General features: G+C 33.8%; 54 protein-coding genes, 1 riboswitch and 1 other annotated feature (2 of these 56 cut by a window edge). Of the genes, 42 read left to right on the top strand and 12 right to left on the bottom strand.

Going from position 1 to position 57,671, the window contains the following annotated elements:
* The 7 genes from kdpA to IAI10_RS14185 all read left to right on the top strand — a co-directional run.
* Positions 1 to 1,222 carry the 3' portion of a potassium-transporting ATPase subunit KdpA gene (gene kdpA, locus IAI10_RS14155; RefSeq protein WP_315673935.1) on the top strand. Its footprint begins 458 nt before the window's first position, so the window shows 1,222 of its 1,680 coding nt (coding positions 459–1,680); its start codon lies beyond the left edge, outside the window; its stop codon occupies positions 1,220 to 1,222.
* 73 nt (positions 1,223 to 1,295) lie between these two features.
* The gene (kdpB, locus tag IAI10_RS14160; protein WP_315673936.1) at positions 1,296 to 3,356 is read left to right on the top strand and encodes a potassium-transporting ATPase subunit KdpB; all 2,061 of its coding nucleotides are present in this window, start codon (positions 1,296 to 1,298) and stop codon (positions 3,354 to 3,356) included.
* A gap of 26 nt (positions 3,357 to 3,382) precedes the next feature.
* Positions 3,383 to 4,003: a K(+)-transporting ATPase subunit C gene (locus IAI10_RS14165; RefSeq protein WP_315673937.1), complete on the top strand. Its 621-nt coding sequence runs from the start codon at positions 3,383 to 3,385 to the stop codon at positions 4,001 to 4,003.
* 111 nt (positions 4,004 to 4,114) lie between these two features.
* Positions 4,115 to 5,956, top strand: a complete 1,842-nt coding sequence (locus IAI10_RS14170; RefSeq protein ID WP_315674000.1) for an ATP-binding protein — start codon at positions 4,115 to 4,117, stop codon at positions 5,954 to 5,956.
* A 14-nt stretch (positions 5,957 to 5,970) separates the two neighbouring features.
* Positions 5,971 to 6,570, top strand: a complete 600-nt coding sequence (locus IAI10_RS14175) for a response regulator (protein ID WP_315673938.1) — start codon at positions 5,971 to 5,973, stop codon at positions 6,568 to 6,570.
* Between the two features lie 11 nt (positions 6,571 to 6,581).
* Positions 6,582 to 7,691 (top strand): universal stress protein, encoded by a 1,110-nt coding sequence (locus tag IAI10_RS14180; RefSeq protein WP_315673939.1) that lies wholly within the window; start codon positions 6,582 to 6,584, stop codon positions 7,689 to 7,691.
* A 191-nt stretch (positions 7,692 to 7,882) separates the two neighbouring features.
* Positions 7,883 to 8,407, top strand: coding sequence for a methyl-accepting chemotaxis protein (locus IAI10_RS14185; RefSeq protein ID WP_315673940.1), 525 nt, complete (start codon positions 7,883 to 7,885; stop codon positions 8,405 to 8,407).
* Between the two features lie 51 nt (positions 8,408 to 8,458).
* Here IAI10_RS14185 and IAI10_RS14190 read toward each other — a convergent pair whose 3' ends face one another.
* Positions 8,459 to 9,067 carry a DNA-3-methyladenine glycosylase gene (locus tag IAI10_RS14190; protein WP_315673941.1) on the bottom strand — a complete coding sequence of 203 codons (609 nt, stop codon included), beginning with the start codon at positions 9,065 to 9,067 and terminating at the stop codon, positions 8,459 to 8,461.
* A gap of 80 nt (positions 9,068 to 9,147) precedes the next feature.
* Complete coding sequence (locus IAI10_RS14195; RefSeq protein ID WP_315673942.1) at positions 9,148 to 10,512, bottom strand: sodium-dependent transporter; 1,365 nt, start codon at positions 10,510 to 10,512, stop codon at positions 9,148 to 9,150.
* A 190-nt stretch (positions 10,513 to 10,702) separates the two neighbouring features.
* Between IAI10_RS14195 and IAI10_RS14200 the strand changes: the two genes are divergently transcribed.
* Both IAI10_RS14200 and IAI10_RS14205 read left to right on the top strand, forming a co-directional pair.
* Positions 10,703 to 11,305 carry a TetR/AcrR family transcriptional regulator gene (locus tag IAI10_RS14200; protein ID WP_315673943.1) on the top strand — a complete coding sequence of 201 codons (603 nt, stop codon included), beginning with the start codon at positions 10,703 to 10,705 and terminating at the stop codon, positions 11,303 to 11,305.
* Positions 11,306 to 11,543: 238 nt separating this feature from the next.
* Positions 11,544 to 14,666, top strand: a complete 3,123-nt coding sequence (locus IAI10_RS14205; RefSeq protein WP_315673944.1) for an MMPL family transporter — start codon at positions 11,544 to 11,546, stop codon at positions 14,664 to 14,666.
* Positions 14,667 to 14,736: 70 nt separating this feature from the next.
* On the opposite strand, the gene IAI10_RS14210 is transcribed toward IAI10_RS14205, so the two are convergent.
* Together IAI10_RS14210 and IAI10_RS14215 are read right to left on the bottom strand one after the other, a co-directional pair.
* Positions 14,737 to 16,449: a methyl-accepting chemotaxis protein gene (locus IAI10_RS14210; RefSeq protein WP_315673945.1), complete on the bottom strand. Its 1,713-nt coding sequence runs from the start codon at positions 16,447 to 16,449 to the stop codon at positions 14,737 to 14,739.
* 171 nt (positions 16,450 to 16,620) lie between these two features.
* Positions 16,621 to 17,541 carry a ketopantoate reductase family protein gene (locus IAI10_RS14215; protein ID WP_315673946.1) on the bottom strand — a complete coding sequence of 307 codons (921 nt, stop codon included), beginning with the start codon at positions 17,539 to 17,541 and terminating at the stop codon, positions 16,621 to 16,623.
* Positions 17,542 to 18,207: 666 nt separating this feature from the next.
* Here IAI10_RS14215 and IAI10_RS14220 point away from each other — a divergent pair.
* Together IAI10_RS14220 and IAI10_RS14225 are read left to right on the top strand one after the other, a co-directional pair.
* Positions 18,208 to 19,476 carry a VanW family protein gene (locus IAI10_RS14220; protein ID WP_315673947.1) on the top strand — a complete coding sequence of 423 codons (1,269 nt, stop codon included), beginning with the start codon at positions 18,208 to 18,210 and terminating at the stop codon, positions 19,474 to 19,476.
* Between the two features lie 194 nt (positions 19,477 to 19,670).
* Positions 19,671 to 21,278: a lipase/acyltransferase domain-containing protein gene (locus IAI10_RS14225; protein WP_315673948.1), complete on the top strand. Its 1,608-nt coding sequence runs from the start codon at positions 19,671 to 19,673 to the stop codon at positions 21,276 to 21,278.
* Between the two features lie 67 nt (positions 21,279 to 21,345).
* Here the strand turns inward: IAI10_RS14225 and IAI10_RS14230 are convergent, their stop codons facing one another.
* Both IAI10_RS14230 and IAI10_RS14235 read right to left on the bottom strand, forming a co-directional pair.
* Positions 21,346 to 23,532: a diguanylate cyclase domain-containing protein gene (locus IAI10_RS14230; RefSeq protein ID WP_315673949.1), complete on the bottom strand. Its 2,187-nt coding sequence runs from the start codon at positions 23,530 to 23,532 to the stop codon at positions 21,346 to 21,348.
* A 101-nt stretch (positions 23,533 to 23,633) separates the two neighbouring features.
* Complete coding sequence (locus IAI10_RS14235; RefSeq protein WP_315673950.1) at positions 23,634 to 25,406, bottom strand: penicillin-binding transpeptidase domain-containing protein; 1,773 nt, start codon at positions 25,404 to 25,406, stop codon at positions 23,634 to 23,636.
* Positions 25,407 to 25,608: 202 nt separating this feature from the next.
* Here IAI10_RS14235 and IAI10_RS14240 point away from each other — a divergent pair, with 202 nt between their 5' ends.
* From IAI10_RS14240 to IAI10_RS14250, 3 genes are all read left to right on the top strand, one after another.
* A complete protein-coding gene (locus IAI10_RS14240) occupies positions 25,609 to 26,478 on the top strand; it encodes a CAP domain-containing protein (protein WP_315673951.1) in 870 nt (289 codons plus the stop codon).
* Positions 26,479 to 26,489: 11 nt separating this feature from the next.
* Positions 26,490 to 27,113 (top strand): non-canonical purine NTP pyrophosphatase, encoded by a 624-nt coding sequence (locus IAI10_RS14245; RefSeq protein ID WP_315673952.1) that lies wholly within the window; start codon positions 26,490 to 26,492, stop codon positions 27,111 to 27,113.
* 302 nt (positions 27,114 to 27,415) lie between these two features.
* On the top strand, positions 27,416 to 28,042 hold the full coding sequence (locus tag IAI10_RS14250; RefSeq protein WP_315673953.1) for a sigma-70 family RNA polymerase sigma factor: 627 nt from the start codon (positions 27,416 to 27,418) through the stop codon (positions 28,040 to 28,042).
* Between the two features lie 192 nt (positions 28,043 to 28,234).
* On the opposite strand, the gene IAI10_RS14255 is transcribed toward IAI10_RS14250, so the two are convergent.
* Positions 28,235 to 28,615, bottom strand: coding sequence for a helix-turn-helix transcriptional regulator (locus IAI10_RS14255; RefSeq protein WP_315673954.1), 381 nt, complete (start codon positions 28,613 to 28,615; stop codon positions 28,235 to 28,237).
* A gap of 356 nt (positions 28,616 to 28,971) precedes the next feature.
* Between IAI10_RS14255 and IAI10_RS14260 the strand changes: the two genes are divergently transcribed.
* The gene (locus IAI10_RS14260) at positions 28,972 to 29,427 is read left to right on the top strand and encodes a helix-turn-helix domain-containing protein (protein WP_315673955.1); all 456 of its coding nucleotides are present in this window, start codon (positions 28,972 to 28,974) and stop codon (positions 29,425 to 29,427) included.
* Positions 29,428 to 29,568: 141 nt separating this feature from the next.
* Here the strand turns inward: IAI10_RS14260 and IAI10_RS14265 are convergent, their stop codons facing one another.
* Complete coding sequence (locus IAI10_RS14265; protein WP_315673956.1) at positions 29,569 to 30,075, bottom strand: S4 domain-containing protein; 507 nt, start codon at positions 30,073 to 30,075, stop codon at positions 29,569 to 29,571.
* A 647-nt stretch (positions 30,076 to 30,722) separates the two neighbouring features.
* Between IAI10_RS14265 and IAI10_RS14270 the strand changes: the two genes are divergently transcribed.
* From IAI10_RS14270 to IAI10_RS14365, 20 genes are all read left to right on the top strand, one after another.
* Complete coding sequence (locus IAI10_RS14270; RefSeq protein ID WP_315673957.1) at positions 30,723 to 31,061, top strand: hypothetical protein; 339 nt, start codon at positions 30,723 to 30,725, stop codon at positions 31,059 to 31,061.
* Positions 31,062 to 31,069: 8 nt separating this feature from the next.
* Positions 31,070 to 31,462, top strand: coding sequence for a hypothetical protein (locus IAI10_RS14275; RefSeq protein ID WP_315673958.1), 393 nt, complete (start codon positions 31,070 to 31,072; stop codon positions 31,460 to 31,462).
* On the top strand, positions 31,462 to 32,007 hold the full coding sequence (locus IAI10_RS14280; protein ID WP_315673959.1) for a hypothetical protein: 546 nt from the start codon (positions 31,462 to 31,464) through the stop codon (positions 32,005 to 32,007). The genes IAI10_RS14275 and IAI10_RS14280 overlap by 1 nt, the downstream gene beginning before the upstream one ends.
* A gap of 21 nt (positions 32,008 to 32,028) precedes the next feature.
* On the top strand, positions 32,029 to 32,415 hold the full coding sequence (locus tag IAI10_RS14285) for a hypothetical protein (RefSeq protein ID WP_315673960.1): 387 nt from the start codon (positions 32,029 to 32,031) through the stop codon (positions 32,413 to 32,415).
* A gap of 29 nt (positions 32,416 to 32,444) precedes the next feature.
* Complete coding sequence (locus IAI10_RS14290; protein WP_315673961.1) at positions 32,445 to 32,666, top strand: hypothetical protein; 222 nt, start codon at positions 32,445 to 32,447, stop codon at positions 32,664 to 32,666.
* 116 nt (positions 32,667 to 32,782) lie between these two features.
* Positions 32,783 to 35,440, top strand: a complete 2,658-nt coding sequence (locus IAI10_RS14295) for a phage tail tape measure protein (protein WP_315673962.1) — start codon at positions 32,783 to 32,785, stop codon at positions 35,438 to 35,440.
* Between the two features lies 1 nt (position 35,441).
* Positions 35,442 to 36,137, top strand: a complete 696-nt coding sequence (locus IAI10_RS14300) for a distal tail protein Dit (protein WP_315673963.1) — start codon at positions 35,442 to 35,444, stop codon at positions 36,135 to 36,137.
* Between the two features lie 18 nt (positions 36,138 to 36,155).
* Positions 36,156 to 36,539 carry a hypothetical protein gene (locus IAI10_RS14305; RefSeq protein ID WP_315673964.1) on the top strand — a complete coding sequence of 128 codons (384 nt, stop codon included), beginning with the start codon at positions 36,156 to 36,158 and terminating at the stop codon, positions 36,537 to 36,539.
* A 12-nt stretch (positions 36,540 to 36,551) separates the two neighbouring features.
* Positions 36,552 to 37,574 (top strand): hypothetical protein, encoded by a 1,023-nt coding sequence (locus IAI10_RS14310; protein ID WP_315673965.1) that lies wholly within the window; start codon positions 36,552 to 36,554, stop codon positions 37,572 to 37,574.
* Complete coding sequence (locus IAI10_RS14315; RefSeq protein ID WP_315673966.1) at positions 37,574 to 37,909, top strand: BppU family phage baseplate upper protein; 336 nt, start codon at positions 37,574 to 37,576, stop codon at positions 37,907 to 37,909. The genes IAI10_RS14310 and IAI10_RS14315 overlap by 1 nt, the downstream gene beginning before the upstream one ends.
* Positions 37,909 to 38,448 carry a hypothetical protein gene (locus IAI10_RS14320; RefSeq protein WP_315673967.1) on the top strand — a complete coding sequence of 180 codons (540 nt, stop codon included), beginning with the start codon at positions 37,909 to 37,911 and terminating at the stop codon, positions 38,446 to 38,448. Before IAI10_RS14315 ends, IAI10_RS14320 begins: the two co-directional genes overlap by 1 nt.
* Before the next feature lie 12 nt (positions 38,449 to 38,460).
* On the top strand, positions 38,461 to 38,778 hold the full coding sequence (locus IAI10_RS14325; RefSeq protein WP_315673968.1) for a hypothetical protein: 318 nt from the start codon (positions 38,461 to 38,463) through the stop codon (positions 38,776 to 38,778).
* 18 nt (positions 38,779 to 38,796) lie between these two features.
* Positions 38,797 to 38,925, top strand: a complete 129-nt coding sequence (locus IAI10_RS14330) for an XkdX family protein (RefSeq protein WP_315673969.1) — start codon at positions 38,797 to 38,799, stop codon at positions 38,923 to 38,925.
* 71 nt (positions 38,926 to 38,996) lie between these two features.
* Positions 38,997 to 41,048 (top strand): BppU family phage baseplate upper protein, encoded by a 2,052-nt coding sequence (locus tag IAI10_RS14335; RefSeq protein ID WP_315673970.1) that lies wholly within the window; start codon positions 38,997 to 38,999, stop codon positions 41,046 to 41,048.
* A gap of 86 nt (positions 41,049 to 41,134) precedes the next feature.
* A complete protein-coding gene (locus tag IAI10_RS14340) occupies positions 41,135 to 42,898 on the top strand; it encodes a phage tail spike protein (protein ID WP_315673971.1) in 1,764 nt (587 codons plus the stop codon).
* A 15-nt stretch (positions 42,899 to 42,913) separates the two neighbouring features.
* A complete protein-coding gene (locus IAI10_RS14345) occupies positions 42,914 to 43,165 on the top strand; it encodes a hemolysin XhlA family protein (RefSeq protein ID WP_315673972.1) in 252 nt (83 codons plus the stop codon).
* A gap of 13 nt (positions 43,166 to 43,178) precedes the next feature.
* On the top strand, positions 43,179 to 44,207 hold the full coding sequence (locus IAI10_RS14350; protein WP_315673973.1) for an N-acetylmuramoyl-L-alanine amidase: 1,029 nt from the start codon (positions 43,179 to 43,181) through the stop codon (positions 44,205 to 44,207).
* Positions 44,208 to 44,303: 96 nt separating this feature from the next.
* Entirely contained in the window at positions 44,304 to 44,654 is a 351-nt protein-coding gene (locus tag IAI10_RS14355; protein ID WP_315673974.1) for a hypothetical protein, read from the top strand.
* A 144-nt stretch (positions 44,655 to 44,798) separates the two neighbouring features.
* Positions 44,799 to 44,942 (top strand): hypothetical protein, encoded by a 144-nt coding sequence (locus IAI10_RS14360; RefSeq protein WP_315673975.1) that lies wholly within the window; start codon positions 44,799 to 44,801, stop codon positions 44,940 to 44,942.
* Positions 44,943 to 45,105: 163 nt separating this feature from the next.
* Entirely contained in the window at positions 45,106 to 45,435 is a 330-nt protein-coding gene (locus tag IAI10_RS14365; protein WP_315673976.1) for a hypothetical protein, read from the top strand.
* 82 nt (positions 45,436 to 45,517) lie between these two features.
* On the opposite strand, the gene argS is transcribed toward IAI10_RS14365, so the two are convergent.
* Both argS and IAI10_RS14375 read right to left on the bottom strand, forming a co-directional pair.
* On the bottom strand, positions 45,518 to 47,272 hold the full coding sequence (gene argS / locus IAI10_RS14370) for an arginine--tRNA ligase (protein ID WP_315673977.1): 1,755 nt from the start codon (positions 47,270 to 47,272) through the stop codon (positions 45,518 to 45,520).
* Positions 47,273 to 47,338: 66 nt separating this feature from the next.
* Positions 47,339 to 47,561: a binding site (T-box leader), on the bottom strand.
* Between the two features lie 149 nt (positions 47,562 to 47,710).
* Positions 47,711 to 48,301, bottom strand: coding sequence for a thymidine kinase (locus tag IAI10_RS14375; protein WP_315673978.1), 591 nt, complete (start codon positions 48,299 to 48,301; stop codon positions 47,711 to 47,713).
* A 258-nt stretch (positions 48,302 to 48,559) separates the two neighbouring features.
* Here IAI10_RS14375 and IAI10_RS14380 point away from each other — a divergent pair, with 258 nt between their 5' ends.
* Positions 48,560 to 49,057: a hypothetical protein gene (locus tag IAI10_RS14380; protein WP_315673979.1), complete on the top strand. Its 498-nt coding sequence runs from the start codon at positions 48,560 to 48,562 to the stop codon at positions 49,055 to 49,057.
* A 40-nt stretch (positions 49,058 to 49,097) separates the two neighbouring features.
* Here IAI10_RS14380 and IAI10_RS14385 read toward each other — a convergent pair whose 3' ends face one another.
* Both IAI10_RS14385 and IAI10_RS14390 read right to left on the bottom strand, forming a co-directional pair.
* Positions 49,098 to 50,456: a DUF445 domain-containing protein gene (locus IAI10_RS14385; RefSeq protein ID WP_315673980.1), complete on the bottom strand. Its 1,359-nt coding sequence runs from the start codon at positions 50,454 to 50,456 to the stop codon at positions 49,098 to 49,100.
* A 27-nt stretch (positions 50,457 to 50,483) separates the two neighbouring features.
* Entirely contained in the window at positions 50,484 to 51,731 is a 1,248-nt protein-coding gene (locus IAI10_RS14390; protein ID WP_315673981.1) for a DUF445 domain-containing protein, read from the bottom strand.
* 224 nt (positions 51,732 to 51,955) lie between these two features.
* On the opposite strand from IAI10_RS14390, the gene IAI10_RS14395 reads away from it, so the two are divergent.
* From IAI10_RS14395 to IAI10_RS14420, 6 genes are all read left to right on the top strand, one after another.
* Positions 51,956 to 53,311, top strand: a complete 1,356-nt coding sequence (locus IAI10_RS14395; protein WP_315673982.1) for a PAS domain-containing sensor histidine kinase — start codon at positions 51,956 to 51,958, stop codon at positions 53,309 to 53,311.
* A 202-nt stretch (positions 53,312 to 53,513) separates the two neighbouring features.
* Positions 53,514 to 53,696, top strand: a riboswitch (Lysine riboswitch).
* Between the two features lie 195 nt (positions 53,697 to 53,891).
* Entirely contained in the window at positions 53,892 to 54,272 is a 381-nt protein-coding gene (locus IAI10_RS14400) for a hotdog domain-containing protein (protein ID WP_315673983.1), read from the top strand.
* An 18-nt stretch (positions 54,273 to 54,290) separates the two neighbouring features.
* Positions 54,291 to 55,115 carry a 3-keto-5-aminohexanoate cleavage protein gene (locus tag IAI10_RS14405; RefSeq protein WP_315673984.1) on the top strand — a complete coding sequence of 275 codons (825 nt, stop codon included), beginning with the start codon at positions 54,291 to 54,293 and terminating at the stop codon, positions 55,113 to 55,115.
* A 1-nt stretch (position 55,116) separates the two neighbouring features.
* Positions 55,117 to 56,151, top strand: a complete 1,035-nt coding sequence (locus IAI10_RS14410; RefSeq protein ID WP_315673985.1) for an L-erythro-3,5-diaminohexanoate dehydrogenase — start codon at positions 55,117 to 55,119, stop codon at positions 56,149 to 56,151.
* A 42-nt stretch (positions 56,152 to 56,193) separates the two neighbouring features.
* Entirely contained in the window at positions 56,194 to 57,474 is a 1,281-nt protein-coding gene (gene ablA / locus IAI10_RS14415; protein WP_315673986.1) for a lysine 2,3-aminomutase, read from the top strand.
* A 12-nt stretch (positions 57,475 to 57,486) separates the two neighbouring features.
* Positions 57,487 to 57,671: the 5' end (the start) of a hypothetical protein gene (locus IAI10_RS14420; protein WP_315673987.1), read on the top strand. 820 nt of this gene lie beyond the right edge of the window; only the first 185 of its 1,005 coding nucleotides appear in the window; its start codon is at positions 57,487 to 57,489; its stop codon lies off the right edge, out of view.

Consider the following 57,671-nt stretch of genomic DNA (forward strand, 5'->3'; position numbering starts at 1 on the left):
GAGAGGCATCATAGGCAAGAAAAAGCTTGGAAATTTCTATGTGGATTTTGTTAGAGTTATTACAAGAGTTTTACTTCCTTTATCAGTTATAGTAACAGTTCTTTTAGTAGCTCAGGGAGTTCCTCAAACCTTAGCCGCTAATCACACGGTAACTACTATAGAAGGGAAGCTTCAGGACATAGCTTTAGGACCAGTGGCTTCTTTAGAGGCAATAAAGCACATAGGAACAAATGGAGGAGGCTTTTTTGGAGCTAATTCAGCTCATCCCTTTGAGAATCCTAATCCTATATCAAATTTAATTGAGCTTTTATCAATGATGCTGCTGCCAGGTGCTTTAGTGTACACCTTTGGTATGATGCTGAAAAATAAGAAGCAGGGATGGGCTATATTTGCCGCTATGGCAATTTTGTTTGTATTGGTTCTTCCTATAGCTTATACAGCTGAGAAGACTGGCAATCCAGCTTTAGCTAAGGTAGGTTTATCCCAAGCTATGGGCAATATGGAAGGCAAGGAGGTAAGGTTTGGAATACCTCAATCGGCACTGTTCACTACTGTGACTACAGCTTTTACCACAGGAACGGTGAACAACATGCATGACTCCTTAATGCCTTTAGGTGGACTAGTTGCCATGATAAATATGATGCTTAATGTAGTTTTTGGCGGTAAGGGTGTAGGTTTCATGAATATGATGATGTATGCCATACTCACAGTATTCTTAGCAGGACTTATGGTGGGAAGGACACCTGAATTTTTAACAAAAAAATTGGAAGGAAAAGAAATTAAATTAGTAGCTTTAGCTATAATAATACATCCATTTTTGATACTCATGTTTTCTGCCTTAGCACTAATAATGCCCCAAGGACTAGCAGGAATAAGCAACCCTTCCTACCATGGATTGTCGCAGATTATATATCAGTATGCTTCTTCCGCAGCTAACAATGGATCAGGCTTTGAGGGACTTGGAGATAATACCTTGTTCTGGAACACCACAGCAGGTATAGTAATGTTCCTTGGAAGATATTTATCCATAATTATTTTAATGTCGGTGGCAGGCTCCTTAGCTTCTAAGAAAGCTGTACCAGTAACAGCAGGTACCTTTAAGACAGATAATACTATGTTTACTATAACCTTAGTTATTGTAGTACTTATAATAGGAGCTTTGACCTTTTTGCCTGCCATAGCACTTGGACCAATTTCTGAGCATTTAACTTTATTTCATTAGAATGGCAGGTAATGCTTGATTAAGGAAAGCCTTTATGATAGAAGATTAAATTTAACAATAAGGAGACTTTTATATGAGTAAGGAGAAAAAAAGCAAATTTATTACTTCAAAAATAGCTAAACAGGCTGTAATAGATGCTTTTGTAAAATTAAATCCTAAATATATGATGAAAAATCCAGTCATGTTTGTGGTGGAAATAGGTTTTGTAATAACTTTATTCCTAACTTTTTTTCCAGCAGCCTTTGGAGATAAAGGGGAAAATCTATCCTTATATAATTTCATAGTTGCTGTAATATTGTTTATCACAGTACTATTTGCTAATTTTGCGGAAGCAGTGGCAGAAGGAAGAGGTAAAGCTCAGGCAGAAAGCCTTAAGAAAACCCGTAAGGATACTATGGCAAAGCTTATAACTTCAGATGGAAGCATAAAGACTGTAAGTGCAGGAGAATTGAAAAAAGGCGATATAGTGCTGGTAGAGACAGGCGATATAATACCTAATGATGGTGAAGTTATTGAGGGACTAGCTTCCGTAGATGAATCCGCAATAACTGGTGAATCTGCACCAGTTATGAAAGAAGCGGGAGGAGACTTTGCCTCTGTAACTGGAGGCACAAAGGTGGTAAGCGATTGGCTTAAGGTGGCAATAACTGTTACCCCAGGAGAATCCTTTTTAGATAAGATGATAGCTTTGGTAGAAGGAGCCTCAAGACAGAAGACACCCAATGAAATTGCCTTAAATACTGTGCTAGTAAGCCTTACCTTAATATTTCTAATAGTTATTGTAGCCCTGTATCCTATGGCTAGCTATTCTGGAGTAACTATAAGGATAGCTACATTAATAGCACTCTTGGTTTGCTTGATACCTACTACTATAGGAGGACTTCTATCTGCTATAGGTATTGCTGGAATGGACAGAGTTACAAGATTCAATGTAATAGCGATGTCAGGTAAAGCAGTGGAGGCCTGCGGAGATGTGAATACCATGATATTAGACAAGACTGGTACTATAACCTATGGTAACAGATTAGCAGCTGAATTCATTTTTACCGAGAATTCCAATTTAGAGGAGCTCATAGATTTTTCAGTCATAGCTTCCTTAAAAGATGAAACTCCAGAAGGAAGATCTATAGTAGATTTAGGCAGAAAGCTTAATACTAAGGTAGAAGAGTCAGAGTATGATAACTTAGATTTTATAGAATTCACAGCGCAAACCAGAATGAGTGGAGTGGATCTTAAAGACGGTAAAAAAATTAGAAAAGGTGCTCAGGATGCCATTAAGAAATTTGTGCTGGAAGCGGGGGGAAAGATTCCAAAGGATTTGGATGAAGGATTAACTAAAGTGTCAAAGGCTGGAGGTACACCACTTGTAGTATGTGTAGACAATAAAATATATGGTATCATATACCTAAAGGATACTGTAAAGCCTGGACTTGTAGAGAGATTCCAAAGACTGAGAGATATAGGTATTAAAACTGTGATGTGTACAGGAGACAATCCCCTTACCGCTGCTACCATAGCTAAAGAAGCAGGGGTAGACGAATTTATAGCTGAATGTAAGCCTGAGGATAAGATAGAAGTAATAAAGAAGGAACAGGCTGAAGGAAAGCTCGTGGCAATGACTGGGGATGGAACTAACGATGCGCCTGCACTAGCTAAGGCAGATGTAGGTCTTGCTATGAACAGCGGTACAACAGCTGCTAAGGAAGCTGCCAATATGATTGACTTAGATTCAAATCCTACTAAGATATTGGAAGTGGTAGAGATAGGAAAGCAGCTGCTTATAACCAGAGGTGCGCTAACTACCTTTAGCATAGCTAACGATGTAGCTAAATATTTTGCTATAATTCCTGCAATATTTATATTAGCCATACCACAGATGCAGGTGATGAACGTGATGAAGCTGTCTACACCAAATAGTGCCATACTCTCTGCCTTGATATTTAACGCCATAATCATTCCGATGCTTATTCCGATAGCTATGAAGGGAGTTAAATACAAACCTATGAAATCTGAAATGCTGCTGCTTAGAAATATGCTTGTGTTTGGACTAGGAGGGGTAGCAGCACCTTTCGTAGGAATTAAGGTTATAGATATTTTAATAACACCTATTTTGAGAATGCTTAGTTTAAGTTAGTTAAATAGGTAAAGGAGATTGAAATTATGAAAACACTAAAAAAAGCTATAATGCTAAGTATGGTTTTAATGCTTTTATGCGGAGTTATATATCCTTTAGCCATGACAGGAATCAGTCAGCTTGCCTTTAATAAAAAGGCTAATGGGAGTATGATAACCTTAGATGGCAAGGAAGTTGGTTCAAGTTTAATAGGTCAGAGTTTTACTGATCCAAGATTTTTTAGAGGCAGAGTATCTTCCGTGAATTATAATACCTACACAGAAGATGACAAGAAAGCAGGAAAATATACTGGAGTAGCTTCGGGTTCACAAAATCTAGCTCCTTCCAATAAAGCTCTTGCAGATAGAGTACAAAAGGACATAGAGGATTTCTTGAAGACTCATCCAGATGTTAAAAAGGAAGATATACCTACTGATTTGCTTACAAGCTCAGGTTCAGGCTTAGACCCGGATATATCTCCTGAGGCGGCAAAAATTCAAATTTCAGCAGTAGCAAAAGCCACAGGTATAGCTGACTCGGATTTGGAACAGATGGTTAAGAAGCACACTACAGGTAAAACTCTTGGTATATTCGGAGAGCCTAGAGTGAATGTGCTTCAGGTTAATTTGGAAATCGCAAGTATTTTAAAGCAGCAGGGAAAACTATAATTAAAAATCATATATGGCAAATTGCAAATTTTAAATCAGATTTGCAATTTGTCTTTTGTCATTTAAAACATAGCTCTAGCTATAAAAGAGACAGGACACATTTTATTGGAGGTGGTTTATATTAAAACTTTAAAGGGAAAGATAACCTTTGTGTGCGTATTTTTAGTACTTATAATAGCTATGCTGGGCATTGTTTCATCTTTTAGTATCTATGGACTTGGGAAATCTATAGACGGATTAATGATAGATAACTATAAAAGCATAGATGCTGCGAATAAGATGAACAATAATATAGAGGCACAGGATAAGGCTATTTTAGAATATATACTGCTCCAAAAAAATGAAGCATTAGATAGCTTTTATAAAAATAATGATGAATTCTACAGCTGGTTTGACATAGAAAAAAACAATATCACTGAGGTAGGAGAAAGGACAATAGTTAATTCAATAAATCAGGATTACGTTGATTTTTCAAAATCCTTTTCTCAGCTTCAAGAATATGAAAATAACCATAATAGCAATGAAACTGTAGAATTTTATAAGAATAATATCTCACCAAAGCTTAATAAAATAAAGGGAGATTTAGAGTCCTTGTCTTCCATTAATGAAAAGGCTATGTTTAACGGTAAAAATCTTGTTAAAAATAGGGCAGTAACGTCTATGTATATAGTGCTAGCAGTTTCAGCTGCTTCTGCTATAGCTGGACTTTGGATATCTATATGGTATACGAAAAAAGCGCTGACACCTATTTACCTTCTTACAGAAACCATAAAGTCTGTGAAGGAAGGAGAATTGAATAAGCAAGCTCCAATAATAAATCAAGATGAAATAGGTATGCTGGCACAGGAATTTAACAGTATGACTTCCAGGCTCTATGAATTTGAAAAAAGTACCGCAGGTAAGCTTGTGGCTGAAAAGAATAAGTCTATAGCTATAGTGAAAAGTATATCTGATCCATTGATTGTATTGGATGAGAGTTACAAAATCATATTGCTAAACGACTCCTGTCAGGAGCTCTTTCAAATTAAGGAGCAGGAAGCACTAAATAGTCATCTGCTTGAGAGCATTAAGAATATAGAGATTTATGATTATATATTTAATGTAATAAATAACGATGATCAGGATATGGAAAAGATAATTAATATTAATAGTCAGGATAAGATTCTTTATTTTAATATAACTGTTAAGGCTGTAAAGGACAGAAACGGCAAAACAAAGAATGCTGTTGTACTGCTTAAAAATGTAACTCAGTTCAAAGAACTGGAGAGAATAAGAACAGATTTTATAGCTACAGTTTCACATGAGCTGAAGACTCCTCTTACATCTATAATGATGGGAGTTGGACTTATGAAGGATAGAAAGCTTGGTACTCTTAGCGATAAACAAGACAGGATTTTAGAAACAATAAAGGAAGAGGCGCATAAGCTTACAGAACTGGTAGGAAATTTGATTAAATTATCAAAGCTTCAGTCAGATAGAGCTTTGTTTGACATAGCTCCTTGCCCAGTAAAAGCTTTAGCAGAGGAGTGCATAAAAAATTTTAAGGAACAGGGAGAAAGTAACGATATAGCCATATATAATTCTGTGGAAGAAAAACTTCCCCTTATAAAGTGTGATGAAGAGAAAATAATCTGGGTATTAAACAATCTAGTATCAAATGCTTTAAGATATACCTCTTCTGGTGATGAAATAATAATAGGAGCCTATGTACAGGATGGGAAAATGAATATATATGTAGAGGATACAGGAGAAGGCATTCCTAAGGAAAACATAGATAAAATCTTTGATAAATTTGTAAAGCTTAATAGCTATGCCGGTGAATTGCCAACTACAGGTCTTGGATTATATATTGCAAAGGAGATAGTAGAAGCCCATGGGGGAAGTATAATTTGTGAAAGTGAGCTGGATAAAGGAAGTATATTTACATTTACATTACCGCTGGCAGAAAAATAATTTGGAGGTGAAACATGAAAAAGGTTTTGGTGGTAGACGATACTAAAAATATAAGAGTATTGCTGACAACCTGCTTAGAACTTAGAGATTATGAAGTTATTACGGCGGATAACGGAAAAACCGCTTTGGAAGCTGTTAAAGCTCATAAAAAAGATATTGATTTAATATTTTTAGATATAAGAATGCCGGAGATAAATGGCACAGAGGTATTAAAAGCCATAAGAGATTTTGGCATAGGCTGTCCTGTAGTCATGATGACTGCTTACGCAACCGTTAAAAATGCAATAGATTGCACAAAATTGGGAGCTGTTGCATATCTTCAAAAGCCCTTTTCTCCAGAGAGGGTTAACTCTGTCCTAGATGAAATATTCTCTTTAGAGCCAACTAAAATTCTAAAAAAGGAAAGTAAAAACGATGTTTATTATATTGAAAAAGCTAAAAGCTTTATGAAAGATGGTAAATTTTCGGAAGCTTACGGAAGTTTGAAGCTTGCTTTGGGAAAAAATCCTTATAATAAGGAAATATACTCTCTTATAGCATTGGTAAATGAAAACACTAATAATAAAAAAGAAGCCAAGCGTTTTGATGCTATAGCAAAACTATTTGAGGAATAGGATTTGATATTATGGAGAAAGAGTTCTATGAAGAATTTAGAAAGAGAAAAAGAGGAAAACTAAAAATATATATAGGGGGAGCTCCAGGAGTTGGCAAGACCTATCAAATGCTGAGAGACGGTAATGAAATGAAGTCTAACAATGTGGATATAATCATAGGTCTTGTGGAAACTTATCAGAGAGAAGGTACTGTTGCCCAGATAGATAAACTTGAAGTTCTTCCTCTTAAAAAAATTGACTACAAAGGAGTTAATCTTAAGGAATTAGATTTAGAGGGGATAATTAAAAGAAATCCTCAGGTAGTAATAGTGGATGAACTAGCGCATACTAATGTGCCAAGCTCTAAGCATCAAAAGCGTTATGAAGATGTTTTAGAATTGCTTGAAAATGGCATCGACGTTATGACAGCAATAAATATTCAGCATTTAGAGAGCTTAAATGATCATGTGAGCAGAATGGTGGGCGTTAAGGTAAGAGAGACTGTACCAGATAAAATATTAGAAATAGCGGATGAAATAGAAGTCATTGATATATCTCCAGATGCCCTTAGAGATAGGATAAGAAGTGGTAAGATTTATTCTAAGGATAAGATTGAAACTTCCTTAAATAACTTTTTTAGAGTAGGTAATTTGACTGCGTTAAGGGAATTAACCTTGAGAGAAGTAGCAGATGAAGTTGATGAAAAGCTTACTATTTATAAAAATGAAAAAAGCATAGAAGAACTCACTGGAGGAAAAGAAAAAATCTTAGTATGCGTTAGTCTCAATTTTAATTCAGAGTATCTTATAAGAAGAGGCTATAGAATAGCAAAGAATTTGAAGGCTGAACTTTTGGTATTATACATCAATAATGAATTTAAGCATACAGAAAAGGAATTGGAGAAAATATATGAAATAGGGGTTCTATGCAATAAGCTAGGGGCGGATTTCAAAATCGAAAAATCAAAGGACACAGCTAGTTCCATAATAAAGTATGCTAAAGCTAACAATACAACTCAGATAGTTATAGGACAATCAGCCCGAACAAGACTTCATGAAATTATAAGAGGTTCAATAATAAGAAAAATAATGCGTGGCAGCAGATATATAGATGTTTTGGTAGTAGCAGATCCTAAGCATTAAGCACAAGGCCTTGATATTGAAATGTAATTCAGTATTATTTTTCTATTATACTAGAATATTAAAATTTAATAAGTAAAACATAATCGCTTATGATATAATGTTATCATAGTAAAAATAGTCAATAGGTGAGGATATTTTATTGAAAATTTCTATGATATAAAAATATTTTAGTGATAACGGAGGAAAAAAGTATGGCAATAGAAAATAACCAAGCTCAGCAGTTAAAGCAATATGTGGAAGAGATACACAGTGTATTAAACGACATAAAAAAAGAATTTAGTTTTGCAGAAGATCCAACAAAAAGCGAAAATCAAATGGAAGGCTTTATAAGCACTTTTGAGAACCTTTTAAAGCATACAAAATTTATTGAAGGCATATCTAGAGATATAAGCGATGTAGCAACTAAAACTAATCTTTTAGCCCTTAATGCCTCTATCGAATCCGCTAGAGCTGGCGAAGCCGGAAAAGGATTTTCCGTAGTTGCCTCAGAGGTTAAAAAACTATCTGTAAGCACAAAAGATTTAGTTTCTGGCATGAATGATGCAGTTAAGAAGATATATTTTTTAACTGATGAAGCTTCAAAGAAAATAGAAGAGCTAAAAGAAAGAATGGAACATGCTGAACAAATGAAGTCAGGCTTTCATAGGTTTTCTGATCAATTAAATTCTATGGATGAAAAATTAAGCGAAGTGGAAACAATAATTAAGAATTCTTAATAGCTATATTTTAGTATAATGAATAGAAAAAACGTGGGATTACCACGTTTTTTATTTTACGCTTACATTTGCATTATCTTTAATATAGAACCTCCAAGGCTTATCTTTATATTCTTCAGCATAGTCTATACCTATTCGCTTAGAGGTTACTATTTCAAAAGCATTATTCCCCTCTTCAATATAGAGGGTTTCACCACATAAATCCTCACCATTTAAGCTTTTACTTATGGATAATGCGCTGCACAGCTTACCAGGGCCATTGGTCAAATTTTTTATTTGAGTCTTAGTGAGCTTCTCGTAGGGTTTTTTAAATCTGTTATGGCATATAGAATCTATGCCGTAACAAGGCTCTAGTGCGCGTATCAGAACAGCCTGAGGAACGCCTTTTTCCCTAGTGACTACATTAAAGCAAAAATGCATGCCATATATTACGAATACATAGGAAAAGCCAGCCTCTCCATACATAACTTCTACTCGCTTTGTTCTTCTTCCACCATAGGAGTGAGCAGCCTTATCTTCTATGCCAAGATAGGCTTCGGTTTCAACTATTTTTCCGGCTATTTTTTTGCCATCTACCTCATGTACAAGAATCTTTCCAAGTAATTCTTTTGCAACAACTATAGTATCTCTTTCAAAAAAGTTTCTTACTAGTTTATCCATATACCTATTCTCCTTTTCACGGCTGCAGCAGTTTTTTGAAACATTGACTCCCCAACTAAAGGAATGTTTTAAATCAGAGCCTATTTGATAAGTCCTGATAAAAATACTATCACTAGTAATATAGGAGTTATATATTTAACTATGTAATAATAAACGTTAAAAACTTTTTGGCTTGTTTTACCTCCATTGGTCAATTCCTCTCTTACAGAATTTTTATCTATAAAATGTCCAACCAATATGGATATAATAAGTCCGCCTAAAGGCAGCAATAAACTTGAGGAAATCCAATCCAAAGAGTCAAATATACCTTTGCTGCCAATTATAGTTATGGAAGCAAAAATGCTCTTAGGATGCACGGATAGGGCTGGAAAAATGCCCACTACAATTATGATAAGTCCGTTTATTATAACTGCTTTTCTTCTGCTTATGCCCTTTTCTTCAGTAAAATATGCTATTATTACCTCCATCATGGATATCATGGCGGTAGTAGCTGCGATGCCTGCCAATATGAAGAATATAGCTAGAAGTATATTACCAAAGGGAAGCTTTGAAAAAACCATGGGAATAATTTTGAACAAAAGGCCAGAACCTGCATCTGGTTTTACATTAAAGGAAAAAACTGCAGGGAATATAGCAATTCCAGCCAAAAGAGACACTATTGTATCAGCTAAGGCTACTCTTCCAGCTGTGTAGATCATATCGTTATCTTCGGTAAAATAACTGCTGTAGGTAATCATTGTTCCCATGCCTAGAGACAATTTAAAGAAGGCCAGCCCCATGGCAGCTATAACTACGGCAACAGTCACATGCGAAAAATCTGGTTTGAATAAAAAGGTTAATCCTTTTGAGGCGCCTGGAAGTAAAAGAGATCTTACATCACAAATCAATATCAAAATGAAAAGTATAGGCATCAAGGTTTTGGTAACCCTCTCAATACCGTTTTTTACGCCAAATAATAGTATGGTGCACACCACGACTACAGCTATTATTTGCCAGATTACTGGTGATATTGGACCCAAAATAGCATTGTTAAATTGATTTGAGGCGGAAGCTATATCTATATTATTGAAATCTCCTCTAAGGCTTTTTAATATATAAGAGTAAACCCATCCTGCTACGGCACTGTAAAAGAACATGATCATGTAAGCTGCCATAAGCCCAAATACACCCAGTGTTTTCCAAAAGGGTTGTTTAGGTTTTAGTGCATTAACAGCACCTAATACATTTTTTCTAGTTTTCCTTCCTATGAAAAATTCGCTTATCATAACTGGCAGTCCTACTAACAGTATGCAGGCAAAATAAATTACAAGAAATGCTGCACCGCCATTTTCACCTACAATATAGGGAAATTTCCATATGTTGCCTAAACCTACTGCTGATCCTAGAGTTGCAAAGAAAACACCCAGACCTGAGGAAAAGATTTCTTTTTTGTTTTTGTTTTCCAATTTTGTCCACCACCATTAAAAGATTTTGAATATGCAGAAGGTATTTTACTATTTGAAAACCTTTCACTATTATATCACCATATCATAAATTTATAATGGCATCAATAAGTTCTAAAATAAAGAAAAATTTATATTTACTTTTGTAAAATAAGCGAGTAGAATATATTTAAAAATGAACGGGGGTTCAGCCATGCAGTATTTAAAAGATGATGTGAGAGAGAAAATTCTTTCTTCAGCTTTGATAGAGTTTAGAGAACACGGCTATGAAGTAGCTTCTATGAGAGGCATTGCATCCAAAGCCGGCATAGCTTTAGGAAGCACATATAGATACTTTAAAAATAAGGAGGCCCTTTTTTCTGCATTAATTGAACCAGTATACTCAAAGATAGTAAAATATCTTAACAATATGCAAGCAGAGATAGATGGAAATCCATGCAATGCCAGCGAGGACTCCGTTGCTTATATAAATGAGATTTATAATAAAATAATAGAGCTAGTAGACGAGTATAGTGCTGAAGTAGTAATAATATTCAACAAAAGTGAAGGTTCAAAATATGAGAATGTGAGACAGGAATTTGTAGTTATGGTTAATAATATCTTAGATAAGGCCTTCCAAGAGGAAATATTAAAAGAAGAAACCAATAAAATAATACTAAATATATTTTCTCATACAATTGTTGATGCAGTTACGTTAATGCTAAAAGAAAACAGTAATTATACCAATCGAAAGCTTCTCCTTGATAGATTGCTTAGTTTATATGTAAAAGATTTACCTGATAGACTTATCACATAAGCTATGCTAAATAAATTTTTATTTAACGTCTGTTCCATATAAAAGTTTAATATAAAAATGAACTTAGGTTCGCTGTTGAAACTATTTTCAGGAGGTGATGCGGATTAAAAATGAACAATTGTTCATTGACGATTAATATTTATTGAAAAAGCAAAGGTTTATTTGTACACCAAAAATGAACAGGTGTTCAACATATGCATTATAATAAATTCAGTTAAAATTTTAGGAGGTATTATTAATGAAGAAAATTATCAAGCTCAGGTGGTTTATGCTTGCCATATGGATTGCAGCTACAGCTGTGGCAATTATTTATACACCTGATTTGAACAAGGTTTTAAGAGATAAGGGACAGCAGACAGTTAGCGCAGACAACCCATCAGTAATTGCGGATAATATACTAAAGAAAATGGATAAAGCACCAGGTAACAGTGACATTATTGTTTTCAACAGTGAGGATAAATTAACAGACAACAGGATGGAAGACATAAAAAAAGCGGTAAATGAAGTAAAAACTGATGGAGAAAAGCTTGGAATAAGCAATATGATGGATCCTTTCAATATGCCAGAAGCTAAAGACAGATTGATTTCGAAGGATGAAACCACTATATTAGTAAGCTTTAAACTAGACAAAAAGGGAAAAGAAATAGATGACATAGAAAAGGAGTTAGGGTCTATACTTAAGAAAGCCAATGTGGATTATTATCTATCTGGGCAGGATTTTATCAACAATGATTATTTAAAGGCTGTGTCTTCAGGAGTAGACAAAAGTGCTGTACTAACTGTATTTTTCATACTTATAGTGCTTATTATAATGTTCCGCTCAGTGGTAACGCCTTTAGTATCCTTATTTGAAGTGGGGATAGCTTTCATAATATCCCTTTCCATTGTAGGGCAACTGGTATATAGATTTAATTATGAAATATCCTCACTTACCGAAATGGTAATGATATTAATCTTATTTGGAGTAGGAACAGATTATAATATACTTCTTTTTAATAGATTTAAGGAGGAACTTTCAAAGGATATTTCTGTGGATAATGCCATTATAAATACTTATAAAACAGCAGGAAAAACAGTAGTGTTCAGTATTGCTACAGTTTTTATAGCTTTTTTAAGTTTGATTTTTGCTAAATTTGGCATTTACCGTTCTGGAAATTGTGTAGCTATTGCAGTTATGATTTTTCTTTTAGAAATACTTACTCTTACACCTTTTTTAATGAAGGTTTTAGGGAAAAAACTTTTCTGGCCCTCCAAGGAAGTTACAGGACATAAGGAAAACAAGCTCTGGAAGAATGCTACCACTATTGCAGTTAAAAAACCTTTGATGTTTGCATTGCCTATAGTAATAGCTATGGTTCCAATAATTTATTTTAACTCAGAAAAGCTATCCTTTAACAGCTTGGGGGAGCTTGGCAATTCCTATGCTTCTGTAAAGGGCTTTAATTTAGCAGCAGATCATTTTGGCAAAGGAGAAAGCATGCCTGCAACAGTAGTAATAGAAAATGATCAATCCATGGATAGCAATGAAGCTTTAGGAGCTATAGACAATATAACCAAAAGGATAAAGGAGGTTAAAGGCGTTAAGAGTGTAAGTAGTGCTACAGAACCTTTAGGAAGTCCTATAGATCAGCTTTATTTAGGAAGTCAGACTAAAAGTGTTACTGACGGAATTTCTAAAACTAAGGATGGGGTAGATCAGATTAATAATGGGATAGGACAAATAAATAAGGGCTTAGGAAGCTTTAACACCTCTGATTTATCTCAAGTAGGCCAGCTAATTGATGGAACCAGTGCAGTGCAAGACGGTCTCAAACAGCTAAAAGCTGGTATGAAGCAAGTTAGCAGCGGGGTAGCTCAAGGTTCGGATGGAGCGGCTCAGATAAGTACAGGTATAGGAAAGATAAAGGATGGCATGACTCAGCTTCAGAGAGGAACTTCTGATCTTAAAGTAGGATTAAGCAAAATAAAAGGGGGATATGATAAGCTGGAAGTAGAGTATGATTTGATAAAGAGAGATTACGAAGTTCAATATCTTGGCAATAATTTACAACAATTAACTCAATTAATTTATTCTCTACAAAGTGATCCTGAATTAGATGTTGCATTAAAAAACAATAAAAACTATCAGAGGATAAAAGATTTATTACCGATTATAATTAAGGGTAGTGAAACATTTACACAGGGGATGGATAAACTTAAATCAAATTATGATGTTCTTAATTCCAATCTTGGCGCCGCGGTAAACGGAATAGATAATATAACTGGTGCCCAAAGCTCCATGATTGATGGATTAAATCAACTTGAAACTGCAGCTTCTCAGCTTTCTTCAGGACTTGAGCAGGGAAGCCAGGGGCAGGAGGCTATAATATCCAATATGGATAAGGTGACCTCAGCTTTAGGAAAAATAAATGATGGTCAGGCAGCTCTGAATAATGGACTTACTAAGCTTGCTTCAAGCATGCCAGCTTTGACAGATGCATTAAGTAAGAGCAGCAGTGGGCTAAGTTCCATATCAGATGGACTTTCAAAATCTAATAGCTATTTGACACAGTTAAATGGAGTACAAAGCTTCTTTGTGCCAGATGAAGCAAAAGCTTCCATAGAAAAATCTTTAGATTCCTTTATGACCTCAGATAGAAAAATCACAAAATTTTTAGTGGTTCTTGATAGTGATCCTTATTCTTCGGAGTCTATGGATACCGTGCAGAAGATAAATACTGCTGTAGGAGAGAGCTTAAAGGGAAGTGTGCTTAAAAATGCTAAGTATGGAGTATCCGGTGTAAGTGCAACCAATAGTGACCTTAATAAAACTGCCTTGGAGGATTTGACCACCACTAAAGCCATAGTGCTTATAAGCGTGTTTGTAGTGCTGTTAATAGTAATAAGATCACCTCTTATTGCCTCATATATAACAGCAGCACTTTTAGCCTCCTTCTACGTTTCATCATTAGCAGTTAACTTGCTGGTAGCTCACGTGTTTAAATTGGATGGAGTATCTTGGAATGTGCCCTTCTTTCAATTTATTATGATTGTGGCCTTAGGTGTTGACTACAGTATATTCTTTATGATGAGATTTAAAGAATATAAAAATGTATCTAAAGAGCAAGCAATAATTCTGGCCTCTAAGAATATAGGTGGAGTAATAATGTCCGCAGCTCTCATATTGGGGGGGACCTTCATAACTCTTATACCTGCAGGTATACAGCTGCTAACTCAGCTTGCAATAGCAGTGGTTATAGGGTTAATAGCACTGTCAATATTGTTGCTGCCTGTATTTTTGCCAGCACTTATAGCTTTGCCGAATTTTGTGAGGAATATATTTAGAAAAGATAAAGGAAATGACAATGAAATATCAGCTTAATCCATAGCCTAATAAAAAATCGCCGCGAAATTAATACAAATTATTTTCACGGCGATTTTCATTATTTACGCTATATTTTAAATTTAGAAGCCATGCCTGTAAGTTTTTCTGCCAATTCAGAGTTAACTTGAGCGCTTTTTGCCACATGCTCCAAGGCATTGCTTGTTTCAGAAATACTAGCAAGTATTTCTTCTGAATTGGATGCTGACTGCTGAGTTGTTGCTGAAATATTAGTTATTGAAGCATTAACTTCAGAAATACTAGCAGTAATAGAATCTGTGGAATCAGATATTCTTGTTGACATAGACATCATAAATTCAGAGTCCTTTTCGTAATGAATTCCAACGTTTTTAAAAGCCTCATAATCTGGTTTTATTTTATTATCTATAAGATGAAGTATATCAGAAGTATGTATTTTTAAATCGTCAGTAACATTTTTTACTTCACCTACCAGCCTTCTTATTTCTGAAACAGTATTGCCGGTTTCTTCTGCCAAATTACGGACTTCCTCAGCTACTACTGCAAAGCCTTTTCCAGCCTCTCCAGCTCTTGAAGCCTCTATTGAAGCATTTAAAGCAAGTAAATTTGTCTGGTCAGCTATCTCTACTATGGCTTCTGTCATTGTATTTATTTCATTAACTACATTTATATTGTCTAGAGCATGCTTTATGTGAGTTTCTTTTTCGCTGTATAGAGATAATATCTCATTGGAAGATTTTTCAGCAGCCTTTTTAATTTCAGCAGCTCTGGAAGCTATATCACAGGAAGCATCTTTGCCAGAGGAAGCTTTTTCGTCTAATATGCTAACTAGCGTGTTTATTTCCTCGGCTGAAGCACTTACTTCCTCTGTGGAAGCAGTTAATTCCATATTACTATTAGTTATGCTTTCAGAAGAATTTTTTATATTTAGCATAGAAGCAGATATTTCTTCTATATTTGAGGTGAGATCTGCACTTGAAGCTCCAACCTCTTTCATACCGTTTATTATCTCTCCGATGAGTTCTTTCATATTAGAAGATGCGGAGTTTAATGCAATGGCCATCGTGCCTATTTCATCTTTAGCTAGTACAGGTAATTTGTGAGTTAAATCGCCATTTGAAAGATTATTTGCAAATTTGATTACAATAGCAATCCTTTTTCTAAGCCAAGCTGATAATAAAATTCCAAGAACAGAAAGAATTACGCTTCCAATAACTATTACCGCAATCTGAAAAATTAAAGAAGAATTGAATGCGGTTTTATTAGAAGCCACAGTGTTTTGTGCATATTTTGTATCATCTAGGACCACGGAACTTATGGCGTTATCTAGGTTGTCTTTTAAACTGCTATATTTATCTGAATAAGCTGAATATGCATCGGAGTAATTTTCTGCATCTACAAGCTTTAGTACTTCATCTCTTGCGGATCTGTAATCTGCAAGCTTTTGTTTTACAGTGTTATAATTTTGCTGTTCACTTTTGTCGGGATGAGGAAGCTTCTCATATTCTTTAAACAATTTATCATCTAAACTGGAAAGAATACTTATATCATTCTCTTTTGAAGTTACAGCAGCTTTGAAGCTGCTATTAATTAAGTGCTCCATATCTGCGGATACAGCAGCAATGTTATTCTGAATTGAATAAAGACTTTCTAGAGACATTACATTGTTATCATAAAGGTTGTTAGTGTTATCATCCATTTTTTTCATGTTAAGCAGACCTATAATTCCTACGATTATAAGTAAGATTGTACCTAAAGTAGTTAGAAGAGATATCTTATGTGATATCTTTAAGTTTCTTAGCATAAACATTCCTCCAAATTTTGGTGTAAATTAAATTCCAAATTATATAATACCATAAATTCTAAAAAAAAACATAAAATAAGGCTGATTTTGTATAAATCAGCCTTATTTTTGAGAAATTGTATAATGAAATTATTTACTTAAATTAAACTTTGCATTAATAACTGCATATAATTATAAATTTAAAGCCATGGATTCCAAGCTTCTTATTATATTAAATAATGTACGATTTACAGGAGTAGGGACTCCATATATTTCTCCCAGTTCACAAAGAGCTCCTGAGAACATTTCTACCTCAGTCTTTCTTCCTGCTTGTATATCCTGAAGCATGGATGTTTTGCCACCAGGAGCTAGAGAATTTAGAACTGAGTACCAAGTGGCTATATCTTTTTCGGCATCTAGATTTATTCCAAGCTTTTTTGAGACTGCTACTACTTCCTTCATGGCAGATTCCATAAGTTCTTTCGCTTCATCTACACTTTGAAATACGGAATAAGTTGCGTTGAGCACAGCAGAGCACTGATTTATGCCTATATTCACCATATATTTCCACCAAAGGGTATACATCATGTCTTCTGGAATGGCATATTTAATATGCGCCTTATCAAACAAATCTTTAACATATTTTACTTTTTTAGAGTAAACCTGATTGTTTTTTTCTCCGAAATTAACTTCTCCGCTGCTGGAGAATTCTATTTTGTTTCCTTCTCTAACAGCATCTATTCCTACGCACATTCCATATAAAAGCTTATCCATACCATAAACCTTTCCTATGATTTCTTCGCTGGATATGCCATTTAAAAGAGAAAGAATTATAGTATCAGGTCCAACATGTTTTTCTATAGATTTTATAGCTTCGTCTAGTTGATGGTATTTTACGCTAATAATAATTAAATCGTCGTATCCACAATCTTCTGATGGCAGCACATAATTAAAATCATAGCGCTTTCTGTTTATAAAGAATCCATTTTCTTCATATCTTTTTATTCTTTTTTCGTCTGCTATTATGGAGAGACATTCAGCATCTAAATCATGCAATTTGCTGGCGTAGGCACAACCTATAGCGCCTAGACCTATGAGAGAAACTTTTTTCATAACTACATCACCTTATTTCCAGAAAATTAGATAACTATATTTTAAATTTTTTTTATATAAAAAACAAGAAATTTAATTGGATACACTGACAATAGTATTCTCAAAAATAACGAATAAATAGGGATATATAATAAATATTAAAAAGTAACTAGCTAAATGAGTAGAAAATTTAATATAATAAATTTAAGAAAATGCTTCTCACAGATGAAAGTGCCGCCATCATTAATTTATGTATAAAAAGAAGCTATAATAACATATACTTTATAAGTAAAAGCATATGCAGATAGAAGTAAGCTTGAAAAATTTGTGGAGCTATATATAATTAAGGATGGAAATCATTCTCTAGAAGTGCCGGGTGACTATAATAGAAGCATTGACATATTAAAAGAAACTATGGAATTATGTAGAAACTTTATTAACTAATAAAGTTTTAATATTAAATTACGAATATTAATAATGAGATGAAAAATTTCAACCTAATTTATTGTTCATATGCGTATAATACCATAGAGAGATATATATGGTATAATAGGGGATGTGTGAGAACAAATTGCATTTAATGTATAATAAATTTTAAATTATTAGATTAATGCAACAAGATTTAATGTGTATTTATGCTTTATATAATGCACAAATGTTTTTAATCTGGATGGAGTGGGTTATATTATGAAAAAACGAAACGCTATTATTTTAATAGGCGGAGTATGCTTTATTGCTCTAGCTGCAGGCATTTCTATTCCTGCATACAAGATTTATGATAAAGTTAAAAGCTTTGAAGGATATATATATCCTGATGTAAAGATCCAAAATGAAGACATGTCAGGCAGAACAGTAGAAGAGGCAAAAAAAATATTAACTGACAAGTATGAAGATACTATAAAAAATAAAAAAATAAACATCAATGTTAATAGCAAAGCTTATTCTATAAGTTATGACCAATTAGAGGCAAAATACGATATAGATAAAATAGTTGATGAGGCCTACCAATATGGGCATGATGGAAGCATTTTGGATAAATATAAGCTTATAACTAAACCTCAGTCTAAATCATTTTCTCTTTCCTTCAGTTATAATAATAGTTCCAAGGTTGTAGATGATTTAGTAAACAATATAAAGAAAGATGTGAATAAGGATCCTAAGAACGGATCAATAACTAAAGCAGGTTCCGGATTTCAAGTAACACCTGATAAAGATGGATATAAACTAAAAGATGAAGAACTTAAGAAAAATATAGTATCATCTATTAGTGATAGTGCCACTCAGGATACTGAAATAAAAGCCAACATAGACGTGGTTAAGGCTAATGCTACAAAAGAAAAACTTCAAACTGTAAATACATTAATAGGAACTTTTAGTACAAACTATGGATCTATATCAAGTCCTGGTAGAATGACTAACATACAATTAGCTACAAAGGCAATAAATGGAACTTGGCTTATGCCTGGAGATACCTTTAGTTTTAATAATGTAGTTGGAGAAAGAACTGCGGCTAAAGGATACCAATCAGCTCCTGTGGATATAGGAACTAAGACTGCTATGGGACTTGGCGGTGGAATATGTCAGGTTTCAACAACTCTTTATAATGCTATGTTGCTCTCTGGAGTTAAGCCTACAGTGAGAGTGCATCATACAATACCATCAGTATATGTTCCGCTTGGATTAGATGCTACTGTGGATTGGGGAAACCTAGATTACCAATTTAAAAATACATTAGCATATCCAATATATATAGAAGGAATCTCAGATAACGGTACAGAGACCTTCAATATCTATTCAAACAGCAGCTTGCTAAGCAAAAACTATAAGGTAGTAAATCAAGTAGCAGAGGATGACAAGAGTAATACTTCTACGGTTTACCTTCAAACCTATCAAAATGGTACTATGGTTTCAAATACTTATTTATATAAGGATGTTTATCCTAAAAATCAGCAATAGTAATATTAAATTCGCTCCGAGGGCTAAGATTTTACCTTGGAGCGAATTTTTTATTGATTCTGCTTTAAATCATAAATTGAAAAAATATACCCCCTTATTTTAAAATATTGTTAATTTTGTAAATAAAACCAATTACTAAATATAAAACTACAGATGCTGTAGTATTATAAATTGTAAAGGGGGATTGATAATTCATGAGAAAAAAATTATCTTTATTTTTAGCGGTGATTTTTGTTTTTACTAGTGTTCTTTATTATACTGCTTTTGCAAAACTTGGTGTGGTGAAAGCAGACTCATTGAGGAGGGCAATAATAGTTCTTCCTGGAATAATGGGATCAAATCTAGAAGAGACTGATGGAACTGTAGTGTGGGTAACAAATAAATGGATAGATGGAAGCAAGCAGTTATATTATTTTCTAAATGGCACTTTAGATTGTACTAGTGATGGATTTAGTGAAAAAGCAATTGAGCCTGTCACAGGAGGAGAAGAATATGGGGCAGAAGATACCTATAAAAAACTTGTTACTAGCTTAAAGGCTGAGTTTGGTAATAGTTATGATATTGTATTCGGAGCTTACGATTGGAGATTGGATAACACATATTCAGCAAAGCAGCTTAAAAAGATAATAGATAAATATGACAAGGTATCCATTGTGGCTCACAGCATGGGAGGTCTAGTAGTTAGCAAATATATAAGTTTATATGGAGGAAATAAGTTAGATAAAGTAATAACCTTAGGGACTCCTTATTGGGGGGCATTAAATGCCGCAAGTACTCTCCATACAGGACAAGTTGATGAGTTCCCTGCTGGTATAAAGCAGCTGATGAGTGGCACTATGAGAAGCACCTTGCTTAATTATCCAGGCTTAAATGAGCTTCTTCCAGATGAAAACTATACTGAAAAATCTAATTGGCTTGTGACCTCTGAACGAAAATATGATAATTGGTATGATTATATATGGCCGGATTACTATGATAAATTAAACGATGCTGAAGATACAGAGGCTTTTATGGAGAATGATTTTAATTCAAAGCTTGTTGAGCAAGCAGATTCTTTTCATAAAAGTATAGAAGATACCATAACTCCTATAAAAACTGTGAATTATACAGCTATTGTCGGTACTGGCATTGATACCTTAAAAACTGTTAAATTAGTGGACACGTCAATAGCAGGCATAGAGACTAGGTTGTCTATTCCAGAAGAATATTCTTCTGGGGATGGTACTGTTCCTTTATTGAGTTCCACTATGGGAGAAGATATAAATTATATTGAGAGACCTGGAGTCAGTCATGCAGATTTGGTTAACGATGATGCCACTATTTCACTAGTGGTTGAAAATTTGAAAGGAATAAAAGCTAACAATGCCTTAAAAAGCCAGAGTTCTGCTTTTACTAAGACAAATGCAGATATGAATAAGCTGGTTTTTGTAGGAGACTTGGATTTTGATGCTATAAAAGATAATAAGGTAAAATATCATATACACTCTGAAAAAGATATTGAGAGCGGGAAGGATTTTAATATAACTAATATAGGGAATGTTAACGGCCAAAATGTATTTTTCATATCATATAAAAACGATGGATATTCCCTTAAGCTTACTTCAAAAAAGGCCCAAAACATAACCTTTGCTTACGGAACAAGCAGTAAGAGATTTGCATTTAAAAATATTAAATTAGGGAATAAGGCCTCAGTATATATAATGAATAAATTTTCAAATAAAAATGATGTGTTTATAGATTACAATGATAGTGGAATGAAAAACAGTATTTCTACCTCTGATATAAAGGAAATAAGCAAGTAAGAAGTTATTTAGATAAAAATAATGAGGAGTTTAATAGAATGCGCTGTTCTATTAGCCTCCTCTAAATTTACATTATTTTATTAAAAGATTCTATCCTATTTTTGCCTTTACTTTTGGCATCGTATAAGGCAAGGTCTGCATGTTTCATTAAAGTTTTTGGGGAGGAATCTTCACTTGGCAGCATAGAAGCTGCACCTGCAGTTATGGTCACAGTTTTACTAGACTTAGAAAAAGAATGCTCTATATTTAGATTTCTAATTTCATTTACAAGCAATTCACCAAATTTTAATGCTTCTTCTACATCTGTATCTGGCATTATAATAGTAAACTCATCTCCACCATATCTTGCAGAGATAAAATTCTTCTTAGATATACTAACGAGTTTGGAGGCTATGGATACAAGGCATTGATCGCCTTCAAGGTGACCGTAATTATCATTGTATTCTTTGAAATAGTCTACATCAAATATAATCAGAGATAAAGGAGATTTCCTCTTAAGGCAATCCTTCCACTGATTTTCTATAACCACATCAAACTTACGTCTGTTATAAATATCTGTAAGGCTGTCGTTTTCGGACATATACAGAAGTTTTTCATTTAATATGTTAAGATCCTTAGATTTTATTGCATTATTTATAGCTATAGCTCCATAAGATGCTATCACTTTAAGTATCTCAACATGTAAATCGGTAAAATATTCCATTTTTTCGCTTTGAACCGATAATACCCCAATTGGAACGTTACTTAAAACCATTGGTGCGTAAATAGCTGAATTAAGCCAAAGGTTATGAGTATTGTCTAATATATACTTGCTATCATCAACGTAATTATGGTATTCAGAGGTCATATCATTTATTATGATAAATTTATTGTTTATGAGACTGTATGAACTAATACTAGCTTTACCATCAAGAGGTATATTATTTGGGTAAACAGCTTTACCATTCTCAATACAGTATTCATAAGAAAGTTCATTAGTATTTTTATTATATAATATTAAGGATAAGCTATTAACTTTCAACAGAGACTGAAGATTTGAACATAATATTTTTATTATGCTCTTCAGATCCTGAGTTGAAGTAATCCTTCTAACCAATCTATTTATTGTAGAAACATTATTAATAGTTTTAAGTAAGCTTTCCGAACGTTTTTTAATGTGTTCACTTTCAACTACTAATTTCTTTTTCTCTATTTCCAGTTTTCTAAGTTCAGCCTTCGCTTTAATAGCTTCTAGTGTATGATGCCTGTTAACACTTCTGTTTTTATCATCATATTCAAAATATAATTTAAAATACTTCATGGAATTTTGTAAGTCTCCTAGGTCTTCAAAAGCCATGGAAATAAATTTACAAATTATAAGGCACTTATCTAATATGTTATTTTTAGAAGCCAGATTCAAGGCTTTAGTATATTGCGATAAGGCCTCCTGTATTTTATTCCGGTTTCTCAAAAAAGATCCAAAATCGATTAAGGCCTCTATCTTATAATAGGTGTTGCCATACTTATCATCTACGTTAATCGCTTCATAAAAATATTTCTCTGCGTTTTCAAAATCAAGCTTCTTTTCGTAAATTAGTCCTAAGGTTTTATATGATTCTGAAATAGAACTATAATAATTATGGTGTTTCATTCTTTCAATACCTCTAAGGACTAAATTCATAGCTTCATCATAATTTTCTTTTAAAAAGTTGGCGATTCCTAAATTGCTTAAGCATATACCCATAGTAGCCTTGAAATCTAATCTTTCATCAAGCAAAGTAGCATCTTTGTAATAGTTCAATGCTAAATCTAAATTTCCAAGAATTCTATAGATTTCAGCTATATTAGAAAAAACTCTGGCAGCGTAGTATTCGTAGCAGGAAGAAGCATAATAATTTTTGCTTTTGCTGAGTTTATGTGATAGTCTGATGGCTGAATTGTAGAAATCAAAACTTCCCTCATAATTAGAAAGGTCAAATAAGGCATTGCCTATAAGAATTCTAGCTAATACATGTAAATCACAGATATCATTATTCTGGCATAAATCTATGCATTCATAAGATTTTAATATCGATTTAGTGTACTGGCCAAGATTAAGAAGGCCTTCAGCATTTCTTAAGAGGCAAAGAGCCATACCAACTTCGTAATTATTTATCTTGCATAGCTTATAAGCTTCTTCTGATAAAGAAATAGTATTTTCAAAATTATCATATCTTATTTTATCTAATTTATTTAAAATATCTACCATATGAGTATCAAGTCCAGGGTCATACATAAGCAACAACTCCATAATAACAATTTAAAGGAATAAAACATTATAAAAAATATATCAGTTTGAAGGTAAAAGTGCAATATATTTTAAAAAAAGCCTGACAATTATTTACTATTGTCAGGTGAAGCATTCATTATTGAAAATAATCCCTGAAAAAGTTTCTTGGCAGCCGGAACTGCAGTTTCTGCCGCATAATATTTTTGAGGATCTGGTTCATCTACAGTTACTATAAGAGTTATTTCAGGATTTTCAGCTGGATACATTCCAGCAAAAGAAGCCATATATTTCCCTTCTTCGTATTTGCCTGTAGTAGGATCAATTTTATTTGCTGTGCCTGTCTTTCCTGCTATACTATAGCCTTCCATATAAGTAGCGGTAGCTGTACCCTCTTTTACAACTCTTATAAGATATTGTCTTAATTGAGCTGCTTTATCAGAATCCATTATGGTTTTCTTGCCTAAATTATCATATTCCTTGTCAACTACAGTTTTACCATTATCTACATGGCTAGTTTCCTTCATTACATGAGGCCTTATCCAATTTCCTCCATTAGCCACCGCATTAAAGGCAGCCATATATTGAACTTGAGTAACAGCTACGCCTTGGCCATAGGATAAAGTCGCTAATTCAACAGGACCAGTATCTTTTGAACTTCTTAATATTCCTGCACCTTCACCAGGCAGATCAATTCCAGTTTTTTGTCCAAAACCAGCTTGAGTTGCAAAAGATAGAAATTTGTCTTTTCCAAGTCTTTGACCAACTTGTATGAAACCTACATTATCTGAGTTTTTTATTATATCAGAAAAAGTTTCCCAGCCTTGATCTGTTTTTTCGTCACTATATAAAGTAGTACCAGCTACGTTTATGCTTCCGCTGCATCTAAATTTATCACTGTCATTTACAACATTATTTTGAAGTGCAGCAGCAGCTGTCATTACCTTAAAAATAGAACCAGGTTCAAACATATTAGATACAGATTTATTTTTCCATATTTCTTGAGTTTCGTTACTGTTTTTTCCTGCACTATTTGGATTATTCAAATCATAGCCTGGAGTAGTTACCATACCTAATATTTCTCCATTACTTGGATTCATTATGGTGATGCTGACAGATTGAGCTTTATCATCCTGCAGAGTTTCCTTAGCTACACTTTCGGCTAGCTGCTGAATTTTTTCATCTATGGTAAGAGTAATATCCTTACCGTTTATAGGGTTTACAGTTACAGATTCTGTGTATGGAAGCTCATTGTCATCTTTATCTGTCTCTACTACTTTAATTCCACTGGTTCCGCTAAGAATCTTATTGTATGAATCTTCTACACCAGTTATACCAACTCCGCTGAAATTAGTATGTCCAATTACATTAGAGAGAAAATTTCCGTTAGGATAAATTCTTTCTGTATCATCAGATATTATTATGCCAATATATTTAAGGGCTTTTATTGAATCAGCGGTGTCTTTAGTAACCTTTCGTTTAATAGAAACAAATTGAAGAGGATCACCGTTTTTATCCGTGCTATCCAGTATTTTTTGTAATTGCTGGCTATCCATATTAAGTATTGGAGATAGCTTGGACACTGCATCTGCCTCAGATATACTTTTGCTTTGCAAATAAGTTTTTAGCACGCTTAAATCTGCATCGATTCTATAGACACTCACACTTATTGCTAAGGTGGAGCCGTTTCTATCCATAATTTTTCCTCTTAGAGGCGCAATCTCTATGCTTTTTTTCCACTGATTAGTAGCTAATGCGCCTAAATCTTTTTTATCTAAAAGCATTATATAACCTATTCTAAATGTAAGGACAATGAATAGCATAGATATCATAAAAATAATAAAAATTAGCCTGCTTTTTTTTACAATTAATTTTTTTTTCATAGTTAGACCCACCAAATAATAAAATTTGTAAAGATATCATAATTATATCATCAAATATTTTAAATCTCTATATAAAATCAATTTTACGGAGAGATATATGAAAATGAAAAAAAAGTTATGTTATAATTAATATTGTATAATATTGTTGCATTTTGAAAGATATCTTTATTTTAAATACGTTTTATATAAGGAATGAGTACATATGATTAAAAAACTTGGTATGATTTTTTTAACATTGATTTTGCTTGTAGGCTGTGAACCTTCTAATAAAATTAGTGTTAACAATGTGCCTAAAAAAGTAACTGTTATAGATTCACAAAACGATAAGTGGTTTAAGGATGATTGGCTTAAAGACAAGAATGATAATAGCAGCGATAAGCAAAGTAAACCACAAGACAATGAGAATAATTCAAATAATAGCGCTGAATCAAAAAAACAATCAGCTAATACTGCTGTAGCTCAGCAGCCCCAAAAGTCTGAAAAGAGTACTGAAAATACGCCAGTTCAGAAAAAAAACAATACAAATGAAAATGCTAATAGCACAGTTTCACAACAGCAAAGTAGTGGCAATTATATAAAAACTACAAATAGAACTAGACCTGATTTGCCTTCAAAGTACCCAGTGGAGTATTGGTCCGATGTGGAAGACAGGATAATTGTATTATGCAATGATGAAAGATCTAAGCTAGGTACATCGGCACTTTCAAGTATAGAGACCCTTAGAGAAGTGGCAAGATATAAAAGTGATGAAATGCTTCAGTATAATTATTTTCAGCATGTTTCTCCAGTGACAGGATTTCAGCCCTGGGATTTGGCAGCCACATATGGGTGGCATAGCAGTACTTATGGAGAAAATATTTGGATGGTACAAGCAGATGGACTCGATCCTAACAATGAACAGCAGATGCAGGCTTACAGAGCGCACATAACTGCTGAAAGGATAGTAAGTGATTGGATGAATTCACCTGATCACAGGGAGAATATTTTAAATAAAAATTATACTAAAATTGGAGTAGGGTTAGCCTTCTCTAGCTGTGGGAGAAGTTATGCTACTCAAGAATTCTCAAATTAGGAGATGTTTTTATGAGATTATTATATGGAACAGGCAATGAATCTAAACTAACAAGTATGAGAGAAAACCTTAAGGATTTAGATATAGAGATAGTGGGACTTAAGGAAATGAAGCGGCAGATTGAAGCACCAGAAGAAACTGGCAGCAATCCTTTGGAAAATGCTAAAATAAAGGCTTTATATTATTATAGCCAATATAAGACACCCTTGTTTTCCTGCGATACTGGATTATTTATAGAAGGACTTGAAGCTAAAGATCAGCCGGGAGTTTTCGTAAGGAGGGTAGGTGGAAAAAACCTTAATGATGAAGAAATGATAGAACACTACTCAGGTATTGCTTCAAGGCTTGGTGGAAAAGCTAAGGCAAAATATAAGAATGGTATATGCCTTGTAATGGATGAAAGTAATATATTCTGCTACGATGGTGAAGATATAAGCTGGAAAGATTTCTGGATAACTTCAGAGCCTTCTTTAAAGAGAAGTCCAGGATTCCCTTTGGACTCTATATCAGTAGATATAGCTACGGGGAGATATTTTATGGATATAAGCTACGGAGAAAATGCTAGCGAGGAATCAGAGGTTAGAAATGGATTTAAAAACTTTTTCATAAGAAGTCTTGCAGAATATAAAAAATAGAAGAAGCTGAGCAAAAAGGAATAACACGAGAACTCTGCATAAATTAGGACGCAAATTGCCTATTATGCAGAGTTTTATTTATATGTAGGAGATTTTTATTTCAATATGTTGTAAATAAGTTTCTATTAAAACATAGCCTGCCGAACTAAAGGAATGTTTTGAATCAGTGTAAAAATCAACACTGATTTAAAACAGAGCCATTAAAAAAAATTGATAATAATAGGATATTGTTAAAAGTTATGAATTAAACTAATATATAAATACGAACATAAGTTTGTATAATTTATATATGGGGTGATAATATGACTAACGAAGAATTGGTAGAGCTTTATCAGCAAGGAGTAACGGAAGCCTTGAATAGTATTATAGAACAAAATCAAGGAATAATATTTAAGTTTGTTAATAGATTCAATTTAGAGGGTACAAGTTCCGTGGATAAGGAAGATTTATATCAGCAAGGGGTATTAGGGCTCATTAATGCTGCAAAGAAATATGATTTTAACAATCCTAAAAAAGCTCAGTTTGTTACTTACGCAGTTCATTGGATTTATGCCAGCATTTATAGATTCGTAGAAAATAAGAATACTAACGAAGAGCTTAGTTTAAATGCAGCTTCTGGAGCTGAAGATGATAGAGCGCTCATAGACAATGTACTCTGTGAGGAAAATCAATATGAGATAATAGAACATAAAATATATGTAAGGCAGCTGAGAAAAGAATTAGAGTCCGTTATGGACAACTATTTGACCTTGAAGGAAAAAGATATATTGAAATTAAGACATGGATGGAATGACAATAGTCCTATGTCACTTAAGGATATTAGTGATTTATATAATATAACCACTTCTTGGACAAGATACATAGAACAGAATGCATATAAAAAAATAAGAAAATCCCCTTGGGGAGTGAAAAAAAGAAATATATTTTAAAATTAACATAAACTATACACGAACATAAGTTTGCTTTTTAAAATTTCCAGTAGTATAATATATTTACTAAGAGCCGCTATGAGGGGGATGGGTATATGGAAGATGCTGCAGAAGAATTTGAAGAATATATATTGGAGCTGGAAGAAGAGCTTATGATGAAATTGCAAAAAATAATAGAGAGCAAGAAAAATATTAATCTTGCTCATCTTTAAACAATAGAATATTAAGTTCGATTTTTATAGCATCTTTAATGAGGCTCCAGGTTTCTTCGTCAAGTTCAGGCGTTTTTATTCTACCATTTTTTATAAGGGACTGAATAACATTGTCCAGTGCGGTATACTTTTCCCTCCTGCTGAAGTAACCTTTGGTGCTTTTTTCATCAAACCAATATTCAACAGAAGTCTGAAAAAATTCAGATAATTTTTGTGCGGTACTTTTGCTAGCGACTCTTCTGCCGCTCTCTATATCGCCTATTACACTTAATGCCACGTTTATATTATCAGCCAATTGCTTTTGGGTTAATCCTTTTTGCTTTCTGGAATCTTTTAATCTTTTTGAAATAACAAGGCCCACCGATATCACCATCCTAATTTAATTTTACGATAAAATATATCGCATTTCAAGATATGTGGGCACTTAATAAAGGTTTATTAAAGATTATGTTCAGAAAGCTGTCAATATTAGGTTAACATTGCTTTTAAGTGAAGAAGCATAAAGAAATTACAATATATAATCGCATCATGCGATACGAAGCGAAAAATAGAGCTTAAGGAAAGTAATTCTTTATAATTACTTTTCAGAATAAATTTTCCAACTTTATTATATCGCATAATGCGATATAATTTACATGTAAGGTTTTAAGTCAGCATTGATTTAAAACATAGGCTATAAATAAAATTGAGAATTTAAGTTCACAGGGAGGATTAAACATGGAAAAAGTTTTAGACATAGATGAAACAATTAGAAAAGCTGCCAAAGAGGCTATTAAGGAGTATGAAAATGAAAAAGCTCTTAATAATACAAAGATGCTGTTTACTTACTATAATGATTTAAAATTATATCTTAATAATGCAGAGTGCACTGAAAAAATGGTTAAATCAGATCTTGCAGATGAAGCATATATAGAGGACCTGAAAAAGAGTAACATAAGAACATTAATAATAGTACTTCACATGGATAAGGCAATGGAAGCCCTAGAAAATAAGGAAAAACAACTTAATACCATGGAAAAATTCAATGCTTTTTATTTTAAATATATAAAAAAACATACCTACGAACAAATCGCAGATGATTTGAACTGTGGTATTGTTACAGCAAGAAGGTGGGTTAATGAGATGCTTAAGGAGCTCAGCGTCTATATGTTTGGAGTAGAAGGATTATTATAAATGAAAAAAGCTAAAGCATAAATTTTGAATATACTAAAAAAATAATAGGCAATTGGTTTGTAAACTAAAAGCGCCGTAAGATTTATTATTAAAATTACGGCGCTTTTTGCAGCTTTATTTACATCTGTAAATGAAATAGCCTCAATATTTGCTTAAAACTATTTTTATAACATCTTTTTCTTTGAGTATAGACTTGGCTTTAACTATTTTTTCATTAACTTTTATGGATCCTTCAGTAATCATTTTTACGATATCTCCTCGGCTAAGTCCTTGCAACTTAGTAGAAAGAAATTTATCAATTCTAACTTTGACTTCTAGCTTCTCTAAAAAAATCTCAACTTCATCCGTGCGAGAGCTGATTAGATCCTTCATATTAACTTCTTCATATCTGTTTTTAAGAGTTTTTTCTTCTTCTGGCATATTTTCAAGCCCAGATAAGGCTTTAAAAGAGTCAAGCTGCTTATTCCAAGTGTGTCCCTTAGGGCATTTATAAATGGCAAAATAAAATATGTTTTTACCATTAGCGTTCTGCCTTCTTTTTAGAGAATCCTTAAAAATAACCTTTGCCCCGCAATTATGGCAATACCTTTCTTCAAAACTAGCTTCATTATTATATATATACCAATTTAAACTTAATTTCTTTTCCATATTTCTTACCCCCGATAAATATAATTCAGCGGTAAGAAATATTATAAAAATATATATTTGCTTTATATGAGGCAATGCATAAATCATAAACTTTTAATACTCCTTCCGCTTATTGATTTATATACATCACCTTAAATATAGGAGTCATAGGATCACCACCAATCTTTTGTATTTTAGTTGGTGCGCTCTATGGAATTTAACTTTACAAAGCAAAAAAGCTGCAGGAAGAATACCTTACCTGCAGCATAAAAACAAAACATAATATAAAAGTACGCAATATACGTCTTTTAATTAGATATGATACTGAATTCAGCAAAGCAATTACCTTCTAAATTGTAAATTCCAAAAAGCACAACAAAAAAGCCTTTAGAAAAGCATATTAATTTTAAAAATTAATATTAACAATTAGATGGTGTCATAACTTGCGTTCCTCCTTTAAATAATATCACAAGTACATATTACACTAAATTGAATTTATTGTAAATGAGCGGAGATGAATTATATATGAAAAAAACATGATACTCTTATCATCAAAAATTTTGGTTATATTTATAGTGTAAGTGCTTTGAAGAGCGCTTATAAAACAAGTTAATATAATTAGCGCGCAATTATATTAGAAAATGTAAAAGGATAAGAAGGTGCATTAGATGGAAGAAGAAATTGAACTTAGCAAAGCTTCACAAAATGCTATACAAGTTCTAGATGGCACCAAAACTAATGTCCAAAACAAGTTGTATCTGGCGGTGGACAAGGTGTGTGAGGGTATGGAAGCTAGCTTAAAGCAGCAAGTACCAAATGATTCAAATGATATAAGCCATCAGGTAGAAAGAACTGGAGAGGACATAACAGCATCTGTGGGAGTGCTGAGCGGAGAATTTCAGCAAAATGATTATGATAATATAATCAATGCTATAAACGACACCGTGAATGCTTTCAAGGATGAAATAGGCAATATGCTGAAGGATTATATAATCAGCATGAAGTAGGTGATTGATTGATTTATGGAATTTTAAATCGTCTTGAACAAGATGAAACCTTACAAACCTTATTAAATGCTTCGGCAGAGGATAATAAAATATATCCTATGAATGCAGATAAAGATAAGGTGCCATGCTTAGCTTTCAAGGATAATCCTGTAAGCGATGATGGCAGAATTAAAGTGAACAGGCTAGAGCTGAGAATATTCGATACGGATTATGAACGCTTAGAGAAAATCGCCAGGAGAATAGGAGAAATTCTTATTATACAGGAAGGCGATGAAGGCTTCATATTTCAAGATATGAGCATTATGAGCTGCTCCCAGGATGGTGGGGGTAACACTGAAGACCTAGCAAATAAAATTTATCAAAAATATTATTATTTTAATATAACTTGGAGGTATTTATAATGAGTAAAGATTTAAACGAAGTAATATTAGGAAGCGGAAAGCTATATGTAGCATTATTTAACGGAGGTGCAATGCCAGCAGATACTGCTATTGAAACTGATGACAACAATGTAGGTAAGATTAAGGGAGGAGCAACTCTAACTTACAAGCCTACAATTTACGATGTAGTAGATGATGATGAATTTGTTGTAAAGAGAATAGTTACCAAGGAAGAAGTTACTTTTAAGAGTGGAATACTTACTTGGGATATAACTAACCTAGACAAGCTTTCTACAGCATCCTTTGTAGATGATACTACTAACCATGAAAGAATAATCAAGGTTGGAGGAAAGAGCAAATTAGACAGCTATGTTATAAGATTTGTTCACACTAAGGATGATGGTACAAAGCTTAGAATGACTATAGTTGGAAATTCAAGCAATGGTTTTGCTATGAAGTTTGATCCAGCTAAGGAAACTGTAATTGATGCTGAATTTAAAGCATTATCACAGGATGATGGAACTTTAGTAGAAATAAGAGATGGCTATACAGCAGTGAATGCATAATTAATTAGGAGGTACAACTAAATGAGCAAGATACTTGATTTGTCCCTGTTTCAGGAAGAAACACTAAACATAACTACTCCAAAGGGAGAAGTGATTCATGTTAAAAAGCCTACAGAGGAGCTGGCTATAAAGCTTATATCCTATCAGTATAAGGCACAGGAAATTGAAAAGAAAGAGCAGTATGAGAAAGAAGATCTAAATCAGCTTATGGAGTTTTTGAGAACTCTAGCCAAGGATATTTTAAGTCACAATAAAGATGGAATATCAGTAGATGATAACTATCTTAAAGAGAATGAAATACATTATGGAATGTGGGTAGCCATATTGGAGGCCTACACTGAATTTATGAGTGAGGTAACTTCTGACCCAAACTCCAAATCCCCTCAATCCCGCAGCAAGAGGAAGTAGAGGGAGAAGGACAAGGGGAATTTCAATTTATGAGTGGTGTAAGAGAGGTAATACTTTATTCGGGGCTTAACTACCACGAGGTACTTAAGCTTCCTGTGGATACCTTCATGCTTATGAGGAAGAATGCTTTTGTGGAAAAGTGCATGGAGACAGAGGAAGGAAGAAAGTATCTTGAAGATGTTAAGAGACTTAACATGGTTGAACCTGATTATGAGGCTGTAAAAGAATTTCAAAGTAAAAAGGGTAAATAAACAATAAAGAATCACTATTAAGGCAATTTGTCAAACTAGTGGTTCTTTTTATTTATAGGCTCTAGTAAAGACAAGTTTTTTATTAGAGCCAATTTATAAAAGGAGGTGAAACTTCATTGGCAGATTTAGATTTGCAAAAGCTCAGCTTCTCTCTGGAATTTAAAATGGAGGCGAGCTGGGAAAAAGTAAGCGAGGCTAAAGATGACATAAAGGCTATAGGGGAAGCGGCAGAAGATTCTTCTAAGAAGGTTGATTCTTTGGGGGATTCATCAAAAAAATTTCAAGATGCAATGAAAACCCTAGGTGTAAGTGATTTGCTTAATAAAACAGGCAGCTCTCTAGAGGATATGGCTAAGAAAGGGCTATCTTATGCTATGGGCCTTGAGGATAGCATGAATAAGTATCGAGTCCAGACTGGTATGAGTCAGGAGGATACAGATAAGATAAAGAAATCCATAGTAGATTTATATACAGAGACTGGGAAATCCTATGATGAACTTCAAGAAATGGCAGCAGGACTTCATGATGATCTTGGTATGAATGCTGATGAAATAAACAAATATTCAAAGAATTTTATGGATTTTTCAAAATTCAGCGGTCAAAGCAGTAAAGATGTAATTTCAAATGTAGCTGCTATAAAAGAGTCGTGGAATTTATCAAATTCTCAAATAGCTCCGCTGATGGATAGAATGGTATTAAGTCAGCAAAAATATGGCCTTTCCGTAGCAGATAGCGAGAAGAGTTTAAGTACTTTAGCGCCAGGCTTTCAGACACTAGGCATGAATGTTAATCAGGGACTATCTTATTTAAATCTATTTTCACAGGCAGGAATCAAGAGCAGTGATGCCACAGATGCTCTCAAAAATGCCTTATCAAGGGTTAAAAGTCCAGAGGAACTGGATAATGTCATAAATAAGATGCAGCAAACCAAGGATGCTAGTGAGCGTAGTAAAATGGCTATGGACATTTTCGGAAGTTCAGGAGCCAAGATAGCAGAGGCTATAAAGCCAGGGACAGAAAGCCTAGGAAATATACAGAAGGCTATGGATGGAGCAAATGGTGCAGCTAAAAAGGCTTCGGATGAGATGAGCAAGGGATGGACCAATCAGATAGATAAAATAAAGAATCAATTAAATGGACTATTTGTGGAGTTGGCAGAAAATTTAATGCCAGCAATAAATACAATTGCTGATTTTATTTCTGAGCACAGCACTATAATAACTGGAGCGATTATAAGCATTGGAACTGCTGTAGAAGGAATAAAAATAGCTCAAAAAATCAAGGGAATAATGGACGCTGTAAAAGATCTTAAAGGAATTGAGAAAATAGGAGGAATCTTTACAAAAATATTTGAGTTGCCGCCTCCAGTTTTAATAGCAATAGGAGTAATATCAGCCATAGCTGGGCTAGCCTATATAATAATAAAAAATTGGGGACCGATAACAGGGTTTTTCAAGAAAATAGGACAGGACATCGGTGAAATATTCAATAAGATTGGAAGTACCATAAGCGGTGTTTGGACTGGCATAAAGACTACTGTAAGTAATATATTCAATGGCTTAAAGAGCTCTATAACAAGTATTTTTGGTTCCATATCAAATACTATACAATCAGCTTTTAAGGCTATATCAAATATATTTACTAGTGTGATTGGAAGCATAGCGAATATTATAAGTTCTAAATTTAAAGTGTTCACAGAGGGCTTTAAGAAGATATTTGAAGGGTATAAAACTTACTTTACTGGTATAATTAACACTCTAAAAACAATTATACTAGGACCTATATTAATTATTATAGACACCATAGTTGGACTTTTTACAGGCAAGTTTACCAAATTAAAAGCAGACATTATGCTTATATTTACCGACCTAGGTAAAGGAATTAGTCAGATATGGAATGGCATAAAGCAGATATTCTCAGCGGTTTTAGGAATAATCATTGGAATAATGAGCGGTGCTTGGAATTCTATAGTTAATACTGCAACCAATGTTTGGAATGGATTTAAGAATTTTATTTCAGGCTTATGGAATGCTATAGCTAATACGGCTGTGGCGGCTTGGAATGGGTTAAAAAATGCGGTGGTATCTATAGTGACAGGAATCGTAAATAGCGCTATAAGTATATTCAAAGGTATAATAACCTTCTTTGAAAACCTGCCAGGAAACATGTACAACCTAGGAGTGAACATATTTACCAGTTTAAGAAATGGAATAAGTAATATAATAGGGACTATAGGACAAACTGTACAAAATGGTTTCAATAGTGCGATAAGCTTCATCACATCACTGCCAGGAAAGGCGCTAAAATGGGGTGAAGATTTTATAGATGGAATAGTTAATGGTATAAAAGGCGCTATAGGAAAAGTTGTTGACGCAGTAAGCAGCGTAGGCGACAAAATAAGGAGTTTCCTTCACTTCTCAGTACCGGATGAAGGCCCATTAACAGATTACGAAAGCTGGATGCCGGATTTCATGCATGGACTAGCTAAGGGAATTGATAATAATAAGCACCTGGTTAAAAATGCAGTTAAAAACTTAGCTACAGATATGAATGTGGGTATCAATTATAAAAATGGAGGACTAGCTTTAGCTTCTACGGGAGCAGCACTAACCGGGGCAGCTTCTCAAGATGCAGCTTCGGAGCAAACTATATATAGATTTGAAATAGACATGCCTTTAGATGGAAAGGCTTTTGTGAGAAGAACTATAGATTTTACCGCACAGGAATTAGAGAGAAAGAAAGTAAGTCTTTCCAATGCAAAAGGGGTGAAATAGAATGCCATACTGGTGTTATATAGATGGTGCAAGTTCAAAGGAACTAGGACTTTTAATACCTTCTAGGGCTGCTATACCCTTCAGCAAAAAGGATATGGAATATATAGACATAGAAGGCAGAGATGGTTCTTTAACAAGGGACAAGCACAGAAGATTAGACAAGGTAATTTCAGTGAGTTTTACTGTGGTAGATTTTAATAATATGCCTCAGAGTGCAAGAACTATCAATAGATGGCTGGAAGGCAAGGAGCTAAAATTCAGTGATGATATGGATGTATTCTATAAAGTTAAAAATTATGAAGCGGATGATTTAGAAAGAAGCTATAAAGCTGTAGGAAGCTTCAAAGTAAAATTTACAGTGGATCCATTTAACTGGATGGAGGATGGAAGAAAACAAGTGGAAGTAAGCAAGCCAGGCAATATTTTTAATCTTGCAAATTATAAAAGCCAGCCTGTGATACAGGTATATGGCGATGGAGATATTACGCTTACTATAAATGGTAATGCTATTGAACTTAGTGGCGTAGAGGATAATATAACTATTGATACTGCTGCAAAGCTTGCCTATAAGGACAGTACTCATCAAAACTCTAAAATGTCGGGTATTTTTCCAGAGTTTCAGGAAGGCAGCAATAATATTCAATGGACAGGAAATGTAACAAAATTAATGATAACTCCAAATTGGAGAGATATATAAATAGGAGGATGATAAATTATGTCAATGTCAAATTATTTAGAGGATAAATTATTAAATTTAGTATTAAGGAATACAGCGTTTACTTCACCCACTGCAACTTATCTAGCACTTTATACTTCAGATCCAGGTGAAGCCGATGCTGGTACAGAAGTAACAGGTGGAGCGTATGCAAGGCAAGCTATTGTTTTTGGAGCTCCTTCAAATAATACTGTTTCAAACTCTTCAACCATAGCTTTTCCTGTGGCTACTGCAGCTTGGGGAACTGTAGCTTATGTAGGCATAAGAGATGCCGTTACTGGAGGAAATCTGTTGTTTAGTGCAGCAGTGGGTACTTCTCAGGCAGTAGGAGTAAATAATCAGGTTATCTTTAATGCAGGGCAGATAACAGTAAACTTGGATTAGAGGTGATGCTTTATGGCAGCATCATCAAGCGTTAAAGCCAATGGATATTTAAGAGGTGTTTCAACTTATCAAATATTAAATGATGATACTTACACAAATATTGGACAATACAGGTATGATTCTACGTACCTGTATTTTTTAAAAGGGATTATTTTTAATGCCAAGGTTTTAACTGCAGCTAACGACTCTGCTCAATATACTTGTGCACTAACGGTGCCATTAGTAAGTCATATAAATAGCTTAGGAAAATTAGCAGCAGAATTAATAGTAGAGAAATATGCAGGCTCTATTATTAATACAAAAGCTGACATGGAAGGTAATGTAATAAATAGAAACTTGCTTAACTTAATTGTAAAATCAAGCTTTTCTGTGGCTGCTAATTCTATTTTATTAAAGAATTTGAATAGTGATATAAAAGGCAGCATTAAAACGGAAGCAAGTTATACTAATTTATTGGAGGTACCCTTATTAAGTCATATAAACAGCTTAGGAAAATTAGCAGCAGAATCAATAGTAGAGAAATATGCAGATTCTATTATTAATACAAAAGCTGACATGGAAGGTAATGTAATAAATAGAAACTTGCTTAACCTAATTGTAAAGTCAAGCTTTTCCATAACGGCTGCCTGCATTTTATTAAAGAATTTAAATAGTGATATAAAAAGCGGCAGTAAAATTGCAGCAAGTTATACCATAGATAAAATATTATTTGAAAATATGAATGTAGGTTCTGTAAGCTATGTTAAAGCTAATTATTGGAGAAAGTTGTGTGTTTATATGATATCTAAAATAAATGCTTCTGCAAAAATAAATGTGAAGAGCCAGCTGTTAATCCAAACTAAAAAAACAGAAGAGGCTACATTCAAACTTGATAATGTATTTGAGGAGCAGCTTCAGTTTAAAAATATAGATTTTACATGTATTTGGCATAACTACAATCAGCTTAGCCAATATATCTATAATGATTTAAACATTATGAAATATAAAAACATAACAAGTACCTTTATAAGTTTGGAAGAAAGGGTGATGATATAATGCTAAATATTGCTCAGAACGATATGGGAATATACTATAAGTTTGATATGATAGATGCTTCTGGTCTGCCGATAAACTTAGTGAATTCCAAAGTTCATATAAGATTATTCAGACCGGATGGCAAGGTGAAAGAAATAGACAGCGTAGATGATAACAGCCATTTAGTGATACTAGATGAAGATGATGGAGTATGTCAATATACTATACAAAGTACTGATACAGATATAGAAGGAATTTATACTATGTATGTGTCGGTTATAAATAGCAATTTTAATATTACTGCAGAAAAAAATCTGCAGTATTGTGTTTATGCTGAGAAAGGAAGTGAAGCCTAATGGCAAATTTAATAATACCTACTAAAACGGTAAATGACAAATTTAATCTAACTGATTTTCAGAGTGACTTTAATGAGTTGGCTAGCAGAATAAGCAGCAACGCATCAGCCTATACGGCAGCAGATGTATTAAGTAAATTAAAAACTGTTGATGCTGATGATGCTGGCATTAATGCTACAACTTTGCAGAGTCATGCAGTAGCTGATTTTGTACTAAAATCACAAGATTTATTATATACGGATACTGGTGGAAATGGATACAGAAAATTTCAAGATGGATTTATGATACAGTGGGGAGCAGCAGGTGTACCAAATGGTAGTACAGGAATGGTTACTCAAGATATAAAGTTTCCTGTGGAATTTCCAAATACATGTTATGCAGCATTACTAAGCCTTATGTCAAGACCTGTGGAAGTAAATAATACTTCTTTATGGGGAGCTCAGACTGGTACTGTTTCTAAATCTGGATTTAGTTTTATAACATATCACAATCAACTCGTTTATGGTTCGACTATTGCGTGGGTTGCTATAGGTAAATAAGGAGGAGTATAAATGAAATATATATTTAAAAATTCTGACGGGGGTTTTGGATTTAAAGAAGATTCAATAAATGAGATATTAGCTACAGATGTAAAGATAAGTGATGAGTTATATAATAAGTTTTTTGAAATGCAAAATCAAGGCAAACAGTATAATTTGAAGGATATAAATGCTCTAACATTTGAAGACGCGTTTGAAGAATATAGTGTACTAGTTACTCCTATTCAACCTTCTCAAACAGAACTCATGCAGCAGACTATAGACAGCCAAGTTCAGCAGATAAAAACGCTTCAAGATACAGTAGACCAGTTGGTTTTAGCAAGTCTTTAAGATAAAGGAGGCATAAAAATGTATGAAACTTTAAAAAGGTTATATGAATCAGGAAAGCTAAGTAAAGAAAAATTAAATAATGCAGTAGTTAAAGGTTGGATTAGTCAAGATGAAGAAAATCAAATCACTAACGCTGTAACAAACTAAGAATTTGTAGTACTAATGTTTAATTCCATGTAACTTAGTAATCAAAGATTGATGAAAGCAGGTGATTAAATTTGCAAATAACGGAAAGTATTGATATGGATCTTTCAAAAGAACTTTTAATAAAAATAGATGTAAAGCAGAATGATACTAAAAGCAGGTTTATACAATTTAACCTGCTTTACAATTTTCTGCCGCTAGATTTAACTAATAACTCTGTAAAGATATATGCTGTAAAACCAGATGAAACATTAATTTTTAACAACATTACTGTTGTAGATGCATCTTCAGGAAAAATTTTAGTTGAATTGACTAATCAAGCTTTAGCATTAGAAGGAATATTACAATGCGAGCTTGTTATATACGGTAACGATGGAAGCATATTTTCAAGTAAGCAGTTTAGTATAAATGTCTTGCCGAGCTTAAGAAATGATGAAGCAATAGAATCCAGTAATGAATTTAATGCTTTAACTGCTGCTTTAACTCAAGCTCAGAAGTGGAATGATGAATTTGAGGCAGAGATGCAAAATTTGGATCAGAGATATCAGGATAGACTGAATGAAATTGATTCAGAATTGGCAGATATTGTTCATAATATAAAAGAATTTAATGGGGTTGGAGATAACTCAACTGATAATACTCAGGCTATAATAAACGCTTTAAATTCATTGGTTGTATTTAATAATAAAAAATTAGCTTTTAATAATGGTACTTATTTAACTGGAGTTATTAATAATAAATTAATATCAAATTTAATAATAGAAGGAACTGGTATAGACAAAACTATAATAAAAAAGAACAATACTACTGATAGTTGGTTATTATTTCAATATAATGGCGTGTATAATGTTACATTTAAAGACATAACATTTGAAGGTGTAGAAGAAGATGCTCATCAATTAATAGAAATGAGAGACTCTTATAATATTAAATTTATACGGTGTGCTTTTAGATATGCAAAACAAAGTGGTAGCGTTGGGAATCCACTGTTATTATTAGATGGATGTGGAAACAATACCATACCATTTTTAAATATTATTGACCATTGCATTTTTGATAATTTTTTTACTGGATTATATGAAAGAAGTACGAATGGTACTACACAAAGTGGTGGGAATTTGAGGGTATCAAATTGCATTTTTGAAAATTCAAGACCTGCTAGTGAAGGCGTTAGTATTGGTTGTTTAATTGGAACAAACGATACTTATTCAACGACAAATTATATATTTGAAAACAATGTATTTGATGCTACTCTTGAAGATACTGGTTTATATATTGGTGCTAATAAACATAATATTAAAATTAATAAAAATAATTTTAACTGTTATCAAGTAAATCTATGGGTGCAAGGAGCAGAAGCAACTTACAATAAAGATGTTGTTATAACAGATAATTATTTTTCATCTTTACATGATAGTCCTATATTTATTCAAAATTGTGAGGAATATATAATAGCAAATAATATTTTAACTAATGCAGGACTTGAGGGAATACAATTAGTTGAAAGTAATTATGGTCATGTTCATCATAATATTATTTATAATAGTGGGTTAGTTACTAGTGCATTAAGAGGAATAGGTATTAGAATTACTGATTATTCAGCTACTTACAAGTCTGTATATAATATAATAGAATGTAATACTATTATGAATTGTCCTAAATATGGAGTTGCTGAAGCATCTTTCGGCAATTATAATAAAATAATTAATAATATCTTTCAAAATTGTGCGGAAGATGTATTATTAATTGATAGTAGGCAAATGAATGATAAAGTGTCAAACTTTCCAGATTATCAAGCTACAGATATAACGACATATAATGCAACGGTTAGTTTCAATGCAACTTCAAGAAAAAAATTTTATGTATATACTTATACAAATTTTACATTGGGTACTATTAGCGGAGCTAGAGAGGGAGATATAATCACTCTAGCAATAAAAATAATTAGTGGTACAAGTGGATATACAAATAGTTCGAATATTAAATTTATAAATAATGCTGCTCCATTATGGAGTGATTTGGGGAATGGTAAAACATTGATAATGCAAATATTGTGTACCCCTGACCAAAGTGGAAACACTTCTGTTAGTTATTTAGAAATGTCACGAAGTATAATAACAGGTTAAGTTTATACAAAGTAGGAAACTAAAACGAACAAAAAGGATTTAGATTTTATCTAAATCCTTTTATTTATAAGAAAGGAGTGAATTAATTGATAGTAGTCTATAATTCAAAGGAAACTAATTTTACAACTAATGGGCTAGAGGTTCTAGATAATTGTATAATGGCAGAAGTTACAGAAGAAAAAAATGGAACCTATGAATTGCAGCTGGAGTATCCCACTTATGGTGATGATAAGTGGCTGCAGCTAGTGGAAGGAAATATAATCAAAGCGCCTACCCCCAAAAATGGAGATCAGCTCTTTAGAATATATAAGAAAGTGAAAAATATGACTAGTGTCACTTGTTACGCCAGGCATATTTTTTATGATTTACTTGATAATTTCATAGAGAAATTGAATATAAGTAATCAGAAAGCTGAAGATGCCATAAAAAGTATATTAAATTCAGCGTCTTATTCCCATAGTTTTAAAGCTGCTTCGGATATAGCTAATGCGGCGTCTGCCAATTATTCTATGACTAATATCGTGCAGGCTATTATGGGGGATAGTGAAAATTCATTTTTAAATATTTGGGGAGGAGCTATAGAAAGAGACAATTTTAGCATAAGGATATTTGCACAAGCAGAAGATGCTAGCGGAATTACTATTGAGTATGGGAAAAATCTTCAAGGTGTAGAGGAAGATATAGATATATCTGGGGTAGTTACACGAATCATGCCAAGCACTACTGATTCAAACAGCAATAGTATTACTTTACCAGAGAAATATGTGGATAGTCCTAATATCAATAGCTATCCATATCCCAAAATAAACAATATAGAATACTCAGATATAACTTCTGATGAAACAACTACCACAGATCAAATATATGCAGAGCTTAGAAAAAGAGCCGCTAATGAATTTGCTGTAAACAAGCTTGATGAACCTAGTGTAACTTATACAGTTAATTTCATAGAGCTTTCTCAAACAGAGGAATATAAAGATTTTAAGGAGTTAGAGCAAATATATATCTGCGACACAGTTACAGTAAAGCATGAAAATCTTGGAATAGATATATCTGCTCAAGTAGTTAAGTATGTTTATGATGCAATCCTTGAAAGATACAATGAGATAACTCTCGGCAATTTTAAGCAGGATTTTGCAGTATCCTACAATAAAGAGGTAAGCAGTATAAAGCAGGAGGTGGTAACTAGCAGGGTCAATGTATCCGAAGCAGTAAGCGGCGCTACCTCCTGGATAAGCGGGGATAAGGGTGGCTATGTCACCATAGGAAAAAATGATGATGGCCAGCCAGTGGAGCTAGTTATCAGTGATGATTTAACCATGAAAACTGCCAATAATATATGGAGATGGAACTCCCAAGGGCTTCAATATTCTAATCAAGGGTATACTGGACAATACAACAATGTATTCACCATGAACGGGGATATGAATGTTAATATCAGTAATTCCAGCAAGTGGATCTGCGATGATAAAAGTTATATTTCTGTGCAAAATGGAGATTTAACCAAAGTAACTAGTGGAGTAAGCCAGAAACTTTTTAAAAATATAGAAATTAATACAGTAACTATAGCTTTATCTAAGGATGCAAATAATATAAACAGCGGAATTCAAAAGGTTTATCTTCCAGATAGCTTTAAAAATAAGAATTTTAGAGTGGTGCCTATTACACCAAGCACAGACAAGGCTAGTGGCTATACCATATCCTGTATTGGAGCAAGTATACCTGCAGCAGAAATAAATTCTCAGGAAGGCAGCTTTAATCTATACGCTTGGTATGGAAGAAAAGATTCCTCCCAACAGGATGTATATGGAGGAAACTTATCCATCACCTATATAGCCCTAGAGGTCTAGTAAAGGCGGTGAAGTATGAATAATTATGATTATAAGCTTTTTGAGGAAAAGCATAAAGCAATAAATGAAAAAATAAATCTTCAGGAAAAAAGGATAAATAATCACTCTGAAAGAATTGATAAATTGGAGCAGGACAGCAGGGAATACAAAATACACATAAAAAGTTTATGTGATCAGATGGAGAATTTAATATCAACTATAAAATGGGGACTGGGCATATTTGTTACAGTCTCAATTTTTATAATAGGAGTTTTTATAAAAAAATAAGGAGATGAGTTGAATGAATATCATTGAACCAAATTTATCTTGGAATGGAGCCCTCATTTTAAATAATGTTCCAAAGCTTATTGTGGATCATCATGCAGAAGCCTTCAGCTGCAGCATACAGGATATAGATAGATGGCATAAGGAAAGAGGCTGGATAGGCTGCGGTTATCATTTCCTAGTTAGAAAGGATGGCAGCGTATATAGAGGAAGGCCAGAAAACGCGGAAGGTGCCCATTGTTATGGCTATAATACAAATTCCCTTGGAGTCTGCTTCGAAGGAAATTATATGGAAGATTCCATGCCGGAAGTACAGAAACAAGCTGGAATAGAGCTGCATAAATACTTAATAGGAAAATATCAGCTGGACAGAATAGAGCCCCATAGAGCATTATATAATACCTCCTGCCCGGGAGATAAATTTCCTTTTGATGGAATAAAAAATGCTTCGTTAAATAGCCAGGGCTCCACCGTTAACTATCAGCCTATACAAAATAGAAGCTGGCTGCAGGTTGGGGATAGTGGAGATAAGGTTAAGCAACTTCAAAGTGAGCTTATAAAGCTTGGATATGATTTGGGGCAGTATGGAGCTGATGGAGAATATGGACAGGCTACTAAGAATGCAGTATATAAATTTCAGCAGGATAATGGACTTAGCTCAGATGGTCTAGCTGGAGAGCAAACCTTCAATTGCTTAAATTCTAAGGCAGCTGGGTTAGAGGCTCCAAAGGAAAATGATGTAGTGAAAAATTTTCAGCAGGCTTCTAATTTAGCTGGATACAATCATTTATCTGAGGACGGCATAGAGGGAACTGCTACTGATGCAGTGATAAGTAAAGCACTTTTACAAAGGGGAAGCAGGGGAGAATTAGTAAAATGGCTTCAAAATAGGCTTATGGCTCTTGGATTTTCCTGTGGCAGCAGCGGAGCTGATGGAGTTTTTGGAAACTGTACTTTTGTAGCAGTGCAAAATTTTCAAACGTCTAAGGGATTAGCCAAGGATGGCATAGCTGGACCTGATACCATAAAAACATTATTGAAATAATATTCGGTTATGTTTTAAAAGAATGTTGATAAAGGCTTTGCAAGAATCAATGCTGATTTAAAACAAAGCTTAATATTTAAAGAAGGAGAGAGGTTAATGAAGGAAGAGATAGTAAATCAAATTGTAATACCTTTGCTGGCTGCTTTTATAGGAACGATAATGGAACTTGGCAGACGTGAAGTGAAGAAATATTTGGACAGCAAAAAAGAATTGCTTGAAAAGCAAAAGCTGGCACTTCAGCAAAGCATGGGAATAGAGCAGTACAACAAGGATAAAGAACTCATTAAAGATTCTGTTAAGTCCGTAGAGCAGCTGGGTAAAGAGCTGGATTGGGAAGGAACACTTAAGCACAGCAAGGTGTTAGCTATGATAGAAAACAAGACAAGTCTCACCAGTGATGAAATATATAATATTATAAAAGCTGCGGTATTTGAGGTAAATAAGTAGTATATATTTTAAATCAGTGTTGATTTTTACACTGATTTAAAATATTCCTTTGGTGGGGAAGGCTATGTTTTAAAATGTTGATATTATCGTTTGAGTTCTAGGAACTCTTAGGGCTTGCGACTTATAATTGGCGTAATTTTGCTCATGGACGAGCAAAGCCATTCAAGCGCCATGGATGGCGTATTTGAATGGGTAGTCAATTATAACAAAGCAGCCCTTAGAGTTACTCACATGGGTTCTGAAAGAAACCATGCCAGACGAAAAACGTCTTTATCAACATTCTTTTAAGACATAGCCTAGATAGTTAATATAAGAAGTAAACAAATTATTAAACATTAAGGATAATTAGCTTGAATATGGAATATATAGTAAATAGAGTGTAAAATATGATATATAGAAATATGGCTTCTAGGGTTTGACTCCAACAAAAATACTTTTGGAGGGATAAAAAATGGAAAACCTAAGGACATTTCTAGTGAACTATAAGTTTATACTGATACTTATTCTTATCCTAGTGCTTTATGCTGCATGTGAGTGGCAAAGCTTCAAGGCTAAGCTTTATTCATTGATGCTGTTGGCAAAAAGCCTTGCTAAAGATGCTGTATTAAAAAGCGGAGATGAGCAGGTTAAGTGGGTGGTAGATAAAGCATATGTATTTTTACCTAAGCGAATAACCATATTTATAAGTGAAGGTATGATGGAGAAAATAGTATTCTATCTTTACCACAAAGCCAAGGACTATTTAGACGATGGGAAGATAAATGGAAGTGTACAAGCATAATTAAAAAAACAATCATAGCATGATTTACTATGATTGTTTTTTTATAACCAATTAGGAATCAGAAATTTTGATTTTTGATTTATTACATTTTTTCAGGCACTTCTATAGCCATTATATCACAGCAGGTTTCAAGTACGTTTTTAACTATGGAGATTAGTTTAAGCCAAGATGCTTTTGTAGCTTCATTTTCTTCAGAAAGTATCTTGTTTTCTCCATAGAACTTGTTGAATAAATTGGCAAGCTCAAACATATATTCACACAATTTATGAGGTGCTCTTTCATTAAAGCTGAATTCCAAGGTATCGTTAAAAGTAGTTACCTTAAGAAGAATATCTCTTTCCGTAGCACTTTTTGGAGCTAGAAGTTCTCCTTCAGAAATTTTTCCCGCTTTTCTTAATATAGACTTTATCCTTACTATAGTGTAAAGGATATATGGACCAGTCTTTCCATCAAAGGAAGTAAATTTATCTATATCAAATATATAATCTTTGGAAATCTGATTTGATAAATCTCCGTATTTTACGGCTGCAAGCCCTACCTTTTTAGCTATATCCTCAGCTTCGGCTCCATCCATTTCACTCTTATTTTCAAGAATTTTTGCTTTAACAGTATCTCTTACCTGACCTACTAGGTTCTCAAGCCTCATTACTCCGCCTTCTCTTGTCTTAAAAGGCTTTCCATCCTTTCCGTTCATGGTACCATAGCCTATGAATTGAAGGTTAAGTTTTTCGCTGGCAATCTTAGTTTTATTTACGCATCTGAAGACTTGCTCAAAGTGAAGCTCCTGCCTCTTATCTACCACATACATTATAGTATCTGGATTAAATTCTTTAACTCTTTCGTAGATAGTAGCCACATCCGTAGTGCTGTAAAGTGAAGCGCCATCTGATTTTAATATTATTATAGGAGGAATTTCCTTTGTATCAGTTTCTTCAGCTACATCCACCACCAAGGCTCCCTTGCTTTCGTAAGCATAGTTGTTTTCCTTAAGATAGGTAACTACAGTATCTATATACTTCTGGCTGTCGCTTTCACCATTCCAAAGATCAAAATCTACATTCAGATTATCGTAATTTTTCTTTAAATCCCTCTTGGATACATTTAAAATGTGTTTCCATAAAGCCACGTAACCAGGCTTGCCATTTTGAAGCTCTACAGTAGCAGCTTGAGCCTCCTGCATCAAAGCAGGGTCCTCCTTAGCTTTTTTGCTGGCAGTAGGATAGATTTCTTCAAGATCTGATATAGTAAACGGAGCTTCTTCTGGATACTCTCCAGTAAAGCTGTCGTCGAAATAAGGGAGCTCTGGATTTCTTCTTTTCACTTCAGTTATTATCATTCCCATCTGAAGTCCCCAGTCTCCAAGATGAACGTCTCCTATAACAGTATGACCTAGATATTTAGCCATTCTCTTTATGGTCTCACCTATTATTGCTGTTCTCAAGTGACCTACATGAAGAGGCTTTGCTACGTTTGCGCCACCATAATCAAGCACTATGGTCTGAGGATTCAAGGAAGCCTCAACACCAAATTTGCTGTCTGCTGCTATTGCTTCAATATAGTTTTTAAGATAGCTGTCCTGAAGCTTTATATTTATAAAGCCAGGATTAACTACAACAACCTCACTGAATATATCTGAATTAATTTTAGCTACTACTTCTTGAGCTATGTCCAAAGGTCTCTTCTTGTATTTCTTAGCTCCAGCCATAGCACCATTACACTGATATTGGCAAAGGTCAGGACGGTTTGAAGAAGTTACCATTCCAAGACTTTTATCGTAGCCTGCTTCTTCAAAAGCATTTTCAAACACTTCTGTTATAAGTTTTATTAATTTTTTCATGTTTTCCTCCTTAAATTATTGGCTTTCTTTAAAAACGTAGGTGAATACAAAAATCCCCGCCTCCTGTGAAGAGACGGGGATACCGTGGTACCACTCTTATTTAAATATATGATAAACATTAAAGAACATATACTACTTAAAACCTTAACGCAGTTAACGGCGCACCTTACTGTGAGTTCGGGCAGCTTCTCAGAGGCTCTCTTCCTTTGATACTAAGATGCAAAGCTTCCATCAACCTTTGCTCGCTGTAATCTCCATAAAAAAGTACTTTTCTCTTCAATGAATTTATATTTAAAGAATCCAACTATTTCATTACATAGATTCTATCAAAAAAATTATTTCTATGCAAGAATTAATTCTATTATCTGTTTTTTGCCTTAATTTCAGGCATATTTTAAATCAGTGTTTATCAACATCCTTTTAAAACATAACCTAATTTTATTCTGCAGGTGGAACAAAGCATTCTCTGCATCTAGGCTCATAGCTTTCTTTATCACCTTGAAGAATAGTTTGTCCTTTTTTAGTAACCGGCTTTCCGTTGGAAAGTCTCTGACTAAATAAAGCTTTCCTTTTTTTGCAGCAGGCGCACACCGGATACATATGCTCTACTTCATCTGCTAAGGCCATTATATCTCCCATTTTTCCGAAGGGAAGACCTTCATAATCCATACTTAATCCAGATATGATAACCCTTTTAGAAAATATTAATTTCTGTACAAGCTCCACTATTTTTCCTTTAAAGAATTGAGCTTCATCTATGCCTATTACATCGTAATCCTCACAGGTTTTTAAAGTTTCCTCAATAACTTCATCTGTGATAATCTCTGGAAGTTCTAGTGCACATCTTTGAAGTCCTGTTCTGGACACTACTCTATTTTTACCATCCCTTACTTCCATTTCTGGCTTGAAAAGAATGACTTTTTTTCCTTCATAAGCTTCCGCAATATTTATGCTATGTATAAGCATTCCGCTTTTTTCGCCAAACATTGGCCCTGTATATACTTTTAATCCTATATCTTCTATGAACATTAAAAAATTCCCCCAATATTTTTATGTGTACAAACCGGTTTTATTATAGCATAATTATATTAAAAGTGGTTATTAGAAAAGTCTTAAATTTGTCTTTATCAATTCTATAATATGTTCATCGACAACAATTAACAATTTTGTAGAAAATATATTGTTTTTCTTTAAAAAATTTTTGTTTAATTTGTATTGTAACAAAAATGACACAGAAATATAGGAGAATATAATGGGAAATAGAATAGAAATAAGGGAGGTGAAAATATGGATACAAATTCAATATTAAATCTTTCACAGCTTCAGCAATTGAATGGTTATGGAAGTACAAGCTCTATAAATTCTACTGATGATACATCTACAAGTGATATTTTTCAAAATTTGTTAATGCAGATGTTTGAAAAAGCAAATACAAATAGTGCTCAGACTACTACAGCTGCAGCAAGCTCCCAAGGCTCAAATACATTAACTTCTAGTGATTCTAATGATGAAGCTAAAAAACTAGAAGAAATGCTTCAGCTTATGGCTATGCAAAGGATGATGACCAGCTCTGATATGAGCTCCACTGATGATAGCAGCGATGACAGCTCAGATTCAGGTTTTTCCATTGGAGCCAGCAGTAAATTAATGTCTCAGCAATTGGAAAATGTAATGCTGCAGGCTATGAATAGTTTAGCAAATTCAAATAGCAGCGCTGCTTCAGCAAGTAGCACTTCTGCTCAAAATGCTGTTCAAGATACAGTGAAAAGTGCAGCAGCAGTATAGCAAGAATTAAGCAAAAAGGATTGGGGTTAACCCAATCCTTTTAAAAAAACCTATTAATCAAAGGGCCATATATTTGATTTATAAAAATATATACAATCACACCTAAAATGGCTCCCACAATTCCACCATTTATCCTTATCCAATGAAGATCATTTCCAGCTTTTTCTTCTATAAACAAATTTAAATCATCATTTGTTAATTTATTCATGGAGTCTTCTACTATTTTTCCAATAAAGTGATGCTCCGATTCTATAAAGCCATATATGAGCTTCTTGATAAACATATTTGCCTTGGATTTTGACTCTTCGCTATTTTTGAATTTATCCCAATAAAGCTCCGTTTCATTTTTAACCCAAAGAACGATTAAATGAATATTATCTTTGTATACATTCTTATTATCTGAATTCCAGTATTCATCAATAAAATTATCACTGGAGATAGCTTCCTTTAAAGAGGATATTATATCTTCTAAAATTTCTTCTATTTCCTCTCTTATAGATATAGAAGCTATAGTATCTAGCTTCCAGTTCTCAATATCTTTTATAACGTCCTCCTGTGTGAGTTTAATCAGCGCTTCATTAATTTTTATAGTTAACTTTTTATATAAGTCACTGTTTTCATTTTTAAGCTCGCTGAGCATCTCCAATATTTGTCTTTGTATAGCCTCCGAAGCGTCCATTATATTTACGCTGTTTGTACCTTCTGCAAGCCCGAGAGCTACCTGCATAATAGTCTTCTTGAAGCCCTTTCTGGCTTTTATATTTTCATTAACTAATTCATCTATAGTAGAATAAATTGCTTCCCTAGTGGAATCCTTATTTACAGTTTCAATAAGAAGCTCCGAAACTGCGAAAACAAGCTCAGTATATTCCTTGCTGCGTATGAATATTGTTAAGGCCTCATTTATCCTATCAGTTAAATCTAATTTATTAAAATATTTTTTAACTTCAGTTTCTATATATAAAGAAGCTTTCGAAGCATCAATATTTTCAAGAACAGGTAAGGCATATTTTTTCGTAAGAGCAGCTGCGTAGCCTTTACCCCGAAGATTATTATCTGCATAAGATATTAAAGCTTTAATTATATCTATTTCTTCCAATTTCTTTTGAAGTATATTGGGGCTAATAAGCTCGTTCTCAACTATTTTTGAAATGGAGCTTATTATTTTTTCCCTGTTTCTCGGAATAATTTCAGTATGATAGGAGAAACCTAAGGGCTTCTTATATAGTGCTGTTATAGCAAACCAATCCGCAGCACTGCCTACCAAGGCCGCTTCAAATGCAAAGTTAAACATATTTATTATGTATCCACTTCCAAAATATTGCTTTAATAAAGCGGTGACAATGAAAGCTATGAGAAAAATTACTAATAATATATCTGCTATCTTTTTATTTTTCATATTAAACTCCCTAAATTAACATTTGTTTTAAAAAGGTATAGAGTTAAAGAAAAAAGCTAATATTCCTACGAATCCGCCAACTATCGATCCATTGATTCGTATAAGCTGAAGATCATCACCTGCTTTAGATTCTATAAGCTCTATAAGCTCATCGTTTGAGTAGCTGGATAGATTATCTTTTATTATATTTTTTAAATTGTTATGAGCTATTTCTATGATACTGTAGGATAGGCTTCTTAAGCCTTCATTAACTATTCGCTGCCAGTTTGGGTTGTTTTCAAAGGTATCTGCTGCGGTTATAAGCTGATTATATAGCACCACAGATAATTTATCTAAATTTCCTCCATTGTTTAGGCTGTCAGCGCTGATTTTATCAAGATAAATTATGAAGTTATCCTTGCCAAGTAAGCTATCAAGCTTTGAAAGTTTCCAATCCTCTACAAGCTTAATGAGCTTAGCATTGTTCTTATATTCGTCGAATTTGCTATAAAGCCAGATTTTTAAACTTTTTCTAGAATCACTGGAAGGATTCTTAGCTCTAACAAGATAACCGAGAATCTTTTGCTGAATAGATCTTGCAATGTCTTCCGGTGAAGTTTGCAGCAGTATATCAAGCACAAAATTATTTATGAATTTTCTTCGAGCCATTCCATTTTCATAAGAAGTTTTTGTAGTAATAGCCATGTCTTTTAATATGCTGAAAAAATCATCACTCTTTGAAAAAATTATAAGCTCATCTATAATAAAATCCAATATCTTTTCATCATATCCAGATTTAATTGAGGTTTCTATAGAAGATTTAATTATGCTCCATAGAGATATCTTGGTCAAATTTTCCTTTAGAAGCTTAGATATCACTTCTAGAGATTCTTCATCTCTCACATCTATTATTCTGTAGATTAATGAAAATACAGCATTTTTAAAATTTTCATCATCCTTGTTTTTTTTAATATATGAAATTATAATTTCAGAAAAATTGTATTCGCCAGCAAACTTATTTAAGCTGTCTTTTGTGATTAGGTCTTCAGTGACCATATTGCATAGCGCATTAATAATTTTATCTCTGTTTCTAGGAACTATTTCTGTTTTATAAGATATACCTAGAGGTTTATGAAATAGTGCAGTAATACCATACCAATCCGCAAAGCCCCCTATCATAGAAGCACAGAAAGCGCTGCTTAATAAACCGCCCCAAAAAGTTCTATGGAAAGGATATGCTATTAAAAAACCTAAAGTAACGATTATTAACAATATAGTAGCCTTATGTTTATTCATAGGAGGTACCTCCGCAAAAGAATTTATTATTGTTTATTATACCACAATTGATGATTTTTTTATTTCATCAGTAATTTCAAGGTTATTAGAATTATAAATGATGACAGCAATCATTACATATGTTAAAGATATGAACATTTATGTAGTTATTATGAAAAAACTATATTATAATATTGTAATGTATGATTTACAGCAGAAACTTAAGATAGTTATGGAGATAACATATGGAAAATATATCAAGCCTACTTTATAGGCTTCAAAGTCATAAAACTGGAATTGCAATAGTTGTTTTACTAGCATTCATAATATATTTATTGATAGATAGAAATAAGCATATAAGAAAAGAGAAGAAACTTAGGGATGAGATGGAATTTTTAAGGACTGTAATTAATTCTCTTCCAGATATAATATGTTTTAAGAATGCTGAAGGAAGATGGGTAGAAGCTAATGAGGCTATTATGGAACTATATAGTACTGATGATAGAATCATAGGTAAAAACCATGAGGAGCTTTCAAAGCTTCTTCCTGATTTTAAGGAAGAATTGAAGAATTGCGAAAAGACAGATTCGGATATCTGGCATAATGGGAAAACAGCCATGGTGGAAGAAGTATTTCATATTAATAGCGAAAATAAAAGAATATTTGAGGTTATAAAGGTGCCTTTATATTATGAAGATGGAAGTAAGAAGGGACTAGTGGTGGTAGGAAGGGAAATCACAGAAAGAAAAAAAGCAGAAGAAATAAAAAGGCAGGCAGAGGAGAGTAACAAGCGGTTAAATGATTTAAAACAGTACGATGCAGTAAGAACAGAATTCTTTGCTAATTTATCTCACGAATTAAGAACACCGCTCAATATGATAATGGCACCAGTTCAGCTCATAGAGCTCATGCCTGAGAATAAGGAAAAGGTAATGAAATGCGTAGGAATTATAAAACAAAATTGTTTCAGGCTAATTAGATTAATAAATAATATTATAGATATAACTAAAATTGAATCGGGCTACATAACCATGAACATAAAAAAGCAGAATATAGTATCAGTAGTAGAAGATACTGTTATTTCAGCCAGCAATTATATTGAGAACATGGGGCTGGAACTGATATTTGATACGGATATTGAAGAAAAATATATTTATATGGATGCAGATAAATTTGAAAGAATAATTCTTAACTTACTTTCCAATGCGATTAAATTCACTAACCCTGGCGGCAGCATCTTTGTTAATATGTACGACTTGGAAGGAAAAATAAGAATTTCAGTTAAGGATACTGGCATTGGTATACCAGAAAATAAGAGGACCAGCATCTTTGAAAGATTTGTTCAGGTGGACAAATCTCTTTCTAGAAATACTGAGGGAAGCGGCATAGGGCTTTCACTGGTAAAGGCTTTTGTGGAAAAGCATGGGGGTAGCATAAGTATAAACAATGAATATGAAGATGGTACAGAATTTATTATGGATATTCCCACAGATTATTTTAGCGAAAAAGATTGCAGCATAGAAAATGCAGAAATAGAAGGAGAAACCTTAAAGAATAAAGTTCAGATTACGAATATAGAATTTTCTGATATATATTCTTGATAGGCTTAAAAGGTCTTATCAATTATTTAAAAAATAACCCATTAATTTTACAAAAAGTAATAATTATAAGGGAAAAACACAGAAAAATTAATAAACTGCAAAAAGATACCAAAATAGCATAAATAATATTTTTAAAATTTCTCTAGGGTGTATCATTTTTGAGGTAAGTAGAATATATATATTTTACCGATACAAATTAATATACATAAATAGAGGAGCAGGTAATTGGGTAACAGGGAAATGTTAAGGATAAGAACCTCCAAGGTTCTTTGTGAAGGGGTTATCTGCCGAAAGGTCTTGCTGGTTCTTCAGCTAAAACCTTGGAGATAGCAGAAAAAACTGCTGTTTCTGTCATGAAAATATTTTGTGGAGTGCTATTTATGTAATGAGAATATAGATTTTCATTGCATAGCAGCTCTTCATAGGTGAAATTATGATATTAAAAGCACTGAAAATCTTTCAGTGCTTTTTTTAATGCCTTCAGACTGCAGCCAGCATTAATGCAGCTTGGAGATAGGAAGAGAACGACTAGTTTAATGTAAGTCTACATTTAGCAAAACATGAAACGGAGGAATTTGGAATGAAAGCATTAATAAGAGTAAGAATGAGTTTAAGTGATGCCCACTATGGAGGAAATTTGGTGGACGGAGCAAAAATATTGGAGCTATTCGGCGATGTGGCTACAGAGCTTCTAATAATCAATGACGGAGATGAAGGATTATTTAAAGCTTACGATAATATTGAATTTTTGGCACCAGTATATGCAGGGGATTTTATAGAAGCAGAAGGAGAGATAGTTAAGGTGGGAAACTCTTCAAGAGCTATGAGGTTTGAAGCAAGAAAGGTGATAGTGCCAAGGTCAGATGTAAATGAATCTGCAGCAGATGTGCTGGATAAACCTATAGTGGTTTGCAGAGCCTCAGGAACTTGTGTGGTTCCAAAGGATAAGCAGAGAAAATAATTTGGAAGAGGGAGCTATATGGAAAAACTCATAATAACCGCCGCTATATGCGGGGCGGAGGTTACCAAAGAACATAACGAGAAAGTACCTTACACAGTCAGTGAGATAGGAGAAGAAGCAGAAGCTGCTTTTAAAGCAGGGGCGAGCATAATACATCTTCATGTAAGGGAAGATTCAGGAGTTTCTACTCAGGACAAAGAACGCTTTAAGCTCTGTATAGAGGAGATAAAAAAAAGATGCCCTGGGGTGATAATTCAGCCTTCTACTGGAGGAGCTGTAGGAATGACAAATGAAGAAAGACTTCAGCCTATATATCTTAGACCAGAAATGGCTACTCTGGATTGCGGCACCTGCAACTTTGGTGGGGATGATATATTTGTAAACACTGAGAATACCATAATTGAATTTTCTAATAAGATGAAGGAACTTAACATAAAACCAGAGCTAGAGGTTTTTGATAAAGGCATGATAGATATGGTTATTAGATTAAATAAAAAAGGAATAATTAAAGCACCCTTGCATTTTAATTTCGTTCTTGGAGTAAATGGAGGAATAAGTGCTGAGTTAAGGGATTTTTCCTTTATGAAGGATAGCCTGCCAGCAGGAAGCACTTTTACGGCAGCGGGTCTGGGAAGATTTGAATTTACGGTGGCAGCTATGTCCATAATATCGGGAGGTCATGTAAGAGTTGGCTTTGAGGACAATGTATATGTGGAAAAAGGTGTAAAGGCAAAATCAAATGGAGAGTTAGTGGAGAAGGCAGTAAGGCTTTCGAGAGAACTTGGTCGAGAAATTGCTTCTCCTGAGGAAGCTAGGAAAATATTAGGCATAGGGGGATTTTAACATGAAAAAAGGATGTAAATATGGAACTCATAGGGTGCTGAGCCCGGAAGGAGTACTTCCTCAGGCAGCCTATAGCATTAGTAATGATATGGAGCCTTACAGCAATGAAATACTTATCGATGTGCAGGCACTTAATATTGATTCCGCAAGCTTTACACAATTGGAGGAAGAGGCTGGCGGAGATATAGAAAAAATCAAGAAAAGAATACTTGAGATAGTAGCAGCCAGGGGAAAGATGCAGAATCCTGTAACAGGCTCAGGAGGAATGCTTATAGGAACTGTAGAGAAGATAGGTGAAGATTTAAACAATATAGATTTAAAAGTAGGGGACAAAATAGCTTCTTTGGTGTCTTTATCCCTTACACCATTAAAGATTGATGAAATAACGAATATAAAGCCAGAGATAGACAGGGTTGAAGTGAAGGCAAAAGCAATACTTTTTGAAAGCGGTCTTTATGCTAAGCTTCCTCAGGATATGCCTGAGACTCTTGCTCTAGCAGCTTTAGATGTGGCTGGAGCTCCAGCTCAAACTGCCAAACTGGTAAAGCCCTGTGAGAGTGTGCTTATATTAGGAGGTGCTGGAAAATCAGGAATGCTATGCTGTTATGAAGCTATGAAAAGAGTGGGACCTACTGGAAAAGTTATTGCTGTGGTGGTAGATGAAGCTCAAGCTGAAAGATTAAAATCCATGAAGCTTTGCCATGAAGCTATTATAGCGGATGCCACAAAACCTGTAGAAATATTAAATAAGGTAATAGCTGCTAATAGCAATAAAGAAGTTGATGTTTCTATAAATTGCGTAAATGTTCCTAATACAGAGATGGGAGCTATACTTCCAGTAAGAGATGGAGGAACAGTATATTTCTTTTCCATGGCCACCAGCTTTACCAAGTCTGCTTTAGGGGCAGAGGGAGTAGGAAAAGATATCAACATGGTTATAGGAAATGGCTATACCAAGGATCATGCAGAAATTACATTAAATGAATTAAGAGAAAATAAGCAATTAAGGGAGTATTTCGAAGCTGTATATATGTAACAAAGCTATACCCTAGTTGATTTTGAAGGGAGCCTGGTTGTTGTGAATAATAGATATAAAATATTTAAAGATGTTACTGATGAGGAATGGAATGATTGGAAATGGCAAGTAGCTAATAGGATAGAAACTGTAGATGAGCTTAAAAAATATATACCTCTTACGTCAGAAGAAGAGGAGGGAGTAAAGCAGTGCCTTAAAAATTTAAGAATGGCAATAACTCCTTATTATCTTTCCCTGATAAATACTGAAGATCCTTTAGATCCTATAAGAAAGCAGGCAATACCTACGGTGTCAGAGCTCATAAAAAGCGATGCAGAATTCGCAGATCCCCTTCATGAAGATGGAGATTCACCAGTTCCAGGACTTACTCATAGATATCCGGACAGAGCCTTGCTGCTGGTTACAGATCAATGCTCAATGTATTGCAGGCACTGTACCAGAAGAAGATTTGCAGGACATAATGATTGTTCGTTGCCCATGGCACAAATAGATAAAGCAATAGAATATATAGCTCAAACTCCTGTTATAAGAGATGTTTTAATATCCGGCGGAGATCCTTTTCTGCTTTCCGACGAAAAGCTTGAATATATTATAAAGAAGCTTAGGGCTATACCTCATGTGGAAGTAGTAAGGCTGGGTACCAGGACGCCTGTGGTTATGCCTCAGCGAATAACTGATAATCTGGTGAATATGCTAAAAAAATATCATCCCATTTGGATAAATACTCATTTTAATCATCCTAATGAGATAACAGAGGAATCTAAAAGAGCCTGTGAGAAGATGGCTAATGCAGGAATACCTCTTGGAAACCAATCAGTACTTTTAAGAGGAGTTAATGATTGTGTTCATGTTATGAAAAATCTTGTACATGAGCTGGTTAAGATAAGAGTGAGACCTTACTATATATATCAATGCGATTTATCTGTGGGATTAAGCCATTTCAGAACCACTGTATCTAAAGGTATTGAAATAATTGAAGGTTTAAGGGGGCATACCTCAGGTTTTTGTGTTCCAACCTTCGTGGTAGATGCGCCTGGAGGCGGCGGAAAAATACCTGTAATGCCTAATTATATCATTTCTCAAGGTTACAATAAGGTCATACTGAGAAATTTTGAAGGAGTTATTACCACCTATGAGGAGCCTTCGGATTATGCTCCTGGCTGCAATTGTGAGGTTTGCAGGGGAGAAAGCAACGTAAAAAGAGTAGGGATAGCAGGCCTTTTGAATCATCAGCAGATGGCGCTGGAACCAGAAGGTTTAGAAAGAAAAAAGAGAGAAAAGTATAAGCAAGAAGCAGTAATAAAGGAAGCTTTAAATAGCTAAGGAGAGCTTTAAATGAAGTTATTAGATTGTGTGGGTAACTGCAAAATCATTGCAATAACAGGATTAGGTAAGAATGTTGGAAAAACCACTGCTCTTAACAAAATACTGGAAGAAGCCAGAGGAAAATATAAAATTGGGATAACTTCTATTGGCTATGATGGAGAACAGACAGATAGGGTAACACATGGGACAAAACC

Origin of the sequence: Clostridium sp. 19966, assembly GCF_032335695.1 — a bacterium.
Classification (GTDB): Bacteria; Bacillota; Clostridia; order Clostridiales; family Clostridiaceae; genus JACTOJ01.

Coding starts and splice junctions, on each gene's coding strand:
- IAI10_RS14305 (WP_315673964.1), top strand. CDS start 36,156: ATGTCAATGTCAAATTATTTAGAGGATAAATTATTAAATTTAGTATTA.
- IAI10_RS14230 (WP_315673949.1), bottom strand. CDS start 23,532: ATGTATGACCCTGGACTTGATACTCATATGGTAGATATTTTAAATAAA.
- IAI10_RS14410 (WP_315673985.1), top strand. CDS start 55,117: ATGAAAAAAGGATGTAAATATGGAACTCATAGGGTGCTGAGCCCGGAA.
- IAI10_RS14240 (WP_315673951.1), top strand. CDS start 25,609: ATGATTAAAAAACTTGGTATGATTTTTTTAACATTGATTTTGCTTGTA.
- IAI10_RS14350 (WP_315673973.1), top strand. CDS start 43,179: ATGAATATCATTGAACCAAATTTATCTTGGAATGGAGCCCTCATTTTA.
- IAI10_RS14330 (WP_315673969.1), top strand. CDS start 38,797: ATGTATGAAACTTTAAAAAGGTTATATGAATCAGGAAAGCTAAGTAAA.
- IAI10_RS14180 (WP_315673939.1), top strand. CDS start 6,582: ATGGAGAAAGAGTTCTATGAAGAATTTAGAAAGAGAAAAAGAGGAAAA.
- IAI10_RS14260 (WP_315673955.1), top strand. CDS start 28,972: ATGGAAAAAGTTTTAGACATAGATGAAACAATTAGAAAAGCTGCCAAA.
- IAI10_RS14185 (WP_315673940.1), top strand. CDS start 7,883: ATGGCAATAGAAAATAACCAAGCTCAGCAGTTAAAGCAATATGTGGAA.
- IAI10_RS14235 (WP_315673950.1), bottom strand. CDS start 25,406: ATGAAAAAAAAATTAATTGTAAAAAAAAGCAGGCTAATTTTTATTATT.
- IAI10_RS14250 (WP_315673953.1), top strand. CDS start 27,416: ATGACTAACGAAGAATTGGTAGAGCTTTATCAGCAAGGAGTAACGGAA.
- IAI10_RS14380 (WP_315673979.1), top strand. CDS start 48,560: ATGGATACAAATTCAATATTAAATCTTTCACAGCTTCAGCAATTGAAT.
- IAI10_RS14315 (WP_315673966.1), top strand. CDS start 37,574: ATGCTAAATATTGCTCAGAACGATATGGGAATATACTATAAGTTTGAT.
- kdpB (WP_315673936.1), top strand. CDS start 1,296: ATGAGTAAGGAGAAAAAAAGCAAATTTATTACTTCAAAAATAGCTAAA.
- IAI10_RS14365 (WP_315673976.1), top strand. CDS start 45,106: ATGGAAAACCTAAGGACATTTCTAGTGAACTATAAGTTTATACTGATA.
- IAI10_RS14310 (WP_315673965.1), top strand. CDS start 36,552: ATGGCAGCATCATCAAGCGTTAAAGCCAATGGATATTTAAGAGGTGTT.
- IAI10_RS14245 (WP_315673952.1), top strand. CDS start 26,490: ATGAGATTATTATATGGAACAGGCAATGAATCTAAACTAACAAGTATG.
- IAI10_RS14360 (WP_315673975.1), top strand. CDS start 44,799: ATGGACGAGCAAAGCCATTCAAGCGCCATGGATGGCGTATTTGAATGG.
- IAI10_RS14190 (WP_315673941.1), bottom strand. CDS start 9,067: ATGGATAAACTAGTAAGAAACTTTTTTGAAAGAGATACTATAGTTGTT.
- IAI10_RS14290 (WP_315673961.1), top strand. CDS start 32,445: ATGAGTGGTGTAAGAGAGGTAATACTTTATTCGGGGCTTAACTACCAC.
- IAI10_RS14225 (WP_315673948.1), top strand. CDS start 19,671: ATGAGAAAAAAATTATCTTTATTTTTAGCGGTGATTTTTGTTTTTACT.
- IAI10_RS14320 (WP_315673967.1), top strand. CDS start 37,909: ATGGCAAATTTAATAATACCTACTAAAACGGTAAATGACAAATTTAAT.
- IAI10_RS14390 (WP_315673981.1), bottom strand. CDS start 51,731: ATGAATAAACATAAGGCTACTATATTGTTAATAATCGTTACTTTAGGT.
- IAI10_RS14220 (WP_315673947.1), top strand. CDS start 18,208: ATGAAAAAACGAAACGCTATTATTTTAATAGGCGGAGTATGCTTTATT.
- IAI10_RS14280 (WP_315673959.1), top strand. CDS start 31,462: ATGAGTAAAGATTTAAACGAAGTAATATTAGGAAGCGGAAAGCTATAT.
- IAI10_RS14300 (WP_315673963.1), top strand. CDS start 35,442: ATGCCATACTGGTGTTATATAGATGGTGCAAGTTCAAAGGAACTAGGA.
- IAI10_RS14205 (WP_315673944.1), top strand. CDS start 11,544: ATGAAGAAAATTATCAAGCTCAGGTGGTTTATGCTTGCCATATGGATT.
- IAI10_RS14400 (WP_315673983.1), top strand. CDS start 53,892: ATGAAAGCATTAATAAGAGTAAGAATGAGTTTAAGTGATGCCCACTAT.
- IAI10_RS14325 (WP_315673968.1), top strand. CDS start 38,461: ATGAAATATATATTTAAAAATTCTGACGGGGGTTTTGGATTTAAAGAA.
- IAI10_RS14285 (WP_315673960.1), top strand. CDS start 32,029: ATGAGCAAGATACTTGATTTGTCCCTGTTTCAGGAAGAAACACTAAAC.
- IAI10_RS14215 (WP_315673946.1), bottom strand. CDS start 17,541: ATGAAAAAAGTTTCTCTCATAGGTCTAGGCGCTATAGGTTGTGCCTAC.
- IAI10_RS14395 (WP_315673982.1), top strand. CDS start 51,956: ATGGAAAATATATCAAGCCTACTTTATAGGCTTCAAAGTCATAAAACT.
- IAI10_RS14405 (WP_315673984.1), top strand. CDS start 54,291: ATGGAAAAACTCATAATAACCGCCGCTATATGCGGGGCGGAGGTTACC.
- IAI10_RS14355 (WP_315673974.1), top strand. CDS start 44,304: ATGAAGGAAGAGATAGTAAATCAAATTGTAATACCTTTGCTGGCTGCT.
- IAI10_RS14265 (WP_315673956.1), bottom strand. CDS start 30,075: ATGGAAAAGAAATTAAGTTTAAATTGGTATATATATAATAATGAAGCT.
- IAI10_RS14175 (WP_315673938.1), top strand. CDS start 5,971: ATGAAAAAGGTTTTGGTGGTAGACGATACTAAAAATATAAGAGTATTG.
- IAI10_RS14345 (WP_315673972.1), top strand. CDS start 42,914: ATGAATAATTATGATTATAAGCTTTTTGAGGAAAAGCATAAAGCAATA.
- IAI10_RS14200 (WP_315673943.1), top strand. CDS start 10,703: ATGCAGTATTTAAAAGATGATGTGAGAGAGAAAATTCTTTCTTCAGCT.
- argS (WP_315673977.1), bottom strand. CDS start 47,272: ATGAAAAAATTAATAAAACTTATAACAGAAGTGTTTGAAAATGCTTTT.
- IAI10_RS14375 (WP_315673978.1), bottom strand. CDS start 48,301: ATGTTCATAGAAGATATAGGATTAAAAGTATATACAGGGCCAATGTTT.
- IAI10_RS14165 (WP_315673937.1), top strand. CDS start 3,383: ATGAAAACACTAAAAAAAGCTATAATGCTAAGTATGGTTTTAATGCTT.
- IAI10_RS14270 (WP_315673957.1), top strand. CDS start 30,723: ATGGAAGAAGAAATTGAACTTAGCAAAGCTTCACAAAATGCTATACAA.
- IAI10_RS14385 (WP_315673980.1), bottom strand. CDS start 50,456: ATGAAAAATAAAAAGATAGCAGATATATTATTAGTAATTTTTCTCATA.
- IAI10_RS14210 (WP_315673945.1), bottom strand. CDS start 16,449: ATGCTAAGAAACTTAAAGATATCACATAAGATATCTCTTCTAACTACT.